48 protein-coding genes and 1 tRNA gene (1 of these 49 only partly in view) are annotated in these 57,671 nt (G+C 36.1%); 24 read left to right on the top strand and 25 right to left on the bottom strand.

Annotation, left to right across the window (positions count from 1 at the left end; translation table 11 throughout):
* Positions 1 to 306: the 3' portion of a nucleotide pyrophosphohydrolase gene (locus E0Y80_RS02480; protein ID WP_156305819.1), read on the top strand. Its footprint begins 21 nt before the window's first position; only the last 306 of its 327 coding nucleotides appear in the window; its start codon lies beyond the left edge, outside the window; it ends in the stop codon at positions 304 to 306.
* A 169-nt stretch (positions 307 to 475) separates the two neighbouring features.
* On the opposite strand, the gene E0Y80_RS02475 is transcribed toward E0Y80_RS02480, so the two are convergent.
* A complete protein-coding gene (locus tag E0Y80_RS02475; RefSeq protein ID WP_156305818.1) occupies positions 476 to 1,237 on the bottom strand; it encodes an endonuclease/exonuclease/phosphatase family protein in 762 nt (253 codons plus the stop codon).
* Between the two features lie 63 nt (positions 1,238 to 1,300).
* On the opposite strand from E0Y80_RS02475, the gene ggt reads away from it, so the two are divergent.
* Positions 1,301 to 2,995, top strand: a complete 1,695-nt coding sequence (gene ggt, locus E0Y80_RS02470) for a gamma-glutamyltransferase (protein ID WP_156305817.1) — start codon at positions 1,301 to 1,303, stop codon at positions 2,993 to 2,995.
* Between the two features lie 92 nt (positions 2,996 to 3,087).
* Here the strand turns inward: ggt and cydB are convergent, their stop codons facing one another.
* The 4 genes from cydB to E0Y80_RS02450 all read right to left on the bottom strand — a co-directional run bounded on the left by cydB (position 3,088) and on the right by E0Y80_RS02450 (position 8,118).
* Positions 3,088 to 4,158 (bottom strand): cytochrome d ubiquinol oxidase subunit II, encoded by a 1,071-nt coding sequence (gene cydB / locus E0Y80_RS02465; protein ID WP_156305816.1) that lies wholly within the window; start codon positions 4,156 to 4,158, stop codon positions 3,088 to 3,090.
* Positions 4,159 to 4,161: 3 nt separating this feature from the next.
* Entirely contained in the window at positions 4,162 to 5,502 is a 1,341-nt protein-coding gene (locus tag E0Y80_RS02460) for a cytochrome ubiquinol oxidase subunit I (RefSeq protein ID WP_156305815.1), read from the bottom strand.
* 78 nt (positions 5,503 to 5,580) lie between these two features.
* Positions 5,581 to 6,903 carry a DNA recombination protein RmuC gene (locus E0Y80_RS02455; RefSeq protein WP_156305814.1) on the bottom strand — a complete coding sequence of 441 codons (1,323 nt, stop codon included), beginning with the start codon at positions 6,901 to 6,903 and terminating at the stop codon, positions 5,581 to 5,583.
* 27 nt (positions 6,904 to 6,930) lie between these two features.
* Positions 6,931 to 8,118: a formimidoylglutamase gene (locus tag E0Y80_RS02450; RefSeq protein WP_156305813.1), complete on the bottom strand. Its 1,188-nt coding sequence runs from the start codon at positions 8,116 to 8,118 to the stop codon at positions 6,931 to 6,933.
* A 111-nt stretch (positions 8,119 to 8,229) separates the two neighbouring features.
* Here E0Y80_RS02450 and E0Y80_RS02445 point away from each other — a divergent pair, with 111 nt between their 5' ends.
* Positions 8,230 to 9,195 (top strand): NAD-dependent epimerase/dehydratase family protein, encoded by a 966-nt coding sequence (locus E0Y80_RS02445; RefSeq protein ID WP_156305812.1) that lies wholly within the window; start codon positions 8,230 to 8,232, stop codon positions 9,193 to 9,195.
* Between the two features lie 24 nt (positions 9,196 to 9,219).
* Positions 9,220 to 10,515, top strand: a complete 1,296-nt coding sequence (locus E0Y80_RS02440) for an HAD-IB family phosphatase (RefSeq protein WP_156305811.1) — start codon at positions 9,220 to 9,222, stop codon at positions 10,513 to 10,515.
* Between the two features lie 311 nt (positions 10,516 to 10,826).
* On the opposite strand, the gene E0Y80_RS02435 is transcribed toward E0Y80_RS02440, so the two are convergent.
* From E0Y80_RS02435 to E0Y80_RS02405, 7 genes are all read right to left on the bottom strand, one after another.
* Positions 10,827 to 11,396, bottom strand: coding sequence for a 5-formyltetrahydrofolate cyclo-ligase (locus E0Y80_RS02435; protein ID WP_156305810.1), 570 nt, complete (start codon positions 11,394 to 11,396; stop codon positions 10,827 to 10,829).
* 116 nt (positions 11,397 to 11,512) lie between these two features.
* A complete protein-coding gene (gene efp / locus E0Y80_RS02430; RefSeq protein WP_156305809.1) occupies positions 11,513 to 12,073 on the bottom strand; it encodes an elongation factor P in 561 nt (186 codons plus the stop codon).
* A 128-nt stretch (positions 12,074 to 12,201) separates the two neighbouring features.
* Positions 12,202 to 12,822, bottom strand: a complete 621-nt coding sequence (locus E0Y80_RS02425) for an ABC transporter ATP-binding protein (RefSeq protein ID WP_156305808.1) — start codon at positions 12,820 to 12,822, stop codon at positions 12,202 to 12,204.
* Positions 12,823 to 12,841: 19 nt separating this feature from the next.
* Positions 12,842 to 13,633: an acyl-ACP--UDP-N-acetylglucosamine O-acyltransferase gene (gene lpxA / locus E0Y80_RS02420; RefSeq protein ID WP_156305807.1), complete on the bottom strand. Its 792-nt coding sequence runs from the start codon at positions 13,631 to 13,633 to the stop codon at positions 12,842 to 12,844.
* An 11-nt stretch (positions 13,634 to 13,644) separates the two neighbouring features.
* Positions 13,645 to 15,039, bottom strand: coding sequence for a bifunctional UDP-3-O-[3-hydroxymyristoyl] N-acetylglucosamine deacetylase/3-hydroxyacyl-ACP dehydratase (locus tag E0Y80_RS02415; protein ID WP_197091460.1), 1,395 nt, complete (start codon positions 15,037 to 15,039; stop codon positions 13,645 to 13,647).
* A 40-nt stretch (positions 15,040 to 15,079) separates the two neighbouring features.
* Positions 15,080 to 16,117, bottom strand: coding sequence for a UDP-3-O-(3-hydroxymyristoyl)glucosamine N-acyltransferase (lpxD, locus tag E0Y80_RS02410; RefSeq protein WP_156305805.1), 1,038 nt, complete (start codon positions 16,115 to 16,117; stop codon positions 15,080 to 15,082).
* A gap of 17 nt (positions 16,118 to 16,134) precedes the next feature.
* The gene (locus E0Y80_RS02405) at positions 16,135 to 17,397 is read right to left on the bottom strand and encodes an HD domain-containing protein (protein ID WP_156305804.1); all 1,263 of its coding nucleotides are present in this window, start codon (positions 17,395 to 17,397) and stop codon (positions 16,135 to 16,137) included.
* Positions 17,398 to 18,124: 727 nt separating this feature from the next.
* On the opposite strand from E0Y80_RS02405, the gene porX reads away from it, so the two are divergent.
* The 6 genes from porX (at position 18,125) to E0Y80_RS02375 (ending at position 23,387) form a co-directional block, all read left to right on the top strand.
* Entirely contained in the window at positions 18,125 to 19,678 is a 1,554-nt protein-coding gene (porX, locus tag E0Y80_RS02400; RefSeq protein ID WP_156305803.1) for a T9SS response regulator signal transducer PorX, read from the top strand.
* A 15-nt stretch (positions 19,679 to 19,693) separates the two neighbouring features.
* The gene (tsaE, locus tag E0Y80_RS02395; protein ID WP_156305802.1) at positions 19,694 to 20,104 is read left to right on the top strand and encodes a tRNA (adenosine(37)-N6)-threonylcarbamoyltransferase complex ATPase subunit type 1 TsaE; all 411 of its coding nucleotides are present in this window, start codon (positions 19,694 to 19,696) and stop codon (positions 20,102 to 20,104) included.
* 76 nt (positions 20,105 to 20,180) lie between these two features.
* Positions 20,181 to 20,714: an RNA polymerase sigma factor gene (locus tag E0Y80_RS02390; protein WP_231595890.1), complete on the top strand. Its 534-nt coding sequence runs from the start codon at positions 20,181 to 20,183 to the stop codon at positions 20,712 to 20,714.
* On the top strand, positions 20,711 to 21,490 hold the full coding sequence (locus tag E0Y80_RS02385; protein WP_156305800.1) for a hypothetical protein: 780 nt from the start codon (positions 20,711 to 20,713) through the stop codon (positions 21,488 to 21,490). Before E0Y80_RS02390 ends, E0Y80_RS02385 begins: the two co-directional genes overlap by 4 nt.
* Before the next feature lies 1 nt (position 21,491).
* Positions 21,492 to 22,280: an outer membrane beta-barrel protein gene (locus E0Y80_RS02380; protein WP_231595889.1), complete on the top strand. Its 789-nt coding sequence runs from the start codon at positions 21,492 to 21,494 to the stop codon at positions 22,278 to 22,280.
* A 60-nt stretch (positions 22,281 to 22,340) separates the two neighbouring features.
* Positions 22,341 to 23,387 (top strand): ABC transporter ATP-binding protein, encoded by a 1,047-nt coding sequence (locus E0Y80_RS02375; RefSeq protein WP_156305799.1) that lies wholly within the window; start codon positions 22,341 to 22,343, stop codon positions 23,385 to 23,387.
* Positions 23,388 to 23,392: 5 nt separating this feature from the next.
* On the opposite strand, the gene E0Y80_RS02370 is transcribed toward E0Y80_RS02375, so the two are convergent.
* Positions 23,393 to 24,259, bottom strand: coding sequence for an alpha/beta hydrolase (locus E0Y80_RS02370; RefSeq protein ID WP_156305798.1), 867 nt, complete (start codon positions 24,257 to 24,259; stop codon positions 23,393 to 23,395).
* Between the two features lie 3 nt (positions 24,260 to 24,262).
* Entirely contained in the window at positions 24,263 to 25,474 is a 1,212-nt protein-coding gene (locus E0Y80_RS02365) for an alanine dehydrogenase (RefSeq protein ID WP_156305797.1), read from the bottom strand.
* A 129-nt stretch (positions 25,475 to 25,603) separates the two neighbouring features.
* On the opposite strand from E0Y80_RS02365, the gene E0Y80_RS02360 reads away from it, so the two are divergent.
* The 5 genes from E0Y80_RS02360 to E0Y80_RS02340 all read left to right on the top strand — a co-directional run bounded on the left by E0Y80_RS02360 (position 25,604) and on the right by E0Y80_RS02340 (position 30,601).
* Entirely contained in the window at positions 25,604 to 27,529 is a 1,926-nt protein-coding gene (locus E0Y80_RS02360; protein WP_156305796.1) for a polysaccharide biosynthesis protein, read from the top strand.
* 82 nt (positions 27,530 to 27,611) lie between these two features.
* Complete coding sequence (locus tag E0Y80_RS02355) at positions 27,612 to 28,289, top strand: tetratricopeptide repeat protein (protein ID WP_156305795.1); 678 nt, start codon at positions 27,612 to 27,614, stop codon at positions 28,287 to 28,289.
* A gap of 127 nt (positions 28,290 to 28,416) precedes the next feature.
* The gene (ribH, locus tag E0Y80_RS02350) at positions 28,417 to 28,905 is read left to right on the top strand and encodes a 6,7-dimethyl-8-ribityllumazine synthase (RefSeq protein WP_156305794.1); all 489 of its coding nucleotides are present in this window, start codon (positions 28,417 to 28,419) and stop codon (positions 28,903 to 28,905) included.
* Between the two features lie 141 nt (positions 28,906 to 29,046).
* The gene (locus E0Y80_RS02345; protein ID WP_156305793.1) at positions 29,047 to 29,766 is read left to right on the top strand and encodes a hypothetical protein; all 720 of its coding nucleotides are present in this window, start codon (positions 29,047 to 29,049) and stop codon (positions 29,764 to 29,766) included.
* 118 nt (positions 29,767 to 29,884) lie between these two features.
* The gene (locus tag E0Y80_RS02340; protein ID WP_156305792.1) at positions 29,885 to 30,601 is read left to right on the top strand and encodes a class I SAM-dependent methyltransferase; all 717 of its coding nucleotides are present in this window, start codon (positions 29,885 to 29,887) and stop codon (positions 30,599 to 30,601) included.
* Between the two features lie 78 nt (positions 30,602 to 30,679).
* Here the strand turns inward: E0Y80_RS02340 and E0Y80_RS02335 are convergent, their stop codons facing one another.
* Entirely contained in the window at positions 30,680 to 33,166 is a 2,487-nt protein-coding gene (locus E0Y80_RS02335; protein ID WP_156305791.1) for a beta-N-acetylhexosaminidase, read from the bottom strand.
* A 113-nt stretch (positions 33,167 to 33,279) separates the two neighbouring features.
* Here E0Y80_RS02335 and E0Y80_RS02330 point away from each other — a divergent pair.
* The 3 genes from E0Y80_RS02330 to E0Y80_RS02320 all read left to right on the top strand — a co-directional run bounded on the left by E0Y80_RS02330 (position 33,280) and on the right by E0Y80_RS02320 (position 36,226).
* A tRNA-Glu gene (locus E0Y80_RS02330) sits at positions 33,280 to 33,354 on the top strand.
* Between the two features lie 246 nt (positions 33,355 to 33,600).
* A complete protein-coding gene (locus E0Y80_RS02325; protein WP_156305790.1) occupies positions 33,601 to 34,812 on the top strand; it encodes a site-specific integrase in 1,212 nt (403 codons plus the stop codon).
* A gap of 514 nt (positions 34,813 to 35,326) precedes the next feature.
* Positions 35,327 to 36,226 (top strand): type IV toxin-antitoxin system AbiEi family antitoxin domain-containing protein, encoded by a 900-nt coding sequence (locus tag E0Y80_RS02320; protein WP_156305789.1) that lies wholly within the window; start codon positions 35,327 to 35,329, stop codon positions 36,224 to 36,226.
* Here the strand turns inward: E0Y80_RS02320 and E0Y80_RS02315 are convergent.
* Both E0Y80_RS02315 and E0Y80_RS02310 read right to left on the bottom strand, forming a co-directional pair.
* On the bottom strand, positions 36,215 to 37,099 hold the full coding sequence (locus tag E0Y80_RS02315; protein ID WP_156305788.1) for a nucleotidyl transferase AbiEii/AbiGii toxin family protein: 885 nt from the start codon (positions 37,097 to 37,099) through the stop codon (positions 36,215 to 36,217). The genes E0Y80_RS02320 and E0Y80_RS02315 overlap by 12 nt on opposite strands.
* 412 nt (positions 37,100 to 37,511) lie before the next feature.
* The gene (locus E0Y80_RS02310; RefSeq protein ID WP_156305787.1) at positions 37,512 to 37,907 is read right to left on the bottom strand and encodes a helix-turn-helix transcriptional regulator; all 396 of its coding nucleotides are present in this window, start codon (positions 37,905 to 37,907) and stop codon (positions 37,512 to 37,514) included.
* A 163-nt stretch (positions 37,908 to 38,070) separates the two neighbouring features.
* Here E0Y80_RS02310 and E0Y80_RS02305 point away from each other — a divergent pair, with 163 nt between their 5' ends.
* Positions 38,071 to 38,547: a hypothetical protein gene (locus tag E0Y80_RS02305; RefSeq protein WP_156305786.1), complete on the top strand. Its 477-nt coding sequence runs from the start codon at positions 38,071 to 38,073 to the stop codon at positions 38,545 to 38,547.
* 12 nt (positions 38,548 to 38,559) lie between these two features.
* Complete coding sequence (locus tag E0Y80_RS02300) at positions 38,560 to 39,405, top strand: HEPN domain-containing protein (protein WP_156305785.1); 846 nt, start codon at positions 38,560 to 38,562, stop codon at positions 39,403 to 39,405.
* A 55-nt stretch (positions 39,406 to 39,460) separates the two neighbouring features.
* Here the strand turns inward: E0Y80_RS02300 and E0Y80_RS02295 are convergent, their stop codons facing one another.
* The 4 genes from E0Y80_RS02295 to E0Y80_RS02280 form a co-directional block, all read right to left on the bottom strand.
* Positions 39,461 to 39,931: a JAB domain-containing protein gene (locus E0Y80_RS02295; RefSeq protein ID WP_156305784.1), complete on the bottom strand. Its 471-nt coding sequence runs from the start codon at positions 39,929 to 39,931 to the stop codon at positions 39,461 to 39,463.
* A gap of 191 nt (positions 39,932 to 40,122) precedes the next feature.
* Positions 40,123 to 41,043 (bottom strand): DUF5712 family protein, encoded by a 921-nt coding sequence (locus tag E0Y80_RS02290; RefSeq protein ID WP_156305783.1) that lies wholly within the window; start codon positions 41,041 to 41,043, stop codon positions 40,123 to 40,125.
* A gap of 2 nt (positions 41,044 to 41,045) precedes the next feature.
* Positions 41,046 to 41,591 (bottom strand): BfmA/BtgA family mobilization protein, encoded by a 546-nt coding sequence (locus E0Y80_RS02285; RefSeq protein ID WP_156305782.1) that lies wholly within the window; start codon positions 41,589 to 41,591, stop codon positions 41,046 to 41,048.
* Positions 41,592 to 41,893: 302 nt separating this feature from the next.
* Positions 41,894 to 42,169, bottom strand: coding sequence for a helix-turn-helix domain-containing protein (locus tag E0Y80_RS02280; RefSeq protein WP_156305781.1), 276 nt, complete (start codon positions 42,167 to 42,169; stop codon positions 41,894 to 41,896).
* A gap of 458 nt (positions 42,170 to 42,627) precedes the next feature.
* Between E0Y80_RS02280 and E0Y80_RS02275 the strand changes: the two genes are divergently transcribed.
* A complete protein-coding gene (locus tag E0Y80_RS02275) occupies positions 42,628 to 43,656 on the top strand; it encodes an AAA family ATPase (protein ID WP_156305780.1) in 1,029 nt (342 codons plus the stop codon).
* A 31-nt stretch (positions 43,657 to 43,687) separates the two neighbouring features.
* Here E0Y80_RS02275 and E0Y80_RS02270 read toward each other — a convergent pair whose 3' ends face one another.
* From E0Y80_RS02270 to E0Y80_RS02255, 4 genes are all read right to left on the bottom strand, one after another.
* Positions 43,688 to 46,117, bottom strand: coding sequence for a S8 family peptidase (locus E0Y80_RS02270; protein ID WP_156305779.1), 2,430 nt, complete (start codon positions 46,115 to 46,117; stop codon positions 43,688 to 43,690).
* 336 nt (positions 46,118 to 46,453) lie between these two features.
* On the bottom strand, positions 46,454 to 47,068 hold the full coding sequence (locus tag E0Y80_RS02265) for an NADAR family protein (protein WP_197091459.1): 615 nt from the start codon (positions 47,066 to 47,068) through the stop codon (positions 46,454 to 46,456).
* Between the two features lie 7 nt (positions 47,069 to 47,075).
* The gene (locus E0Y80_RS02260; RefSeq protein WP_156305777.1) at positions 47,076 to 48,131 is read right to left on the bottom strand and encodes a phosphoribosyltransferase-like protein; all 1,056 of its coding nucleotides are present in this window, start codon (positions 48,129 to 48,131) and stop codon (positions 47,076 to 47,078) included.
* Between the two features lie 317 nt (positions 48,132 to 48,448).
* Positions 48,449 to 50,494 (bottom strand): ATP-binding protein, encoded by a 2,046-nt coding sequence (locus tag E0Y80_RS02255; protein ID WP_156305776.1) that lies wholly within the window; start codon positions 50,492 to 50,494, stop codon positions 48,449 to 48,451.
* 820 nt (positions 50,495 to 51,314) lie between these two features.
* Here E0Y80_RS02255 and E0Y80_RS02250 point away from each other — a divergent pair.
* From E0Y80_RS02250 to E0Y80_RS02240, 3 genes are all read left to right on the top strand, one after another.
* A complete protein-coding gene (locus tag E0Y80_RS02250; RefSeq protein WP_156305775.1) occupies positions 51,315 to 53,606 on the top strand; it encodes a hypothetical protein in 2,292 nt (763 codons plus the stop codon).
* A 58-nt stretch (positions 53,607 to 53,664) separates the two neighbouring features.
* Complete coding sequence (locus E0Y80_RS02245; RefSeq protein ID WP_156305774.1) at positions 53,665 to 54,093, top strand: hypothetical protein; 429 nt, start codon at positions 53,665 to 53,667, stop codon at positions 54,091 to 54,093.
* 523 nt (positions 54,094 to 54,616) lie between these two features.
* On the top strand, positions 54,617 to 57,001 hold the full coding sequence (locus E0Y80_RS02240; RefSeq protein WP_156305773.1) for an ABC transporter permease: 2,385 nt from the start codon (positions 54,617 to 54,619) through the stop codon (positions 56,999 to 57,001).
* Positions 57,002 to 57,671 lie beyond the last annotated feature (670 nt).

Here is a 57,671-nt window from a genome sequence, read left to right as displayed (position 1 = left end):
GAAATAGTAGACCAATGGATCACAACCACCGGAGTTCGTTACTTTAACGAATTGACCAATACCGCCATGTTAATGGAAGAAGTAGGCGAGGTCGCCAGAATCATGGCAAGAAAATATGGCGAACAATCTTTTAAGAAATCAGATGAAGAAGTTAATCTAGCCGATGAAATGGCAGATGTCCTTTTTGTTTTAATCTGTTTAGCTAATCAAACAGGCATTGACCTCACAACAGCGCTGGAAAAAAACCTCGATAAAAAAAATATGCGCGACAGCAACAGACACAAAAACAACGAAAAACTAAAATAATACTTAGGAATAAACTCCTAAACCACCCCTCTACACATTATCAATTATCAAACATCAAAACTTTCCAAAAAAATCTCAATGCGCTAACAACTATACAAATTATCCCACCAAATCGGCTCTTATTGTCTTATTGTCTATTGTCTAACTACTAACTACTAAATACTAACTACTAATTACTAAATACTACCTCCGCATACAACGGCAAATGGTCAGAGGCATATTCTTCCTTGATTACTTTATATTCTTTCCATTTAAATTTCTTGTTTTTCAATACCATGATATAATCGATTTCATTTTTGGTATTTACATTTGGAGACGTTGGTTGGTTACTTGAGGTATTTCTAACAAAATATTTTTCAAGAATTTCAATAGGCTTAGAGTTGGGGGTTGCATTTAAGTCTCCGACAAGGATCAGAGGCTTACTATAAAGCTCTCCCAGTTCATTGATAAATTCTGCTTGAGCGATCCTATTTTCTTCCTTCAGGTCAAGGTGTGTATTCGCCAGGGAAATTGTTTTTCCATCAGGAAGTTCAACGTCTACAATCGCCAAGGAACGATTCTCACTTTCAACCGGCATAGGTAGATCATACCTCCTTTTTCCAACTATTTTATGCTTACTTAGGATTACAGTACCATAATAACCCTTTTCTAAGTCGATGCCTTTAGAAAAGAAGTAATCCATTCCTGTCAGTTCAGCTAGTTTCTCAGCTTGATTCATCATTTCAGAACGTGAAACATTGATATCAACCTCTTGAATGCCAACAATGTCCGCCTTGGAATCATTAATCACCTTTGCTATAGCTTCAATGTCAATTTTATTGGCAGCAGATGGTGGATTGGCATGATGAATATTATAGGTCAAGATTTTTACAGTCTGTGATTTTAGTTGAATGCTTACAAAAAGCATTAGGAAAAGGCTTAGAAAACGCATAATTAAATTTTTATTGAAGTTAATATAATTCATCAAATATTACCAATTTATTATCTTAGCCGCATGAAAAAACCTAATTTGATCTATTTATTCATAATCGTCTTCTTCCTGGGCTCCTGTTCAGTGAATCAAAAGACTGCTGACCTGCAAACTGAGTTTGCAAATGGTGCGGTTGTGACGGCTCACCCATTAGCTTCAGAGGTGGGGGTAGAAATATTAAAAAAGGGCGGTAATGCAGTTGATGCAGCTATTGCTGTAAAATTTGCATTGGCAGTAGTTTACCCAAATGCGGGAAACCTTGGTGGCGGTGGATTCATGGTTTACCGTGCTAAAGATGGGCAGATTTCGTCCTTAGATTTCCGCGAAAAAGCTCCTTCTAAAGCTTTCAAAGACATGTACCTTGATCAAAACGGAAACCCAATAACTGACTTAAGTCTTTATGGACAATTAGCCGCTGGTGTTCCGGGATCCGTAGGAGGAATGGATGAAGCATTCAAAAAATATGGCTCTCTTCCTTGGAAGGACTTATTGCAGCCTGCAATTGATCTTGCATCGAAAGGATTTGCCCTTACAAAACAGCAAGCCGGTGAATTCAACCGTTATCAAGAAAGATTTAAAAAATTTAACCCCAATGGTGCCGCTATTATTCGTGATGCCGAATGGAAAGAAGGCGACAATTTCGTACAATCAGAATTGGCTGAAACATTAAAGCGTATCGCTGAACTAGGACGTGATGGATTTTACAAAGGCAAAACTGCCGAATTCATCGTTGCCGAAATGAAAAGAGGCAACGGAATCATCAGCCTTAAGGATTTGGAAGATTACCAGGCCGCTTGGAGAGATCCGATTGTTGGCATGTATAAAAATCACAAAATCATTTCCATGCCGCCGCCTTCCAGTGGTGGAGTTGCTCTTATGGCCTTGTTGCAATCTGTAGAAAACTATCCCTTGAAAAAATGGGGATTTCAAAGCGACAGCACAGTTCGCGCGATGGTCGAAGCAGAACGTAGAGTGTATGCTGATCGTGCAACACACTTAGGCGATCCTGATTTTTATCGTGTGCCGGTAGCCAATCTTACAGACGCTAAATTCAATCAAGAACGTATGTCTAAAGTTAGCTTAGAAAAAGCTACCCCAAGTGATGATGTAAAGGCTTCCAAATTCCCTGGATATGAATCTGAGCAGACTACCCACTATAGCATTGTTGACAAAGAAGGCAATGCAGTTTCTTTAACAACAACCATTAATGGTTCTTATGGATCATTGGTATGGGTTGATGGGGCTGGTTTCCTATTGAATAATGAAATGGATGATTTCTCCGTGAAACCTGGATCTCCAAATATGTATGGTTTATTGGGTGGAAAAGCAAACTCTGTTGAACCAGGAAAACGTATGTTAAGCGCAATGACGCCAACAATCGTCGAAGAGGACGGAAAATTAAAAATGGTTGTAGGAACTCCTGGAGGCTCTACCATTATAACATCTGTATTCCAAACAATCCTGAATGTCCTGGAATTTGATATGACAGCACAAGAATCCGTTTCCGCTGCCCGTTTCCATCACCAATGGAAACCTGACGTAGTCGATGCTGAAGAAGGTGCTATCGATGAAAAAACCCGCCAAAGCCTCAGCGAGGACGGATATAAAATCAACGAAAGAAGCCCTATTGGCCGTGTAGAAAATATCGTCATCCTCAAAAATGGCAAACTCCAAACCGGAGCTGACCACCGCGGTGACGACAGAGCCGTGGGATATTAAGGTAGTATTTAGTAGAAAGTATTTAGTATTTAGATTTTTGTATAGTCAGAAAAAACATACAAGCATCTAAATACTAATTACTAAAGACTCAACTAATGCCCCCCAACATCATCCAACTTTCCTTTAAATACCCGGAATTGTATGATAAAATAGATGACTACCAGAAGAAAGGCAATGACAAACCAGTTAAATCCAACGGAAAGTCCATATTCATGAGCAGCCACATTGTAAATTGTTAAGGATGGGTTAACAGAATTTGTGGATGGTAGTACATTCGGAAAAAGTGATGCAACTGTTGTTGCAAAGCTGCCAAGTATAAATAAAGTGGAAAATAAAAATCCCATACCATCCTTTTTAAACTTCTTGATCCAAAATTGTCCAATTAGTCCAATTCCAGCAATTAATGGAAAAATCCATAACCAAGCGTGACCTATTAGATTATTCAGCGGAAATGGCTTGACATACTGCCATAAGGCTGCCGTCCCAATTACCAATAAGACCAATGCAATATTTAATTTGAAAATAATACCCTTTAGTCTTCGGTTAAGGTCTGTAGATGTTTTAAGGATAATCCAATTCGAACCATGAATGGTCAATGTAATCACCGAAACCACTCCTAAAAGAATAGTAAACCAATCAATAATGCCATGTACCTCTGCCAATGGATCCAATGTAGGGTTCCATAACTGTAAGAAGAAATATTGAGGTTCTTGGGTAGACAATCCATTTTCGACCATCCCTAAATTCACACCACGCACTACATTACCCAGTGCCGCTCCAAAGAAAATTGCCAAAAACAAACTTGCAATTCCAAAAGCCTTTTCCCAAAATTTTTCCCATAGGCGGTTATGGATCTGTCCCCTCAGTTCCAGTCCAATTGCCCTAAATATCAAAAACCAGAGCACCATCATCAAGGGAAGATAAAAGCCACTGAATGCAGATGCATATAGCGTAGGGAATGCAAAAAACAAAACCCCTCCCGAAGCAATTAACCAAACTTCATTTGCATCCCAAAATGGTCCAATCGAATTCCGTATTGCTGCTCGCTCATCATCTGTCTTTGCAAACAGCAAGTGCACGATTCCTGCCCCAAAATCATATCCGTCTAGAACCACATACATGCCTAACATAAATACCAAAATGATATACCAGAACATTTCCATAACCTATGATTTTAGTGCTAAATTAGTTTCAGGACCCTTTCTGATTATCTTTAATACCAGCATCAGAAATAATAAGCCCAATAAGATATACAATCCAACAAATCCTAACAAAGTAAATAATGTATTCCCCGAAGAAACTGTGGGAGATACTCCGTCTACCATCCGCATCAGATTAAAAACTAACCAGGGCTGTCTACCCAATTCTGCAGTATACCATCCTGCAGTATTCGCGATATAGGGAAACGGAATCATAAACATTAAAATCCATAAGATCCATTTAGTTTGATATAATTTTTTGCGCCATAGCAAAAACGCAGCAATAACCATAACCCCAATAAATATCGTTCCTAGGCCAGCCATTATGTGATAGCTATAATATAGACCGGGAACATTCGTAGGATGTATATCTTCGTCAAATTCATTCAACCCTTTAATAGTTGCATGCCACCTTTGGTAAGTAAGAAAACTCAGTACATTGGGAACGGCAATTTTGTTGTCCAACTTTTTATTTTCCATGTCTGGCTGACCTATCAAAATAATTTCAGACCCCCCTTTTTCAGTTTCGAAAATCCCCTCCATGGCAGCAAATGTTGCAGGCTGATGTTTTACGACATTCTTTGCCAACATATCTCCAGTTGGAAAAGCAACAGCAATAGAGGCTATTAATCCAAAGACAATTCCTGTTTTTAGAAAAACTTGTCCGTATTCACGATGTATGTTGCTGAGTAGATAGAAAGCTCCTACAGCTGATACAAAAAAGGCAGATGTAACCAATGAACCAGCTTGATTATGCAAATAAGATGGCAATAACCACGGATTTGTAAATAGTGCTGAAAAATTATTAAGGACAAACTTTCCGTTTTCCAGTATTTCGTATCCTACAGGATGCTGCATCCATGAATGTGTGGCTAATATTAGATATCCAGATGCCCAAGAACCTATAAAAACCAAAAGCCCAGATAAGAAATGCAGCTTATGACCAAGTAATTTCTCACCAAAGATAAACATCCCCAAAAATGATGATTCCAAAAAGAAAGAAAACATGCCTTCCATGGCTAAGGTTTGTCCTATGATGCCGCCTGTCAATTCAGAAAATTTTGCCCAATTCGTACCAAATTGGAACTCCATAGGTATACCGGTAACAACACCCATTGCAAAATTTAAAGCAAAGATCTTCATCCAAAACTTGGAGGCATCATTATAAAGGATATTATTGGTCCGAAGGAATTTCCACTTAAAATAAACGATCATCAGGGATAAACCCATTGTAAGTTGTGGAAAGAGGTAATGAAAGGTAATCGTGAATGCAAATTGAAGCCGATTATAGAGAATCATATCTTCCATAAGAAAAGTTAGTTTGTGGTTGAAACTTTCCTTAAATTTAATTTATTAATACTGAAAATCAAACAAATAAAGTGAATACTATTCCTCTTTGTATTTATCTCCAATCTGTTTATTGGCCTTCGCGCCTAGGGTTTTTAATTGCTCAATCTTCCGGATGACATTGCCAGAACCGGAACTCAATTTCTTCATCGCATCCTCATGCTTCTCTGAAGCTTTTTGAATAATGGATTGTAATTGATCCATATCTTGTAAAAAGCCTACGAATTTATCATATAATAGACCTGCCTCTTTAGCAATTTCCAGCACATTTCTATTCTGCCGTTCTTGTTTCCAAACACTTGCAATTGTCCTCAATGTTGCCAATAATGTAGATGGACTCACAATGACAACCCGACGGTCCCAAGCATCACTAAATAGTTCTGGTTTATGGTTTACAGCTAAACTAAGTGAAGATTCAATTGGAATAAATAATAAGACAAAATCTGGGGAATGTATCCCGTATAATGCATGGTAATCCTTCGCTGATAAATCTCGAACATGATTTTCTATAGATTGTACATGTTGTTTTACAAAAATCAATCTATCTTCATCTGTATCGGCATTTACAGCTCGTTCATAAGCCACCAACGATAGTTTTGCATCCACTATCAAATGTTTTTCATCTGGCAAATAGATGATGGCATCTGGCTGGAACCGCTTTCCATCAATCTCCTGTACCGAAGCCTGAAGCTTATATTCTTGATCCTTCAATAGACCCGAACGCTCCAATACCCTTTCCAAAATCACCTCGCCCCAATTTCCCTGTTTTTTATTATCTCCCTTTAAGGCCTTGGCAAGATTATTCGCCTCATCTTTAATTTGGATGCTCTGCTGCATTAACTGTTCAACAACTCCCTTCAAAACATGACGTTCTGCAGATTCCTGTTGATAGGACTTCTCAACTTTCTCTTCAAAAATCTTGATTTTTTCCTTTAATGGTTCTAAAACTTGAGAAAGATTCTGCTGGTTCAGTTGGGTGAATTTACTGGATTTCTCCTCCAGAATCTTATTTGCTAAAACCTGAAATTCGTTATTGAACTGAAATTTCATCTGTTCTATTTCAGTTTTTTGATCAGCAAATTTCTCCTGCTGTGCTTGTAGATATGCATTTGTACCATCAAGGCTACGTTCAACACTTTGCCTAACTTGAACTTCATCTTTGAGCTCTTTCAACAAACGTTCCCGTTCTGATACCAGCAACTTTTCGCGTTCCTGAACCTTCGCAAATTCAACCTGCAGATCCTTGACTAGGTCTTGAGACCTGTTATGCTCCTCACGCGAAACAGACCTGGCATTACGCCAAATCAGATATCCGCATATAAGCACTAATAATATTAATGAAATTGGATAGATAACTTCCATTTTCAGGATCCCTTCTGAAATTATTAATTACTGTAATTTTTGATGAGTTTTCCACCATAAATCCGGCATATCCCCAGATACAGCCAATTGGTAATCCTCATACCGGCATGGGACCAGGTAAAACCTTTCATTGACAGATTTCGAACCAAAATAAGGAACTTGCATCCACCAACGGTCAGACTTCTTACTCTTTACAAAAACCAACTCATAATCGTCTGCTTCTAAAGTCGTACGATAAATAATATAATTCGATTTTGGATACATGGGAGCATCCTTTTTCCGACTGTAAAAACCGTCAATGAAACACCATATCATTTGTGCAATTAACATTCCCGTCTGACCCATGGGATCAAAGGTTGGGTTATATTCATAAATCCCAAAGGAACTGCACTTATCTGACATCCCCGCATATCTCGCTAATTGACATGCTTCGTCACCATATAAACCATTGGGGCCTGCATTTGCATTCCCACAGGCTTCTGATGCCCGAACTGCTCCGATATCAAAGCTTACCATGTCTGCCGCCCTAACGATCGGCTCTGCTTGATCAAGTTTGCCTGAAAAACTACCCAAACGCATCGCATTAAAAAATAGCTTATCATACATATTGATCGATTCCTTACTTACTAAATATGTTTGATACCCAATATTACTGAGATTGAATAAATAATCTGGTTGATGTAATATCAGATGGTTAAGGTAAGTCTGAGAATTTAATGGCATATCCTCGGCATTTTCTTGGTCCAAATCAAACCTTGAATCGATTACCGCAACATCAACACGCTGCTCCAAATTCTCATAAGCCGTATATTGTGCATACGTAAGATCCTGGCCTCCGCCAATCAAAATGGGTATGATCCCCTTCTTCATCAGCTCCTCCATGACCAATTTCACAGCAACGTATGTATCTCTTACAGTGGATCCGGCCTTAATATTTCCTAAATCAGCAATTTTAACCGAATAATCTCCTTGATAAAGGTCATATAGATGTTTCCTGACCATATCCGGACCCTTTTGTGTCCCGTTATTATTGACAGCAGACCTACCCTCCTCAACCCCAAATATTGCAAGCTGCGGGTAATTACCTTCCTCCTCCCAATCTGGAAATCGGTCCGTATATTTTTCAATCGATTTTCCGAATTGTGAATTGTAATAGTCTGCAGGAAGACCTAGTTCTTTCGGGGAGATGGGTGATAAAAAATCTGCTAATGTCATATTGATTGTCTAATTCCTCAATTTTTCTTGAGATTATCCTCTTGTATTTAGCAAATATGCATTTATTAACTTACTTTTGAACTACATAATTTTTCAACAATAAGTTAGGAAGTGATTTTAGTAACTGGCGGAACAGGTTTTTTAGGGTCTACATTATTGCAATATCTCATTGATGATGGGCAAAGTGTGATTGCGCTAAAAAGATCATCATCTATAATTCCTGAACAGCTCCGCTCTTCATCTCTCATCCAATGGGTTGATGCTGAAATCACTGATTTTTTCATTCTTGAGGACATAATTCCTAAAGTAGATCAGATTTATCACTGCGCTGCTAAAGTTTCCTATCAAAAAGAAGATGCAGCAGAAATAATCCATACAAATGTTGAAGGCACTAAACATATCGTTAACCTTTGCCTAGATCATAACAAAAGATTGCTTCATGTCAGTTCTATCGCTGCTTTGGGATTCAATAAAAAAGGACTGCCTGTTAATGAAAATGATAAATGGGAATATAATCCTAAGATTTCTAAATACTCCCTTGCAAAGTATGAAAGTGAAATGGAGGTGTGGCGTGGAATTGCAGAAGGTCTCGATGCTGTAATCGTCAATCCATCCGTAATTATGGGATTGGGATGGGGGGAAAAAGGATCTCGTGCTATTTTCAACCTGGTAAACAAAGGCAATAAAATTTATCCAGAAGGTTCCGTAGGTATTGTGGATGTAAGTGACGTAGCCAAGATTATGATCTTGTTAATGAATAGTGATATTACGGCCGAACGATTTATCTTAAATTCAGAAAACATTAGCAATCAGGAATTGCTGACGAAAATAAGTGTGTTGATGAAGAAGCCGGCACCAAACATTAAAGCTACTCCTAAACTATTATCTTTAGCATGGAGATTGGCGAAAGTTTCTTCCTTTTTTAATGGTAAGAAACCCGCTATTACGAAAGAATCAGCAAGGGCAGCAAACAGCAAATTACAGTACGATAATTCCAAAATTAAGGAAAAACTAGGCTATACCTTCAAGCCTTTAGATCAAACCCTAAAGGAAGTTTGTGAAGCCTATTATTTATAGTCACAATCTAAACTTACATAAACAGTGAAAAACTATTACATCATAGACTTCGACAGTACATTTACACAGGTCGAAGCCCTAGACGAATTAGCAAGAATTTCTTTAGAGAATCATCCTGACCAAGAAAAAATCTATAAAGAAATTGAAAGATTTACCAATTTGGCAATGGAAGGAAAGATTTCTTTCCGCGAAAGCTTAGCTGGTCGTGTTAACCTTTTGCAGGCAAACCGCGATCATTTAGACAAGTTGATTGCTCATCTAAAAAAGAAGGTCTCCAAATCATTCAGTAGAAATAAAGAATTTTTTAGGGAACATTCTGAAACAGCATGGATTGTTTCTGGTGGTTTTAAAGAATTTATTACTCCGGTTGTTAGCCCCTACCATATCAAAAAAGAAAATATCTATGCCAACACCTTTAAATTTGATAAAGAAGGAAATATTATTGGCTATGATGAAGAAAATCCTCTTTCTGACGAAGGCGGTAAAGTTAAACTATTAAAACAACTGAACATTAATGGTAGAATCTTTGGAATTGGTGACGGATACTCCGATTTCCAATTGAAAGAATCTGGATTGATTGAGAAGTTCTATGCTTTTACGGAAAATATATCAAGACAATCCGTTACCGATAAAGCTGATCACATTGCTCCAAGTTTTGATGAATTCCTTTATGTCAATGACCTTCCCAGAGCCATCTCCTATCCGAAAAACAGAATCCTTTGCCTGATCGTTGGTGAGGTACCTGAAATTGCTGCACATATTCTGAAAAGAGATGGATTTTCAATTCGCGTAAAAGAAACCCTCGAAGAAAAATATGTCAAGGATGTTGGAATGCTATTGCTTGGACCTGGTGAAAAAATTGAAGATGATGTACTGGCAAGAGCCGATAAATTGAAAACGATTGGTTATTTGGGCGATGTAAAAGGACATTTGTCCAAAATGATCTGTAATGAAAAGGGCATCGTGGTATTCGATGATAAAAAGAACAAAAAAAGAAATGCTGAATATATTCCTAGGAGAATGGCTGACTTTATCAATAATGGAGATACAGCTCAAAGTAGGAATTTCCCGAACTTAACCCTACCAAACTTAACAAGGGCACATCGGTTATTGCATATCCACAAAAATGTTCCCGGAATCATGGCTCAGATCAATAATATCTATGCAGAAAACAACATCAATATCTTTTCCCAATTTTTAATGACACGGGGAGAAATCGGCTATGCTGTTACCGATATTGACGCTGCTTACGACAAACAAATGCTCAAGCAGTTAAAACAAGTGGACAATACAATAAAATTCAGGATTCTATATAAATAGAGTAAAGAAAGTTTGTGTCTAAAAAGCATGGATAAACTAATGTTTTGGTTTCTAGCCAAAACTTGATGCCTTAAATAGCATTATAGGGAGTAAATAACGAAAATTGCTTATTCTGCTTTTTAGACAAACTTTCTTTTATTTTCAGAACAACCATCAACTTGGATGGTTACATCCCATATCTCCTTATAATCAAAGTACAATTCGATGCTGTTTGAACAGCAATGCTGCATTGTTTACTATTTAAACGACCTATATTTTATTAAAGTATATTTTTATAGCCAATTTTTCTAACAAAGAACACGAACATGCTATTAAAGAAAAAAAGTTTTCCCCGGGGTAAACACAGTTGAGATTGGAACATCCCATGCTCTGATATCTTTAATTTCAGCAATCGGTTCAAAATAGGAAATTCCTGCCCGAATAACTTCAGGTCTACATGATGCAAAGAATCGATCATAGAACCCTTTTCCATACCCCACTCGATTTCCTAATACATCAAAAGCCAATAAAGGTGCTAATACTAAATCTATTACCTTAGCTTCCACTTCTTCTGCAGCAATTGGTTCAGGGATACCCCATGGATTACAAATTAATTCCGTATGCGGATCATAGATATAGTGCTTAAGTAGATGAGTCTGAAAGTCCGATTTCGAAATCACGATTTTAATATCGGGGTAATGGGTCCAAATCCATTTTATAAATATCGAAGTGTCAAATTCTTTAAATTTTGCAATCGCCAAATAGCAGTGTAGGTATTGAATATCCGACCAATCAAATTGCTTTAACTCTTCAAAAATTAAAATATCCTTAGCCTTGACCTGTGACTCTGAGAGATTGTTTCTCTTTAATTTGTATTCAGCTCTTATTTCTGCTTTGTTCATTTGAATTGAATTCCAGTAGATTGTTATTATTCACTAAAAATAAAACAAATTCCATAAAAAACGGCCTTGAAGCTTGGGAGCTAACAAGACCGAATAATCAACCTAAACCTAATATTTTATTTTACACGTTCCATGTAGTCTCCAGTACGGGTATCTACTTTAACGCGATCTCCCTGATTAATGAATAAGGGAACACGGATTTCAACTCCGGTTTCTACCGTTGCATTCTTTAATGCGTTAGTTGAAGTATCGCCTTTAACCGCTGGTTCTGTGTATGTAATTTCCAATTCTACACTTGCTGGTGCCTGTGCCATAATTGCCTCTTCACTCTCAAAAGCAACAATAACATTCATTCCTTCTTTCAAGAAACGTGCTGTATCTCCAAACAAGCCTTTTGGAATATTGAATTGTTCGTATGATTCGTTATCCATAACCACGAAAAATTCTCCATCCTCATATAAATATTGATAGTCATTCGTCTCAACTCGAGCAATTTCTACCTCTTCATCTGTTCTGAATCTATATTCTACTAACTTTCCAGTTTTAACATTACGCATTCTTGCTTGATAGAATGCACGTAAGTTTCCAGGTGTACGGTGAATATATTCCTCAACCGATACTAATTCCCCATTGAAACGAAGTATATTTCCACTTTTAACGTCTGAAGCTTTTGCCATAATTATTCTAAATTTCTTCCGCAAAAATATAAAAAACTTTCAGGAATCCTCAAGATTCTCCAACAATCATGAAAGTTCTTACTATTCCTTAACAATTGATTAGCAATATAAAAAACACCGAATTCACCTTATTTATAATCCATAATTTGTAAATACGCATTACAAAAAGAATATTCATGCTCTTGGTTTGATCCTACAATCAAAATCCTTTCACTTTTCGTCTGATCCAACAGGTCTAAATACCACTTTTCGCCATCTTTATCAAGATTACTTGTTGGCTCATCTAGAAATAACAACTTACTTTCAGAACAACATGCAAGCAATAATTTTACCCGCTGCCTCATCCCTGAAGAAAAATGCCTGATTTCTTTTTGAAAGGTACTCTTTGTAAACCCCAAAATCTCCTGCAACCTTGACATATCAAACCCTGGCAAATAAGTCTTAAACTTAAAGTGAAAATCGATCATCTCCTGCAGGGTAAACTCCTCGATTAACTCAACATAAGGTGCAGCAAGGCTTGCTCCTTTAAAAACGTGCTCAATCTCAATATCCCTCCCTGCATCTGTAAACGACATCTTCCCCTCGCTGGGTGTTAATGATCCTGTCAATACCTTGATTAAAGTGGATTTCCCCGATCCATTTGGACCTAAGATAGCATAGCTGTTTCCAAAAGAAAAGGTATAATCGAGATGTCTAAAAATCCATTCTCTATTATACCTCCTACCTATATCTTGTAAAGTTATATTCAAATAGTAGTTCAATTAATGGTTATAAACTTTTTCCCTGTCCAAATCCTTTAACGACTCCTCGGTTGGATGCTCTTACGAATCCCAGAATTTCATCTCTTAATTCTGTCGCCTCAAATTCAGCCTCAACAATATCCAAAGCTTTACCTAAGTTACTGTGCTGAACGAACAATACACGGTAAATATTTTGAATTTCATTGATTTGCTCATTCGTATAACCTCTTCTCCTTAAACCTACCGAGTTGATGCCGGCATAGGAGATTGGTTCTCTCGCAGCTTTAATATACGGAGGAACGTCTTTTCTCACTAATGTACCACCAGTTACAAATGCATGTGAACCGATCTTACAAAACTGATGTACAGCAACCATACCAGCTAATACAACGTAGTCGCCAACTGTGATATGCCCCGCCAATGTACTCGAGTTCGAAAATATGCAGTTATCACCAATGATACAGTCATGTGCGATATGACTATATGCTTGAATTAAGCAATTCTTACCGATAACAGTACGATATCTATCTTTAGTTCCTCTGTTGATGGTTACACATTCACGGATTGTGGTATTGTCACCAATTTCCGCTGTTGTGATCTCACCTTCAAATTTTAAGTCCTGAGGTTCTCCTGAAATTACAGCTCCTGGAAAAATTTTACAGTTTTTCCCAATTCTCGCGCCATTCATAATGGTCACGTTTGAACCTATCCAAGTACCTTCTCCAATTTCAACGTCCTTATGAATCGTTGAAAATGGCTCTATGACCACATTCTGTGCAATCTTTGCTTCAGGATGTATATATGATAATGGTTGAATCATTCTTCTTCGTTTTATCCTTTGACCTTTATGATCTGTGCCATTAATTCAGCCTCACTCACTACCTTGTCACCGACCATTCCTACTCCTTTCATACGCGCAATCCCCCTACGGATTGGCTCCAATAACTCACAGCTGAAAATAACAGTATCCCCCGGTACAACTTGATTCTTGAACCTTGCATTCTCAATCTTCAAGAATAATGTTAACCAGTTCTCAGGGTCTGGAACAGTGTTTAACACCAAAATACCACCCGTTTGTGCCATTGCCTCAATCTGCAATACACCCGGAAATAAGGGAGCCCCAGGAAAATGACCCATGAACAAATCTTCATTCATCGTCACATTCTTTAGTCCTACCACATGTGTCTCCGACAGTTCCAATATCTTGTCAATCATCAAAAATGGCTGACGATGAGGCAAAATATTCATAATCTGAACAGTATCATATACCGGTGGGGTATTCGGGTCATAAACCTTTACATTCTTTTTATTGCGTTCACGTTTCATCTGCCCTTTAATTCGCTTTGCAAATGCAACGTTCGCCGCATGTCCAGGACGTGCCGCCATGATATGTCCTTTAATAGGTTTCCCAACCAATGCCAGGTCACCAATCATATCTAGTAATTTATGTCTTGCAGGCTCGTTTTGATAGCGTAATGAAATATTATTTAAAATACCTTCTTGAGCCACCTCTACCCTTTTATGAAATAAATCCTGCAATTTATCAAGTTCCCCTTCTGAAACTTCTTTATCAACAATAACTATCGCATTGGACAAATCACCTCCTTTTATTAGATTTTGACTTACCAAGGCTTCCAACTCATGTAGGAAACAGAAGGTTCTTGATCCTGCAATTTCTTTACTGAATTCATCTAAATTACTGATCGAGGCATGCTGACTTCCCAATACTGGTGAGTTAAAATCAATCATACAGGTTATACGGTAGCCATCAACCGGCATTGCTACGATTTCAACCTTATTTTCTGCGTCAGTAAAATGAATATTGTCCGTAACTTCGAAATAATCACGGTCTGCATCTTGATCCTGAAAACCTACTTCTTGAATTTTCTCAATAAAGATTGCTGAGCTACCGTCTAATATCGGAACCTCAGGACCATCAATTTCAATCAATATATTATCCAATTGCAAGCCTACTAATGCCGCCATTAAATGCTCAATAGTACTCACCGATGCACCGTTCTGAGAAATTGTCGTTCCTCGTGCCGTGTTGGTTACATTATCAGCATCTACATTTACAATCGGTTGACCATCTAAATCTACTCGTTTAAATTTATACCAGTGGTTTTCAGTAGCTGGTTTTAATGTGACATTTACTTGCCTACCAGTATGAAGACCAACGCCCGAAAATTGGACGTCAGATTTAATGGTTCTCTGTTTTACATTCATATCTAACATTAGTATTTTGCAAAAAAATTATCCTGTAAAGTTAGCTATTATTTTTATCATTTAACTGCCTCTCCAACTCTGCAATGCGCTTTTCAAGCTCCGGAAGCTTAGAATATAACACTTGAGAGCGAAGTTCATTATTATATGGAAATGCCGGACTTCCGCCCCATTTCTTGTTTTCTTCTGTAATCGATCGGTTGATTCCAGATTGCGCCTGAACTTGTGAACCCTTTGCAATGCTAATGTGACCCACAACGCCAACTTGTCCTCCTAATACAACGTTAGGTCCGACCTTTGTGCTACCGGAAATTCCAGTTTGTGCCGCAATTACTGTATTGTTGCCAATCTCAACGTTATGGGCAATCTGAATTAGATTGTCCAGTTTAACCCCTTTCAAAATACGTGTAGAGCCCATTGTTGCCCGATCTACAACCGTATTTGAACCTATCTCTACATCATCTTCAATGATAACGTTACCTATTTGTGGGATTTTATCATAAGATCCATCTTCCTTTGGCGCAAATCCAAATCCATCACTCCCAATGACTGACCCCGCATGGATAATTACCTTATTCCCAATCACACAATCCTTATATACCTTCACTCCAGGCAACAAAACCACCTGGTTTCCAATCGTTACATCGTCTCCAATATATACTTGTGGATAGATCTTAACCTTATCTCCGATTACAACATTCTTACCAATATAGCTAAAGGCACCAATGTATGGTTCCTTGCCAATCGTTGCCGTATCGTGGATATAAACTTGTTCGTCAATCCCGCTTCGCTCGTTACGCATTTCATCATATAGCTTTAATAGCTCAGTAAATGCTGTGTAAGCATTTTTAACCCGAATTAAGGTGGATTTTACTGGTTTTTGTAAAACTAAATCCTCATTGATTACAATGATTCCTGCCTCAATTTCGTATATATAGTGTTCGTACTTTGGATTCGCTAAAAAAGTCAAACTGCTCGATACGGCCTCTTCAATTTTTGAAAGCTGATCAACTACAGTGGAAGGGTTCCCTTCTACTTGTCCTTTAAGTAATGTCGCTATTTGTTCCGCGGTGAATTGCATTAAGTAATACTTGTATTTTATATGTTTATAATCATTTCTTGGCCTGATGTTATCAGACCTATCTCCTTAGGGTAAGTAATGGCATATTTCTCTACTCGCCTAGATAAGGATTCAATATTCGACAAATCCGAAGCTTCTGCAATGTCCTGCAACTGCCCATCTTTCATCATCACACAGATTTTGCTCACCGAAGAATCATAGGCATTATTACCAATGGTCTGCTGGTAAACAAAATAGTCCAATTCATCTCCTTCCACTGCAAATTTTTCCTTTACCCTTTCTTTTAACTCTGAAACATAACTTTCAGAAAAAGGAGTGTTGCTTAATTCCGTTCGGAACAATTCCCGACGGATAATTTTTGAACATAACATACTCAAAATTAGATCTTCATGGTCAGCCCAAATCTTGATCGCTGATAGAATATCTGTGTCGTCTAAACGAGTAAACCATTCTAAATGCGACTCGTCCGACAGGAATGTCAATCTATCTATCTTATTGTTCAAAAAATGATCTAAAGCAGGAGTAGCAAACAGTTTAACTCCTTGATTGCTTAACTCTTTAGCTCTAGTAAGTGCTTTAATCAGCATTTGTTCCGCAGCTATAACTGTCTTATGCAAGTAAACTTGCCAATACATCAACCTTCTTGCTATCAAAAACTTTTCTACAGAATAGATCCCCTTTACTTCTACCACCAGTTCATCATCCTTTACATTCAGCATCTTAATAATGCGATCAAAGGATATGACACCTTCAGAAACACCTGTAAAAAAACTATCTCTATTTAAATAATCCATCCGATCTGTATCTAATTGACTAGAAACCAATTGATGTAGAAACTTCCGATGGTATTGATCATTAAAAATTGTTATTGCTAGATTCAATTGTCCTTTAAACTCCAAATTCAATTTATCCATCAACAACGCTGAGATTATTTCATGTGAAACACCTTCAACTAAAGTGTGTTCCAAAGAATGGGAAAATGGTCCATGCCCTACATCATGTAATAGAATGGCTGCCAATGCAGCTTCTTCTTCCTCAGCTGAAATATCAACTCCTTTACCACGCAAGGTTTCAATAGCCAGACTCATTAGATGCATTGCACCTACAACATGCTGAAAACGAGTATGTAATGCCCCTGGATAAACCAAATGGGTCATACTTACTTGTTTAATATATCGTAGTCTTTGTAGGTAAGGATGCTGAATCAAGTCATAAATAAATCCGGACGGGATCGTAACAAAACCGTAAACAGGATCATTTATTATTTTTTTCTTATTCAAATGCCTAAATAGTGATTAAAATCTCGCCAAAACCATACGTATAAACCGCTATAACATGGCTAAGATACGGGCAAAGATACATACATGGTACTTAATAAATGTTAAAAAAAATCCAAAAAAAGTCAATTATTTAGGTTTTACCTACTTTCAGTTACTTTTAACTTAGCTGAATAACTACAAACTGTCAATTACATATGCTTTTCAAAGATTATACAGCCTGTTTTTATGAAGCTAACCACAAGATAATCAGCTACAAAAATTATTAAAACCAAATATCTAAATAATCAGCATCATTTCTACATGCAAACCAAATTTTCATGCTCACATTAAATTGTTTTGTCACAAAACCATTGATAAAACTTCTAAAATCCGAATTCATACTCCATTTTCTGGATAAGATCACATTTTATTAGCTGAGTTACTTCGTATTTATTTTAGTGCCTTTCCTTGGGCTTGGCTTTGGTATTGCTCGTGTTTCGCTCGTGTCTCATCCGCAGCATGTTATGACATTGTCCACAGCTCGTCCGCTCGTGAGCGGACGAGCTGTGGACAACCGCTGGACGAGATGTGGATGAGACACGACTAAAACACGACTAAAACTAAAGTCAAATACAAATGAAAACACCAAATACTCTTACAACTCATTTGGTTAAATGCCAAATCATCCGAGAAAGGAAACGATTACTAAATGAAAAAGCTGTAAATTAGCGTTCATAAGGATTGACACATGCAGAAAATACATATACTTTGGGCCGATGATGAGATTGAGTTTTTAAAACCTCACATCTTATTATTGGAACAAAAGGATTATAAAGTTAAAACAGTGAATAATGGTTCAGACGCTGTTGAGGCATTCCAAAATGAACCCTTTGACCTTGTCTTTTTAGATGAGAATATGCCTGGGCTGACTGGATTAGAAACTTTAGATAAACTAAAGGCGATTAATCCTTCAATTCCTACAGTTCTTGTGACAAAAAATGAAGAAGAACATTTGATGGAAGATGCTATAGGTGCTAAAATTGATGACTATCTCATCAAACCTGTCAATCCAAAACAAATCCTCCTTACCATCAAAAAGTTTACGGAAAACAAAAGGTTAATTTCCGAACGTACATCCATGGCCTATCAGATGGATTTTCGCGAATTGGGCATGCGAATGAATGATAACCTGAATTTTAAGGAGTGGGTTGATGCCTATAAAAAACTTCTATATTGGGAACTTTCATTGGAAAAACTCGAAGACGCAGGCATGCACGAGATCCTAACCATGCAGAAGTCGGAAGCAAATCTTCTATTTTCTAAATTTATTGAAAAAGAATATTTAAGCTGGATCAAAAACCCAGATCAGGGACCAATCCTATCGCATCAGCTATTTAAGAAGAAAGTTTTCCCAAAAATGGAACTCGAAAAGCCGACTTTTTTCTTTTTAATTGACAACCTAAGGTACGACCAATGGAAAGTTATCAATGAGGTTATGACCGACTATTATCGATTGGATGAAGAGGATAGTTATTATAGTATTCTACCAACTGCAACTCAATATGCTCGGAATGCTATTTTCAGTGGACTTACTCCGCTAGAAATGGAAAAAAGATTTCCCAAGGAATGGCAGAATGATGATGATGAGGGTGGAAAAAACCTTTATGAGGATGTCTTCCTTGCCGATCAAATCAAAAGAGTGTATCGCAAGGATATTAAGCATAGCTATACCAAGGTTATTACCATGGACCAAGGAAAAGAAGTTCTTGAAAATATAAACAAATACATGATGAATGATCTGAATGTACTTGTTTATAACTTTGTAGATATGCTTTCCCATGCTCGAACTGATATGGCGATGATTCGTGAGCTTGCAAATGACGAAGCTGCCTATAGATCGCTTACCCTATCTTGGTTTGAGCACTCTCCGTTATTGGATGTATTGAAATGGCTATCACAAAAATACGTCCGGGTAATAATTACTACGGACCATGGTACGATACGCGTAAAAAAACCAAGTAAGATTATTGGTGACCGCAACACCAACACCAACCTCCGATATAAACAGGGCAAAAACTTAAACTACATAGACAAGGATGTTTTTGTGATAAAAAATCCGCTCGAGGCCCAATTGCCGAGAGTACATATGAGTTCAACTTATGTCTTTGCTAAGGAAGATACTTATTTTGTCTATCCTAACAACTACAATCAATTTGTCCACTATTTCAATGGCACTTTTCAACATGGGGGCATCTCATTGGAAGAAATGATTATCCCTTTTATTACGTACAGTCCAAAATAAGTAAAGCATATCAAAATGGAATTTAAAGTTGCAAATCCAGGATCACTTCCTGATGCGGCGAAATGGCTAATCGAGCAAAATCCTGACAAAAGAGTATTTGTTTTTCAGGCAGGAATGGGTGCTGGAAAAACGACATTTATTAAGGCTATCTGTGAATACCTGCATGTGGAGGACAGCACCTCAAGTCCTACTTTTTCCATCGTCAACGAATACAGTTCAGAAAATGGTCCGGTTTATCACTTTGATTTTTATCGATTGAAGGACGAGCAGGAAGCTTATGACCTGGGATACGAGGAATATTTCTATTCGGGTGATTATTGTTTTATTGAATGGCCGGAGAAAATCCCTAATTTAATCCCTGAAGATGCTGCAATTGTAAAAATAGAAGTCGCTGAGGATCAGTCCAGATTGATAAAAATCAAATAAATTATATTTCTGCTGCAACCCTTTTAGGCCTAGTTGCGTCTTACAAGAAACCACATTGAAATTGGAGCCTAAAAACGTGATACATATATGGGAGAAATGCAAGTCGAGAGATCGGCAAGCTCAAACTGAGCTATATAAAATATTTGCACCCAAAATGTATGCGATCTGTTTAAGGTATTCGAGAGATCAGGACGAAGCGAATGATATCCTTCAGAACGGTTTCATCAAAGTCTTCAGTAAATGTGAGCTATTTGAAGGCAAAGGTTCTTTAGAAGGATGGATACGCAGGGTGATGGTGAATACAGCCATCGAGAATCATCGGAAGAATAAAGTAAAGTTTATTTCCACAGATGATCTGTCGGGACATGATATGGCACTGTCGAGTCCCTCTTCTCTAACAAACCTTAACTATAAAGACCTTCTTGAATTGATAAAAAAATTACCTATTGGATATCGGACAGTTTTCAACCTATATGCCATAGAGGGATATAACCATAAGGAGATTGGAGAAATGCTGGAAATTAGCGAAGGCAGCTCAAAATCTCAGCTGTCTAGAGCAAGAAGTTGGCTCAAAGATCGAATAGAAAAAATGGAGGAATTAGGAATATGAAAGATCAAGATTTAGATAAGTTATTTTCTGAGGGGTTTAAGGACCAGGAAGTAACTCCACCGGCATCGGTTTGGGAACAAATCGAAACTCAGCTTGATGAACAAAAGGTTCTGCCTATTCAAAAAAGAAATAAACTCTTTATTTGGACCATAGCAGCATCCATGTTGCTAGCCTTGGGGATTACGGTAAGCATCTCTCTTATGAAAGATAATACCAATCCTAAGCAAGCTGAATTTGCGGCTAAAGCACCTGAACCAACTAATGACCTGGAAGATAAATCTGAAACAACCTTAGATATACCGAGAGAACCCAAGGTACAAAATGAGGAAATTCAAGTGGCAACAGTAATGCCCTCTCGAGTTAAGAAACAGGCTATAAAAACGAAGGCTCCGGAACTTTCTCAACCTAATGTAGAGAAAGAAAGCAAGTTGATTGTTTCAGTTGAAAAAGAACAAAAACGTCAAACGCCAATCCTTGTAAAGGAAATGTCGCTTGAAAGAAATATTGAATTGGATGAAATAGATCAGGACCAAATTGAACTGAGCGCTGTAGAGGTTGCACCAATTCAACCGCTGGTCAATATCATTGAACAAGAAGATGTCATGTATGCTCAATCAGAAGAGAAACCAAAGAAAAAGCAGACCATCTTTACCAACATTTTGAATACACTCACTGAGAACTTGAATCCATTGGATAAATCCGTTAAATTCAGTTCCGATGAAGAAGGAAATATTAAAATAGATTTACATAACAGTATAGCCAAAACCAGAAGATAATATGAATATTAAGACCATTTTACTCAGTTTATTTTCAATAAGCATGATGGCCGATGTTGCCCAAGCACAGGATTCGACAACGGTAAAATCAGACACGAGTTGGACAAAGGACATTTACCTAGGGGTAGGTAAACAGGATGCTAATGAAAAGGATGGAAAGAAATATCCAAGGACCTATGGAGGGATAACGTTTACCAGAATTGACTGGGGATTTTCAAGATTATCGGACAATGGTAGTTTTACGCTCTCTGAAGGAAACCAATTTTTAAGCTATAAAAAAGCTTCAAATTTTGGGTTTGATATTGCACAAATCGGGCTTCGATTCAATGATCAGTTCAAGGTATATCTATCAACGGGTTTCGAATGGAATTACTGGAGATTAAAGCAGAATGTCCTTCTCTTAGAAAACGTAAGTCCCCTGTCCTATGATGAATTGGATGAGAGCAATAATTATTCTAAAAACGTATTTACGTCGACATATCTTCGTGTACCTTTATCTTTTGAATGGAGGAGCCGTCAATTACACAATGGAGAGCGTATAAAAATTGCTTTTGGAGCTATGACCGGGATATTATTAAAAGGTACACAGCGATTGAAGAGCGATGCTGGGGGAAAACAGAAGTTCAAGGATACCTATAATCTTCAGACCTTCCAATACGGACCGTTTATCCGGATAGGCTATGATGATTTCGGATTGTTTGCCAAATATTATGTAAACGACCTATTTGAGAAGAGCCCTGCCCAAGAAGGTGTCAGAAACCTGGCATTTGGGTTGACCCTCGGTTTTTAATAGTAAAAACGATTCTTAAACTGTATTTTTGTGTCGGGTTCAAAAAGCCCGACATTTTTTATGGCTCAACAATCTAACTCTTGTCAATATATATTTACTGATGTTCAAAGACCTGATCTTCCACTCATTCATGGGGAGGATGTATCCGGAGTATTTGAGGGAAATATTGTAGTTACTGCAGTTAACCATGTAAATTTCAGTATTGAAGAAGGGAAGATAACTGCAATAATTGGAGAGTCTGGAAGTGGAAAGAGCACTTTGTTAAAACTTATCTATGGACTTTTGGAGCCCAACTCCGGAGAAGTTAGATATCGAGGCTGGTTGGTACCAACGCGAAAGGACAAATTGATTCCTGGGCATGATTCCATGAAATTAGTATCACAAGGTTTTGATGACTTAAACCTCTATGCCAAAGTATGGGATAATGTGGCGTCCCAGATGTCCAACATTAATTTAGAACGCAAAGCAAGGAGAACTCAAGAAGTCCTGGAACAATTGCGGATTGACCATCTGGCACAAAAAAGGGTGGCCGACCTGAGTGGGGGTGAAAAACAGAGGGTTGCCATCTCGAGAGCATTGATTAATGATCCAGAGGTGCTTTTGATGGACGAGCCTTTTAACCAAGTAGATGCGGCCTTCCGTGACGAACTTCAACAAGACATTCAGAATATTGTTGCAAATACGGGGTTGACAGTTATATTGGTTTCTCACGATCCAGCTGAAGTCTTGGCTATGGCCGATTATCTATTGGTGATGAAAGCTGGTGAAATCGCTGACTATGGCAATCCAAAAGAATTATACAGTAAACCAAATACTGCCTATACCGCTCGTCTTCTTGCAAAAAGCAATGTATTGGCTCCTGAGAAAGCTGCTCTATTGGGAATTGAAAGTTCAGGATTCATTTCTATTTTACAAGAGAATATCAGCTATGAAATTGATGAGGGTGCCGAATTCTGGATTAAAGACTTTAAATTTCGTGGTTTTTATAATGAATTAATATTAGGAAACGATGAACTAACACTTCATATGATTCAATTTCCAAGAGCAGAGGTCAAAAAAAATACGAGAATAATAATTCTCGTATCATCTTATCATTCATTCCAGTAGGAAATTTATTTTTTGACTGTTTTCAACCAATCGATCATGGTAGCAAACCAATCCCTGCTGTCAGTCTTGTTAATCAATCCAAATCCATGTCCACCTTCTTCATAGGTAAATAATGTGTTAGGAATATTATACGTGTTTAATGCTTTTTGGTAGTTATAGCTATTTGCAATTGGAACTGCCTTATCATCTTTTGCGCTCATTAAGAATGTCGGTTGATTGGTTTCATCTACCTGTTTTTCCAAGGAGAACAGCTCAACATCCTCAGGTTTAACATCAGGTCCTATCAGATTTTGCTTAGATCCACCATGAGTAATTGCATCATCCATAGAAAGAACAGGATAGCAAAGAATGGAATAATCAGGTCTTAAATTTGCATTGGCGAGTTCTTCAGTTTGCGGTTTTTCAAAAAAGTTTGAAAGCGTTCCAGCAAGATGTCCGCCGGCTGAAAAACCGATAACGGCAACCTGTTTTCCGGGATTTTCCTCACGAATTTGAGCGATGGCATATTGCGCATCCTGCAAAGGTCCAAAGCGCTTATCCTCCATCAGATCAGCTTTTGGCAATCGATAGAATAAAACATAGGCCGAATATCCCAAATCATTCAAACGTTTGGCAACATCATGACCTTCATGATTTATGGCTACACCTGCATAACCACCACCAGGAATTACCAAGAACACTAGGTCTTTCTTTTCCAGCTTTGCTTTGTGAACATAGAGTTTTGGTTTATCAAGTTCTTCAAGTTTGTCAACTTTTACTTTAGACTTCGGTATTTCTTTGGTACCATATAAGTATCTCATCTGCCCGGTATCTTGGGCTTTGGTATGCCATGCAATCATGCTTAAAACAAATAGGATTAGGTATTTTTTCATAGTTTATAAATTCGCCATAACGATTAGATTCAGATCTTTACAAGGAACTTGAAACTTTTCGCTCATGTCTTTGTTGGTTAAATTTCCATGATAGATATAAATTGCACTTCGGATACCTTGATTAGCCCAGATCATATTGTTCATACCACCGGACTCACCAATTTCTAGAAGAATTGGAGTAAATATATTGGTAAGCGCATAAGTTGCGGTTCGTGCTACTCTAGAAGCGATATTCGGCACGCAATAATGAATAACGTCATATTTTCTAAAGGTTGGTTTTTCGTGGTTCGTTACCTCGGAAGTTTCAAAGCATCCACCTTGGTCAATACTTACATCGATCAGAACAGAATTAGGTTTCATTTTGGAGACTGTATCCTCAGAAATTAGACAAGGCGTTCTCCCATTTTTAGCTCTTACAGCACCGATAACGACATCACAAGTACGTACGGCTTTATTTAGCACAATGGGTTGGATGACTGATGTAAATACCCGGCTTCCTACATTACTCTGTAGCCTTCTGAGCCTGTACACCGAACTATCAAATACTTTTACCTGAGCCCCCAAAGCGATTGCTGTCCTAGCCGCAAATTCGCCAACCGTTCCGGCTCCGATAATCACCATCTCCGTTGGTGGAACACCAGTGACCCCTCCCAACATTAATCCCTTCCCATCAAAAACATTTGAAAGATATTCTGCCGCAATCAGTACCGACGTGGCACCCACAATTTCACTCATTGCTCGAACGACAGAAAGATGACCACCTTCATCCTGCAAATATTCGAATGAAAGGGCGGTAACTTGCTTTTTCATTAAGGCTTTTAGCACCTCAATACTCATTAATGAAGGTTGCTGTGAGCTAAAAAGCACTTGTCTGTTTCTCATCAGATCAATTTCCTTCAGCGTAGGGCTCGATATTTTAATGATGATATCAGCTTTAAACACCTCTTTTTTATCATGCACAATTCGGGCACCCTGTTCGCTATAATGATGGTCCAAAAAATTGGATGCATTTCCCGCTCCAGATTCCAAGATGATTTCATGGCCGTTTTCCACCAAAAGACCAACGGACAAAGGAGTTAAGGCTACACGATTTTCCTGAAAGGTGTTTTCCTTAGGTATACCGATGATTAAACTCCCTTTTTTCCTCTCCTTAGACAGTAATGCTTCTTTAGGTTGTAGTATCCCTTCTTGGGCTAACTTTGATACATTTATCATTTACGTAAATATAATGCAAGTTAAAAATACGTAATAATATTTCAAGAAATAAAGCTTAAACGATTATATTTGATTATTATTAGATTATTAAACTGTATTAATCGTAAGTTTACAAACTAACCCGTTACGATGAAAATAATTAAGCCGTTGAATCACATAAAGATAGTTCCTAGATGGATTATTTTCATGTTTGACATTGCTGTATCTGCCTGCGCTTTTCTACTCGCCTTCACGCTTTATAATAATTTCAATGTAGATTCCTTCTCGAAAACGGACTTTTCGATTGAGTTCTTATTCTGCATGGCACTTACTTCAATTTCATTTCTAGTATTTAAGCTATATAGTGGCATCGTAAGGTACACATCAGCCGTAGATTCTATTCGAATATTATCGACTATTGTGTTTACCTCCATTATCATGTTTATTGCTAAACTGATATTTATTGCGTTACAAATCCCACTTAATATCCCGACTAACCTGATCATTATCTATGCATTATTTGCATTTACAGGTTTAACGACCTACCGTACCTGTATCAAGATCTTCTTTCAGTACACCAAATCTACCCGTAATGGCAGGAAAAACGCCATTGTTTATGGAGCTGGTGATTTAGGGATTGCTGTAAAAAGGACTTTTGAACATGATTTTCGTTCAGAAAAGACCATTGTTGCGTATATCGATGATAATGATGAAAAGATTGGAAAATCTATTGATGGATTGAAGATCTACTGTTCCAAAGATTTCTTGAGGGCAGTAAATAAATTTGGTGTTGACGAATTAATCATTGCTTCCTCAAACATCGATATTGATGTGAAAAATAAAATTATTGATGAGGCTTTGGAGAACAATGTTACTGTCTTGACATTACCTCCAGTAAGTAAAATCATCAATGGAGACCTATCCCCTGCACAAATCAAACAGATCAAAATTGAGGATCTATTGGAGCGTGCACCTATTCAAATATCGAATGAAAAGCTATTGGATCAATTACGGGGAAAACGTGTATTGGTAACAGGAGCAGCAGGATCAATCGGGAGTGAGATATCCAAGCAATTGGGCAAATATGAACCCCAAATGATCATCTTATGTGATCAGGCAGAATCTCCGTTACATAACCTACAACTAGATTTACAGGATCAATTCAAGAATCAAATATATCATACCTACATTGCAGACATCCGGAGCGAAGAAAGAATGCGGTTATTATTTGAGACCTTCAAGCCCCATTACGTCTATCATGCTGCAGCGTACAAGCATGTACCGATGATGGAGAACCACCCTAGTGAGGGTGTAAAAACCAATGTATTTGGCACCTATCTGTTATCAAATTTAGCTGTTGAATTTGATGTTCAAAAATTTGTCTTTGTATCCACAGATAAAGCAGTCAATCCTACGAATGTAATGGGTGCAACCAAGCGAATTGCTGAGAAATATGTACAATCATTAAATAATTTCCTTACAACAGTTAATGGGATTAAATCGACTCGATTTATCACGACCAGGTTTGGAAATGTATTGGGATCAAATGGTTCGGTTATTCCAAGATTTAAGGATCAGATTGAAAAAGGCGGTCCGGTTACAGTTACCCATCCTGATATTACACGGTATTTTATGACTATCCCTGAAGCTTGCCAATTGGTTATTGAAGCAGGCAATATGGGGAATGGCGGCGAGATCTTTGTATTCGACATGGGTAAGTCCGTTAAGATCGTTGATCTTGCCAAGAAAATGATTCGTCTTTCAGGCTTTACACCCTTTAAGGATATCGACATTAAATTTACAGGCCTGAGACCGGGGGAAAAACTGTATGAAGAGTTATTGAATGACCTTGAGAACACAATGCCGACCCACCATGAAAAGATCATGATTGCGAAAGTTCGTGAGAATGATTTTGAATTGGTAAAAACAGAAATACATGCTCTTTCAAAGGAACTAGAGAGCAACAATAATATAAATATTGTCCGTCAAATGAAAGTGATGGTCCCTGAATTCAAAAGTCAAAACTCCATATACGAGCAATTGGACAAAGAAAAGTTAGTTAATATCAATCCATAAGGCTATTAAATATTTTTTCTAAATTATTGCAAGTAATCTTTAAAAGTGTATTTTTGCGTTCCGTAATCTATTAAAACTAAGAATGTCACAAAATAATCAAAACGGTCCTTCAGCGGTGAGAACAGGTCCAAAGAAGTCATTTTTTCAAGAAAATGAGAAGAGTATCATCTTTATAGTAGCAGGAATCGTGGTATTGATTCTATTATATTTTGGATACCAAAAACTATATTTAGCGCCAAGAGCAGAAAAGGCAGCTAACCAAATGTATCAAGCGGAATATTATGCAACGATTGACTCTTTACAGAAAAAAGCAATTGATGGTGATGGATCATTTCCTGGATTCAAAGAAATTTCAGATGAATATTCCAACACTAAATCAGCAAATATTGCCAATGCATATTTAGGAGGACTTTATTTACGTCAAAAGAATTTCAAAGAAGCCATTAAATATCTGGAACAATATTCAGAGACAGGCAGCGAAGTTCTTGATCCATTAGTTATCGGATTATTAGGCGATGCATATTCCGAAGAGAAGATTTATGATAAAGCTTCTAACTACTATAAGAAAGCAGCTGAGAAAAGCAGCAATGCCTACACGACTCCACTTTTCTTAAAGAAACTTGGTTTAGTTTATGAAGAATTACAAGATTACAAGAATGCTGAGGCTACTTATCAAAAAATCAGAGATGAGTATCCAGAAAGTTCTGAGTCTACTACCATTGACAGCTTTATTGCACGCGTTCAAGCAAAGCAACAGTAGTTTCTCTTGCATTTAAGGTCAAAGCTTAATCAACAAAAATATTTTAATTAACTTTGAGGGCTGCCAAAAGGTAGCCCTTTTTTCATTCTTCATTTTTTTGGAGGAAGGTATATATTAATACAAACTTATGTCAAGTAGCTTAAAAAATCTTTCAGACTTTTCACATTTACAGGTTGGCAATGCTGAAAATCTAAAGTTTGCGATTGTGGTTTCACAATGGAATGCTCAGATTACAGGAGCCTTATTGAATGGCGCGTATCAAGGATTATTAGACCATGGAGCAACAGAGGAAAACATTGAGTTGATTGAAGTTCCTGGAAGCTATGAATTGATTTCAGGTAGTGATATTGCATTGCGAAATAAAGATTTAGATGCAGTTATCACTTTAGGCTGTGTCATTCAGGGCGAGACCCGGCATTTTGATTTTATCTGTGATGCAGTGGCAAATGGCGTCGCAAATGTTGGATTAAAATATAATAAACCAGTCATATTTGGCGTGCTGACAACAGATAATGAACAACAAGCCTTAGATAGAGCTGGGGGTAAACATGGTAATAAGGGTGAAGAAGCTGCCATTACGGCGATTCAAATGGCATTAATTCACAAAAAATATTAATGGTATTGTTTTTGATAATTAGGTAGTTATGAAACACAAGGCACATACGTACAGCATAATCCAATCATTCCCAATTTGATTTTGGTTTGCAATCTATTGCACGTAGTGAAACCCACTCTTATTATTTCAAAAATTAGTATTATGAAAAAACAGAAGAATATAGTTTTCTATATCTATTTAATATTTACGGTCTTTACATTTGCGCCAGCCATGATATTAGCACAGTCTAATAGCATCGTTGAAAAGATATGGACTGGTGTTGGAGGTAAAAACAAATGGGAGAGTACGAAGTACATCATGTTTACCGTTTCGGGAAACAGCAAATACCCAAGCATTAGCGGAAGCAGAAAATTCCTTTTGGATAAGCAATCTGGAAATGTTCGTTTCGAAGGTACCTTGAACAATGAAAATGTGGTAGCACTTTTGAATGTTCAAAACCAAAAGTTGAGCCATGTATATGATGAAAATGGAGCGGAGGTATCTATTCAGGAATACAAAGAAGTATTACCAGATCTTATTGGGCAATACAACATAGACTTGAAGGTGCTTTCATTGCCTATCAGTATCATGTCTTCTAATATTAGTCCACAATCCAGCAATAAGATAATCAATGCTGAAAAACTACAAAAACTAGAGTTCTCAAATTTTTTGGGAAATTCAGGCAGTTTCTATGTGAGTGAAGAATCTGGATTGGTTAAGAGAATTGATCTTGACAACAAGAGCTATCTTGTTAATGGCTATAAAGATATTGGGAACGGTTTGATCCTACCAACAACGTTTAAGGCTAGTTCAGATAGTATCACCTATCAAAAAGTAGCCTCCTTTACGGAAATGGAACCGGAAAAATTTAAAGAATTTTAAAATCAAAAGCAGGAAAGTCGTCCAAATTGGACGACTTTTTTATTTATAAGCTGTTTATTAAATTAGTATTTTTAATAGATCATTGAGCAGTATTCAATTGATTTACAAAACAAATCACATGAACAAATCAACACTTGAAGAAATTGAACAACGTTTTGATGCGGATGTAGAGCGATTTTCGGATCTGAATACGAGTCAAGCAAACACGTTGGATGCTGTATTCAATATGGAGCTGATAACGGATGGTATTAAAAAAGTTTACCCCAATCTTAAGCATCTTTTGGATATTGGATGTGGTGCTGGAAATTATGCTATTAAGACTTTGATGAAAACCAACAATCAAGTCAATGTAGATTTGGTGGACCTTAGCCAGAATATGCTTGACCGAGCAAAACAAAGAGTATTGGAACATACAACAGGCGAAGTCAATATCTTTAAGGGAGATTTCAGGACCGTTGATTTAGAGGCTGAAAAATATGATGTAATTATTGCAACTATGGTGCTGCACCATTTGAGGGATGACCAGGATTGGGAATCTACCTTTCAAAAATTGTATAGCTTATTGAAAAAAGGAGGAAGCATCTGGATTTTGGATATGGTGGAACAAAGTAGTCCTAAGATGCAAGAATTGATTTATTATGATCGATATGGTGATTTTTTGACACAACTAAAAGACAGATCCTACCAGGAGCATGTATTTGCCTACATAGAAAAAGAGGACTCACCTAGGCCATTGGTATATCAATTAAATTTGTTGGAAAAAGTTGGTTTTAAACAGGTGGATGTATTACACAAGAATTTGTGTTTTGCGTCTTTTGTTGGTTTTAGGAAATAAAAGAGTTGACCTTTTACAGAAAAACTCCGATTGCAGACTGATCAATCGGAGTTTTTTAAAACAAAATATCCCTTTCTTCTATTGTACAGCAAATGTAGAAACTCGCCCTACCCTACCTTTATCATCGATAACCGCGAAATTAATTTTATCACCGGCTTTCACTTTCAATCCTTCTGTAGGGAATTTTTTTGATCCAACTTTGGGTTCAGTTCCGTCCTCGGTATAGTAGATATCGAATCCAGGATATTCGATATTCGCCAACAGTTTGTCTGCTTTTTGAGAAACACCAACTGAAGGTAAGCGATAGTTAAAACCATCGGCAATCAGTTCCAATTTTGGAAGTTCGTGCAAACCAACTTTATTAACAAAATCTGCGTAGGATTGAGCGAAAGCTTTTTTATCAAACCTTGCTTCGGGTTCCCATGTCCTTTTAGGGGCCCAAGCACGTTCAGAAAGTGCATATAAACGTGGGAAGATCATATAGTCCATTCTTTCTGGATCTAGAACCGTTTCTGCCCACAATGCAGCTTTTACCCCTAAGAGATTAGATTTTCCTTTTTCAGTCAATCGGACTTTAGAGGCAATGTAGTCTTTTTCCAATTTTTGGCCAGGCTCAGTAATGGCCATATTGGAGAAAAAGTCCTCCGGCAATAAGGAGAAAGAATGGTATAGGTCGGAGATCGCTGCCCACTTCAAACCATGTTCCCTAAAGTCCTTGTCCCACACCATATCCAAATAGAAATTAGCGGCACTGATAAAGATGGTTTTATAACCCGCATTCGCCAGTTTATAAACCAAATCCTCATGCCCTCCTCCAATTACATTATTCCATACGTCCAATTGCATATTCAAATTTGTCAACTGTTCGTTGACAACCATACCCTTGCCCTTATTAACCATTCCGAATTCTTCCCAGCCTTCCATGATAATACCTTTCGACGCACAGATTTCATTCACTTTGCGCACATAATATGGCCAAACATCGTAGACGGTGCTTAAACCCTCCTTCTTCATTAATTCTTGAATTGCAGGCGATTTTTCCCATGAACCCGCAGGAACTTCATCACCGCCCATAGAAACTACCTGAAGCTTTAAGCCGACCTCCTCATACATTTTCTTGATATCTTCCAAGACAACGTCTAAAAAGTGGTAAACAGAGGGCAATGCGGGATTCATTACATTATCGTCCCAATACTGTGCAGAGCTGTATTCAGATTTATCTGCAGCCTCATAAAGCAAGAATTCCTCCGCTTCCTTTGTCTTTCCTGCTTTCATCAGACGGTTATAACGAGTTTCCATCGATTTTATCGCTGCCCGTGCATGGCCAGGGGTTTCAATCTCGGGAATAATCGTGATATATTTTGATGCCGCATATTTCAATAGTTCCTGGAATTGAGCTTTCGTTAGGAAGTGCCCTTCCGTAACTTGCGTACCGGAACCGTAAGCCGGTTGAATGCTCGTTCCATCTTGGTAATATGGCGACCTCTTTGAACCTATTTCAGTCAACTCTGGCAAAGAAGGTATTTCCAGACGCCAACCTTCATCATCGATGAAATGCAGATGCAACTTATTGATCTTATACTGACCCATCACATCAATATATTTCTTGATTGTGCCCAGGTCTTTAAAATTCCTTGCAATATCCATCATAAAACCCCGGTATTCAAACCTTGGCTCATCTTTTACCTCAAGATATGTAAGAACAATCTCCCCTTCTCCTTTTAATTGGCTGGCGGTCAACATAGATTTTATCGACTGCAAGGCATAAAATGCACCTGCACCTTCCGAAGCCTCAATAGTGACACCTTTTGCATCTACCTTCAAGTTGTATGCTTCTTTTCCAAGGTCCTTTTTATATAGGATCTTTATTGCAGCATCCTTTTGATCCTGACTTACAAATGTGTATTGCTTAAGCTGTTCGGCTAATTGTTTAAAGGGCGTAATTTCAAAATTAAAATGCTCGTGGATGTAGTATCCTACCTGCGAATTAAATTTGTAGTGCCCGCTACCCATTTTAAGGTCTGCCGGGGTTGGAAGGATTAGCTGCTCACCTTTTGTTACTCTAGCTGCATTTTTTTCGAAAAGGTCACTTAGAAACTTATTCTGCTCTTGAGCGGTGATATGCAAAGGCATCACCGTTGGATGTCCGATATTAATAATCTCCTTGGGATTACTCCGGCTCTGCAGGTAAAATCCATTTGGTGTCAAGGAGGTATGTGTAATAGGATATGGTGATTTGTAATCAATAACCAAGGAATCCCTTCCTTTAATAACAGAATTATCAGTAAAATCAATCGAATAGAGGTTTCCATTCCGATTGTGAATGGAATAGGATTCAACCGTTTTCTCTTCAATAGGATACATGGAGTTAAACCAAAGGTTGTAACCTTTCAGGTTTAAGTTTTGCGGGTCATTGTTCTTGACAATGATTTTCAATGCCAAATTATCCTTAGGATTATAGTTTTCATTGAAGTCCCATTTTACTTCCAAATTTTTCTCTTGGGCATTCAGGTGGCTGGCTGCCAAAAGAATTCCACAGATACTTAAGGTTTTAATTAGTTTCATATCTTCTGTTTACATGATAAAAATAGCATCTTATACGTAAAGCAACAATTTTTATGAAAAATATTTTGTGATAATAAAAGTAAATTCTATATTTGCACACCGGAAAACAAAACGGCCCGTTCGTCTAGGGGTTAGGACGCAAGATTTTCATTCTTGAAACAGGGGTTCGATTCCCCTACGGGCTACCAGATCGAAGATCAAAACATACAAAAGCTTGCAAATTGAACGTTTGCAGGCTTTTTTGTTTTTACGGCAGGTCAAAATGTTCAGAAATTCGCAAACTTTTAGTGAGTCATTCGGTGAGTCATTAAATTTGATTGAAGTACTCACTGAAACGTATTCAAACAACTGATTTACAACATGTTCTATAATCGAACATCTTGATGTGCTTTTGCTACAAGGCTAATTTTGTTACACATTTTAAATGTTAAATCATGAGTACAAATTATTCCTTGCTCTTCTACTTGAAGAAACCAAAGAATTATGTAAGTGGTGCTAAGCCCATTTACATGAGAATTACGATCAATGGATCGGTATGTGAAATCTCCACAGGAAAGAATTGTGACCCAAGCCGATGGAATTCCAAAGCAAATCGATCGAAAGGCAATACTGAGGAAGTCAAGACTTTAAACAGCTATTTGGAAACATTGAATCTGAAAGTTGGCACCCTCCACCTTGAAATCTTGAAAATGGGTGAAATCCCTACCATTGAACTTCTTAAATCAAAAATTACAGGGAAGACAGAAAGTCAAAGGACATTATTGTCGGTTCTAAAAGATCATAACATTAAAATGGAATCCTTGCTGGGTAATGGATTTCGGGATAATACCTTAAAGGGGTACAGGACGACCTATTCGCATTTAGAAAGCTATATTAGAAAGCAATTTTCAATTGCTGACATTGAACTTCATAAAATTGACCATTCTTTTGTGGTAGGCTATGAATATTATCTTCGATCTGAAAAAGGATGCTCTGATATTTCAGCTGCCAAATACATGAAGCACTTAAGAAAGATTATTAATCTAAGTCTAGCTCATGAATGGATTACCTCAAATCCTTTCAAATTTTATAAGACAAATGCCAAGCCCAAGGAGAAAAACTATCTGAACAGAGACGAAGTAACACGAATCGAAAGCAAAAAGCTTAATATTCTAAGGCTCCAACATCTTAGGGACATATTTGTGTTCTGCTGTTATACGGGACTTTCCTATGCGGATGTATCAAAATTAACCAAACGAAATATTGAGGTAGGGATTGACAATCGATTTTGGATAAAGATCAACAGACAAAAGACGAATACACTTTCATCTATTCCGATACTACCAAAGGCACTTGAAATCCTAGAGTCCTATCGAGATTATCCACCATGTGAATCTAACGGACCATTATTGCCAATATTGAGCAATCAGAAGATGAACAGCTATCTCAAAGAAATTGCAGATCTCTGTGAAATAACAAAAGAACTGACCTTCCATATTGCAAGGCATACATTTGCTACCACTATTACTCTTTCAAATGGAGTTCCGATAGAAACGGTATCAAAAATGCTTGGCCATCTTGATATCCGAACAACCCAACACTATGCAAAACTTTTGGATAATAGAATCAGTAAGGATATGGAAGAGTTAGCAATGAAACTAGGATAAAAATTTTTAATGTATTTAAATTTGATATATTGAAAATTCAAGACTAAAATTTCGATATCAAAAATTTATAAAAATATTTAGTATTCTAAAACGGAATATTTAATTCGATCCAATTTGAATTTTCCTTTTTCAAATAGGGCTTATTTATGTGCGGGTTATACTAAGAAATATTCTCAAATTCTTTAATCCAGTACGTTATATTCTGATTATTTATTTCTTATTAAGAATATGAACTTTTCCTTAGAATGTACTATTAAATTCACTAACCTGAAGAGATTAAATAAAGTTTATGTAATTTTTAATACAGGTTATACGATTTGCATTTGTGAAAAAAAAATCATAACTTTGCTATAGAAGTCATATATGACTTCTATACATATATAATCTTTTCCATTTCAATTATTGATTATTTCCATTTTTTTTACTTATAAAGTATCTCAAGACCTTGTATTTATACAAAAAAAATCATAACTTTGAAACAGAAGTCATATATGACTTCTGTTATTAGTTTAAAATGGGAAGACCTAGCCAATTAACACAGTTCTACAATCTGTTTGTAAATTTCTTTAATAAAGAAACAAAAAGGTCCTACACTGAAAAAAAAATAAAACAACTATTAGATGCTTTAATATTTAGAACAGACGGATTAACAAAAAGATCTGTTGAAATAATAAACTTTCTAGAAAGAAGAGGTGAGTTAATTGAATCTATGATCTACTATAATAATCCAGAAAGAACATTATTTAGTAGAGTATATTCATGGAAGACAAGCAATGATTTCACTGTAATGTCAGGGATAAAATATAATAGTTATTATTCTCACTATACAGCGATGTCAATTCATAATCTTACTTTACAACTTCCAAAAACAATTTATTTAAATTTCGAAAAATCAAATCCTTACGAAACAAGGGGTGAAAATAAAGAGAAACGACTTGAGTTAAAACAAGATTCAATTGATAAAGCATTTATTAATCCGCAACGTAAAACAAGTTTAGAATTAATTTATAAAGACTTAAATGTAATTTTAATAAATGGAAAATTTACGGATAGGTTGGGTGTATTAATGGAATCTCAAGAGGATAGATTATTTTATTATACAAATCTGGAAAGAACACTTATAGATATTGCCGTAAGGCCAGATTACTCAGGAGGTGTGTTTGAAGTTCTTGAAGCTTACCTAAAAGCAAAAAATAAATGTAACAGTGAAAAATTGGCGAAATATCTGTCTGAATTAAATTATATATATCCCTATCATCAAGTTATAGGATTTTATATGCAAAAAGCTGGTTATCCTCAAAGTATGTACAAACTCTTTAAAAAGAATATTCAATATAAGTTTTATCTAACTTATAATATGCGTCGTAAGGCATTTTCTGAAGAATGGCAATTATTCTACCCTCTAGGGATGTAAATGTTTAAATAGTTCTATCACGTAGTCGAAATAATAATCGAAATCTTTTAAATTACTTTTCCTATCGGATCCTATTGTACTAACTACGCTATTCCATGATTGTCTGTGTAAATCTTTCTGATTGGGTAAATCTTTTATAAATTCTAATGGAACTCGTTTAGCATAAAATATATTTTTGCAAATTTCAATATTCTCATTAGACTTAAAATCTAATTTAAAGTTTTCATTCAGATTATAGATGTCATAAAAATCTCTTGCTCTAGATTTTGCAGTAATACTCAATACTATATCTTTATATTTTGGGTGCTGTTGGCATAAAGCCCTCAATTTCTCCAATGCCAACATTTCTGGAGAATATATTTGAATAACATGCCCATCTAATATTTTTTTTTGGCTAGCTCCAATATATTCATATTTACTTATATCTACTTCAAAAATAGTCGAATTATTAGATGCAATAGCAATTGCATTACGTCTTAAAGCAGAAAGATCATTTTTAAATTTATTAAACTTATCCAGTTCAATTGTCTTGAAGGAAATTTTATAACCTCCCCAGAAATCTTCTACACGCTTATCAATTTTGTTAGGTTTATCGGCAAATTTCACATCAAAAACGGTCAAATTTTTGGTTTGGAATTCTCTCTCTAAAAGACCTTTAACTTGATTGTTAACCCTAATTTTCTCTTCCTCAGAAAAATCCTTTCCGATAGAAAAGTCTATATCAATACTACCTCTATCAGTTAAATTATAAGCCAAATCTAGTGCATTTCCCCCCTTTAAAACTAGTAATCCGACTAAAATGTCATCATTCATTAGAGCGGTTATTGTTAAATGCTTAATTTCTTCTATATAGTCTTTACGTTTTTGGCTCATTATTTAATAATCTTTTAGTAGGTGTATGTTGTCATCAATCACAATAAATTAAAAGATATTAGAAATAATAATACAACAGATATAATTTATAACTAACAAAAATTTTAAATATTTAACTGAGGGTGTAATTCTATATTGATTTATAATCATCGCTATTTTCAATTAAACAACGATTAGGTATAAAAATTTTTAATTTGATTTACAAGTAGTTTTTCTTTTAGGTGATTAGCTTAATAGTCGAATAAATTAATATAACACATTTTATAAATTTAATTCCCTCTAAAATCTCTACGCTTTTTGAGTTTAATGAACATAGTCATTAATTAACATCCAAATCTTTTAATAATTTTAAATCATCTAATTATTGTAAAAAAAGCCATTTGAAAAGACCTTGATTATTGACTTGCTTTGTTTAATTCTTTGAGTTTAATAACTTTTCAAGTTTATCAATCATTTCCTTTTGTTGCTGTAACATCCGTTCGTATAATTCAATCATTTTATCAACAGGATTAAAATGAAAATTCGGATAGTAATTATATCCGTTTGACTGATCATTGAATGTATTGGAAATTATATTAACTGCTTGGTCCGCATCAAAATTCTGGATAGCTTCAGCTGGTACTTTCAAGATTTTGGCCACTTGTTCTAAAATATCCATTTCAATCTTCTCCTTAGCTTCCAACTGTGACACTTTCTTCTGTGTCCAGTCTTCGCCCAATTCAAGTGCAAGGGCTTCCTGCTTCATGCCCAGCATTTCCCTGAACCTCTTGATATTTCTTCCTTCGTGGATATGTTGTTTTCTTTCCATAATTCGATGTCAATTTTTAAGGTAGATCTTTCGATCGACCCTTTTACGAATTTAAGGAATATTTCACGGATAACATATGCCCATTCCAGGATAATTTATGCGAATTCTGAATTGTATAGAATAGCCAGTGTTCTGAACTTCATATTTCTAAAGCAACAGCCATATGAAAAGATTGAGAAAAAAGTTCCTTTCCATGGAACAGGTCTGCAGTAAATACCATGAGATCGATAAACGCTACTCTTCTCGCAGTAAAAAGTATTCCATTCTGGTACATGCCAATATTAGGTACCTCTGTGCCATACTCGGTCTAACTCCTGAGAAGATCATCCAAGAGTACCTAGACAGCTTTGCCTTCGGTTATAAAAGCGATGCCACAAAAAAGCAAAGGGATTTGGCAGACAAATTCTTTCTCTCTTGTCGAACCGAAAAAAGTGACTATGACAGGAAAGAGATCAAACAGATGCTAAAAGAAATGGAAATTAACAGATCCTACTTTTCCAGATCATTCAGTTTGGGCATCGAAGCCAGTGAGAGCGATGTCTTTCATGCAGGGCGCAATATTTTTAACCAAAAATGGGTCCAGTGGTGGTTTAATAAACACCGGAATCACCAGAAGATTTCGCTGTTGGACGAGATCTAAATCTTCAAAACTATGATTTCCAAAGAATTGAACAAAGATGAAAAGTTGTACGAGGTGATCCAGATCCTGACCTCTAACTTCCTAATCGAATGCATCTATCGGAGTGACTTCCATGGATCAACAGGACATATAGAGCTTTTCCTTTTGGTATCGAATAAGTATGTCAATATCATCGGTGAAATTACCCCGAAGATGATTAATAGTATAAGGAGTTTTGATACCTATCACATCAAATGCTTTGTCGCCTTCCAGACCAGGGAGAAAATCAAAAAGGGGAACCTATTCCTTTTTAGCACTTGCCAGCCCGAAAACTTGGTCTATCAAAAACGCGATTCCAAATTTTCTGCAATTCCAAATGACTTTGATCCAATGAAGTGCTTTGATCTCTTCCAAAAGCTCCAAGAAAGGGAAGCTCAAAAGATCGACGAATTCAGAGATGGTTATTATCACTTCAAGGCCAGATCCCATTACCCCATGGCCGCCTTTATGGTCCATCAGGTCTTGGAACTGACCTATCGGAACTTGGAGATCATGCTGACTGGAAAGGAAAGGATCACCCACTCCATCCGTTCCCATAATATGGCCCTGCAAATAATCTATCCCTACCTCAGACCTGTCTTTGACTTCGACCGAAGGAGTGACAATGATCTTTTAAGGACCCTGGAAGAAATCTACCGAGCAACCAGGTACGAAGATGGTTTTCAGATCGCGCCCGAAGCCCTTGAAAGGATCGAAAAGAAGATGGATGCGCTGAGGGAACTGTCCGATTCCATATCCATCAAGATCACTACGAATTTCAGGCATCATTATCCTATAGCTGACCAAACGAACCATATGGACGGGAGTGAGGATGCATAAAATTGATCGATGGAAATCCGGATATGGAATAGATCCGCAAAGACCAAAAAAAGGGCTATAATAGCCCTTCATCTCTGAAAGAGAGATACCCTTCCCTGCCCACGATCAGGTGGTCGTGCAGCTTGATGTCCAGAGAGTTTGCTGCCTCATGGATCCTTTGGGTCAGCTTTCTGTCCTCGGTGCTCGGTTTGAGATTTCCAGATGGATGGTTGTGAAAGACGATGATTCCCGTAGCGGTCGCCTTCAGCGCTGTGACCATCAACAGCCTGATATCGACCACGGTTCCCGATATCCCGCCGCTGGAAGCCTCATAGACGCCCATCACGCGGTTGCCCGTATTCATCAGCAGTACCCTGAAGCGTTCGAAGAGTTCCAAGCTCTCACTTTGCCAGCTGTCCATGATCACGCTGTAGGCCTCCCTCGAAGAGGTTACCACGGGCATCTTTGAGCTGGGAATCCGGTTGCTGTAACTCAGCTGAACCTCTGCAACCCTGTACAGAAGGTTTCTTTTTTTTCTGCTTTCCATAACGTTCTTTTTTTAGTTTCAAGAAATGATTATGGAGCATGCACCGGATCTGGCCGAGCAAGGGCAAGAAGCAACGAAATAAAGGATGGATGTGTGAAAAGGACAAGTGTTTATGTCGGAATTTCTTGCCCCGCCCCGAAGGCCGGTGTCCGAACTTTGATCCCTATCATGGATTGAATGAAAAAAAAGATCTACGACCTGTCTATCCGTTTCCCTTTGCGTTTTTTACGCCTTCTTTGTAACGACCTTTCCATTCCCTCGGATGCCAGGCTTGTATCTGAAAGCAAATTGGCCACCAAATCCAAAGCCTGAGATTTTCCAGCAAACAATTCCCGAAAGCTATCAGCTCCCAATTCATCCCTGCCTTTAGAAAACTGCAGGATCCGATCGATCTGCCTGCGCTCTTGCAAATTGCCATTTTTCAATCCATTGGAAAACTTAAAAGTTTCTTTCAAACCCCGATCATAGCTAAACATCCTATCAAATAGAAGCTCTCCCGATTCCTTGAACGCCTTTCGGTCGAACTGTCCGAGCTTCTGGGAATGAGATTTGTTTCTTCCCCTAGAAGTATTCTGGGGACTCAGCTTGATCCTGTTTGTGATATCCTTCCTGCTGACGATGATCTGGATATGGAACTGATGGCCTTCCTTGATTTCACCACGCAACTTCTCTCCACGGATTACTGCTTTGTCCTGATGACCGTAATAGCGGTTCTTCTCCCATTTGGCAAACCACAGCAGATCGGCTTGTCCACCTATCCCTTCACGGTGAAAGTTCCTGGCATAGGCATCCATCACTTTGCCGGCAAACTCCTTAAGCTGGAGCTTGGCACCCGGCTCACCGAAGCGTTCCAGTAGAAAGGCGATCTCCTTTTGGCTAGGACTGATGTTGATCAGATAGAACTTACCATCATCCCTGGACAGCTTGGCAATGTTGGCATCGATAGCCATCCTGACCTCATGCGGAAGGATAGCACCGGAATGCCCATTGAACCACTTTTCCGATTCGGAAAGATTTTCAACAAGCCTGTTCTCCTTTTCCAGATAGTTCACCAGTGCCCCACAGCTTCCAGTATTGCTGCCCGTCTCGGATTTGGAAATATTGATGAACATGACTAGAGCTTATGGAGATCGGAGATAAGCTTTTTATAGAGTTCATCCTTCTTGGCTGAACTCATGCTCCAGCCAATGGCATCCCTATCTTTAAGAAAATTGTCAACCAATTGAACAGCATTTGTAATCAGTACCGATTTCTTTATTTTTTCGGAATCCAATTGTCTGTTCAGGGAATCCATTGTTCGGTTCATACCCTTTAGATGGATGGATATATCATGCAATGCAAGGGAATGCTGCGCAGATTCGGAAACCTGAACGTGCAGCGAATTCAGCATTTCACTGGAAAGGTTGAAATTGGGCACTAACAGGTCTTTTTCCTGCTGCTTGATGAAGGACAGGATACGGTTGATCCCCTGGGACAGCTGATTTCTAAGGGCGTGGTCGTTGATGTCCATTGGATCTTTCTTTGTACTGTAGAAATAGTCGATCATTTGGATCACCAGGGTCCGCTTTGTCCTTCCGAGCTTCCTTGCCAAATTATCAAGCTTTGTATCCACCTGTAGGTTGAACTTTACCGACCTGTTCTTTTCGATCTTTCCATCCATAGATCTAATATATTAAGAATCGAAAATTACTGGCCTGCAAGGGATGGTAAGAAGGGACATAATCTATATATCCACATTTTACAAGGATCTTGATGCACCTGTGGTAGGTCGATATGGACCGTATCTTGGAGAATGCCATCAGTTTTCGTCTGCTCACCTGAAATGGGAGGCTTAGGTTGCCCGTGTGGGAATAATAATAGAGTGCCATAATCAGGCCTAACTGTGAAGTAATTAGCCCACTATCTTTTAAGATCCTATCAAAAAGCCGTTCAAAGGAACTTTCATTATTTGTATGGGAAGTATTATCCATTACAGTTGCTCCTTTCCATCATGGAGCCGATATCGTTCCTGTGATAGTAAAGGCTCCCTCCGATCTTGCGATAGGGCAAAAGTCCCTTGATGCGCAGATTCTGAAGGGTTCCCGGCGATATCTTTAATAGTTGCCTGACTTCTGCACTTTTTAGCCAAAGTCTTTCATTTGCATTTTTCATTTTAAGGTTGAAAATTTCCTTCATCTCTTCGATCAGCTCCATCTTGAGCTGACGGAGGTCTTCCATCGTCACTACTCTGATTTCCATATCTTATTTCGTTTAAATACACAGTGATTTATTTAAGGGCATTCAGGAAAGGGGAAATAAAACTAAGGAAATCAGCATAAACAAAAGAACCTGTTTAGATTTTAGATAGGATTGCCTTTAAACTGTCGCAGGGAATTTCTCGGGGAATTCCAAAAAGTTGGTTGATAAGCAATGAAATCAGAAAAGCATCCCCGGAGGATGCTCAAAAGCCCGATTGCAGCGCATGAAGGGTTAAAAAGTAGGGCTTGCCCAACTTCGGCTTGCTTAAATGACTCGTCCTGGAATAAGTTTACACATTTCTGTTAAAATTTAATCATTTTTCAACTTAAACAAAAACTATTTTATAAATGGGACTAAACAGAATCGAATTCGCTATATTTAGAGATACAAAATTAAATAATTCCATACAATTCAACTATTTCGTAGCTTTGTAAAAGCAATTAGCTAAAAATAATAAAATGGGACTGCAAGATTACATAAAAGATATTGCACGCTTTGGGTTGGAAAACGATCAGGATAAGCTATTATCCACGCTAAACCAATTTATTGAACATTCTAAAAAGACTAGAAAAGTCAATTTTGCAATTCAGCTTCAATCTATCTTAAAGGATAATATTCGACAACAGAAGACCTCATCCTTAACTAAGGTTGGATCGGATGCTTATTTTAGCAGAATAGAAGATAGAGAATTTAATGAATTAATTTTAGAAAAAATAACATCTGATTATAGGCTTTCAAATATAATTGCTAACAAAGAAATCCAAAATGATCTCCAATTTTTCATCGAAGAACATCAAAATATTGATGTATTGAGAAAGTTTGAACTTCCAGTTGCTAATAAATTACTTTTACATGGTCCATCAGGTTGTGGAAAGACCCTTGCCTCATATGTTGTAGCTGGTGAACTTCAAAAAATGATGATTGTGGTTAATCTAGGGGCTATAGTATCATCAAAATTAGGAGAAACTAGTAAAAATCTTTCAAAGATTTTCAGAAGCGCAGCTGCAGAAGATTGCATCATTTTTATTGATGAATTTGACAGTTTAGGTAAAGTACGAGACTATAGTCAAGATCATGGGGAAATGAAAAGAGTAGTAAATACAATCTTGCAGCTTTTTGATTACCTACCACAAAGTAGTATTGTAATTGCTGCTACAAATCAAAAAGAAATGTTAGATGAAGCTCTTCTAAGAAGATTTGATTTTTCAATAGGATTTGAATTACCAAATGCTAAGGAGATTAAAGATCTTGTTACCTTAGTTCTTAAAGGCAATAAGTTTAAGTTTGACAATCAAATTAAAGCTAACAAAATAATTAAAAGTGCTGTTGGTCTGTCATATTTTAGTATTCAAAAAACTCTAATCACTACAATAAAGAGAAGCTTATTTGCTAAAGAGAAGAATGAAAATTATTTTAGTACTCTAAAAATTAATTCCTCCATATGGGAAGAATTAGTGAAAAATGAAAAGAAAGCATTAGCAATATAAATTAAAATTTGTTTCTATCTCTAATACCCTTTTAAAATTCTAAGTCTAAATCTCCTTCAATAATATTGGCGATGTCCAAGTAATTGTTAATTTTCATTATTTCATTGTAAAATTCTATTCCAGGCGTATTCTCATTTGTCATGATTTCTGAAATCCGAATCACTAGTGAAAAGTAGTGTTCACTATGCTTTAGCGTATTTAAAAAGTCTTTTTTCGCAAGACATCTTACCGCTATTGCCACTGAGTCTTTGCAATTATTTATATCAACAGGTTGCAATCTATATGAGATCTTTTGGGTATTAGAAAATAATCTATTATCTATACCGAAATGATCTTCACTCCAGCCGAATTGACTCTTTATGCCATATACATCTTTAGTAGTTCCTATAGATTTGATATCTAAATTTTTCACTAGAGAAAAAGACATATGTAATGGTAAATAATTTAAATGATCATCTTTTATTGGATCAAAACTATACGCCAAAGAAATATCAAATTGTAGCTTGTTTCCATTATTTAGCAAGTACGAGGGTATAAATATTGGGTATTTAATTATCTGCTCAACCTTAATACTTCCCTCAATCAGATAGATTATAGAATTATTATTAGTGGATAGTAAATAATCTTTATTTGGCTTTCCATAACCAACCAACCTCTTGAGTAAATTAGGATGGAACTTTTCGAAGTGGGTTAATCTACTGCTTTCATAATATTCCGCACTATTTATCAAAAGTGCTTTTACTGATTGTGTCCTAATCTCAGGATAATGGGTAAGAATTTCTGCTGCATAGGATGTTAAAAGTGGTGTTGCCAAACTTGTTCCACATGTCTTTCCGTAAAATTTCTCACTTTCAACATTTGGAGATCTGAGAATTTGAATTCCAGAATTATAATCGAAAAGGTCCCCCCCCTCCATTACAAAATCTGGTTTATTTAGAAATTTATTTTTTTGTTGAAGTTTTTGTCCATTTACTTGCCGATTGTAATCGAAATGAAACTTTCTTGAGTAATGCGCAGGGTAGATATTTGAAGGAGTGATATCCGATTTGTCATCTTCATCAAAATTACCAGCTAATGCACCTACTGATATATTATTCAATGATTCAGAGGGTATACAAATATTTGTATCTTCGCACATATGAGAATCTGTACTTGAATTTAATTTATAAAAGAATACTGGATAATCATGATCTTCATGTATATAATCATTTTTTAGAGCCAATAAACTATCGCTATCAAAATTGCCAACAGAAAGGAAAATTAACAAATCATACTGAAATGCAATTCGGTCTAACTCATACGCAAACTGACTGTAAGATGAATTATATTTTTTTGCATTAGGTATAACTAATGACATGTTAAATATACGTACTCCGTGTAGCTTTCTTGCTGAGATAATATCATTAATTAATCTGGGAATGTCAAGATTATCATCGCTAAAATGTAATGCCTTAATATTTAATATTTTTGCTTTTGCATCATATTGATTTTTCTCAATTTTATAAAATTCATCTCCTAACAAAACCAAACCTGTAACTAAAGTACCATGCCCATCTTCATCCCAAAAGGAAGGTTGCGTCGTGTGGTTGAAATTTTCTGTTAATAGAGAATTCTTAAATGGCTCTATTCTACTTATTCCGGTGTCGATGATACCAACAATTGGAATGTTTTTTGGTACATTAACTGTAAACCCATACTCTCTTACGGGGCCAGCTAAGCTTGGTCTCACTTTTTGCGACCTTGAACTTGTAACACTTTTAACAATATCAAAATTATCGACTATAAGGTTGATTTTATCTTTTGGTATAAACAATATTTCTAGAATATCTGGATAATTTTCATCGTAAGATATTGAAATCTCATCCTTATGTAAATGCTCTAATAAAATATTCTTTTGGGTATCATAGGCTCCAGCTAAATGCGTTGATATAAATGTAATCAATATACCCTCTTCCTGATAACAATTGAGTCGGTCGTTACTTGAATAGAATTCAAACTTATAAACAAGAGCTAAAAGATTATATTTTTTTTTATAATAATTTGTTCCAACTGGACTATCAATTATTTTACCAATTTGAATTAGAAAATTCTCAAAAGCTTCTCTATCATCTATTGTAAATACCACGGTTTTATTAAAATCAAGATATTCAATAGGTGAAAGCCCATAGTTTAATAAAAATTTCTTGGATAGATTACTGTTGAAGACGGTAAGAAAATTAATTCGTACTAATTCAATATTAAAGGGTAAATAAATTGATTTTTGTTCCCTTCTAGCTTGTCTAACCTTATTAAAGGTAGTTAGATAACTATGAAATTCAATTTTCTTACTTTCACTAATTATTTTCTGTTCGATTTCCTCCTCAGCTTCTTTCTTTACAATAGCATCCTTCATATTTCGTTGCTTACTAAATCCTATCTGAGCTGAAGTATTATTATTTAGGTAAACTATTCTATTTCTCATTATAATAGATAAATAAATGGCTTGCTATAAATATAATGCAAAAACTTTGAAAAGAAAAGATATTCAAACGTAAAGTAATTAACCATATCTCACTATTTAAAGATACTTAATAGCGTTTCTCTATTGGAATAACGACAATTGGGTTGAAGTTATATTAAGCTTTCGTAATCCAGAACAATGCTTTGGTGTTTAAGTAGCATTTCAAATTTTAAACGAATAATATTTTTTTGGAATCAATATAATATGATTTTAATCCCAGTTTTGAAGAATTGAATATTAAAACCAAAGAAGGAATAAATTTAAATTGTTTGCTTTTAGAAAAATCAATACTTAAAATTAGATATTTACCGACAGCGTATTTTTCATTTGCTCACTATTTATGAAATAATTTTCATCACATATAAAGTTAATATCGTAATCATACAATCTGAATCCGGCGATAGTTAATGGGGCTACACACTTAATTTTGTTATTGTTGATTACATATCTTTCGCGAAGATCCATCCATAACCTGCCAAGAGCATTCGTTCCTTCTAGTGTGTTGTTTCCTACTTTTTTAGCTCCCCAAAATTGATCTTTAAATGATAACTCTACAATGGCTTTATTTTCAGTTTTTAGTAATAATGGAGCAAGTATATTCCAATGTTGAGAAAGTTTTATTTCCATCACCCATCGCATTACTCTAAGTTTGATTAGTTCCCAGTCCTGCCTTGAGTAAGGGGTATATTTTTTACTAATCATTTTAGCAGTCATTGGGCTTGCCTGCTTGATGATTTCATTCTGAGCCTTAGGAAAAAGAGAATAACGCATTGCTTGATATAGAGCCTCACTACTAGGTATAACGAGGTCATTTACATATAAAGGGAACGAAGAAGACATATTTGACAATTCGCCAAACAAGTCATTTGTTTTAGAAAATATAATGACTTCATCACAATTATATAATCTCATTTTTTCTTTATTTGGGTTCATTTCCCCTTATTCCTCTATTCTTTAAAACGAACAATGGTCGCCAATTATTATTAGCCCACCAAAATACAATTGGACAGTTGTTTGGAATATTTCTAAATGTGAAGAACAATGTTCCTAAACCAAAAGTTTTATGTGATTTGATCGTATATCCCAATGGACGTATTTGACTAACCTTCAATTCTCCTACGCGCGATAATATTTCTATTCCCTTGACCAAAAATAGTGTTTCTATTCTATTTCTTGAAGCCAAGGATGAAAATAATTTTTCTTCAACAGGTTTTTGAGGTGGCCTAAAAGCATATTCAGGCTTATCTACAGCAGCTAAATTATTCAAATAGTTGTGAATGTAAGGATCTTGGTTATCAATAGGTATCATATTGTTTAGCTTTGGATTATAGTCTTTTACATTATTTTCAATCCAATATCCAGCTTTAATCGAAAGAATCTTTTTTACTTCAATTCCTAGATTTTTAATTAATCTAAATTCGGCATTTCCTTTACCCCAGGTATGACAACATATAAATATAACTAAGACGGGTAATTGATTGTCTCGGGTATATTGATAGTTAGAAATACCTTGAGTTAAATCACTTTCAGTTTTGAACCAAGTATCTAGGTCTGAGAACAACTTGCTGCCAGTAGACAACACATCGTCTAGATAGATATACCTTTTTATACGTTCAGCTGATTGAGTTAAATTGCAATTATAATGTTCAATTAGAATTTTATTTAATAAATCTAATAATTCTTTTTGGCTTTTATATTCAGGCTGTATATCTATAAAAGATGTCTCCGCAATAAAAGAAGCTACATCTTTATATTTAAATTCTTTCACCCAGCTTTCTAGGCATGATTGGAAGAACTTCTTACAATCTGATTTGGACAGATAAGTTTGCTTGAATATATGTAACAGTTCACTTAATATGAAATCTTGATCTTCTTGATCAAATTGACTTACCCAATCATGAACATGGTCTGCGGTCATGACATTATTTTCATAATCCCTCAAAATGTTTGCAATAGCAGAAGATTTTTCTCTCATTATTTGATAATATAATTTTTTATATCATTAACAATTTCTATCAATCTTGACCTAGTATATATCTTTTTGATATGTAGATATAAGATGGTTTTTTTGAATAGAGACACATACTGGAAAACAATTCCATAGATATTTCGTATTTAAAGGAATAATTTGTGTGAATTTCTAGTCTATCACAATATTGTAGTTGATTATTGGTTACAGATGAATTAGCCTAATTTGAATTAAATAAGTTCGTATCATATTAATATAGTGATTTTAGTAACAGATAATATCAAACAAAAATTGTTTTCAAACAACACCTATTTTAATTTCGGTCAATTCTCTATACCTAATTCTTTAAAGAAAGCTAAATGTTTTTTCTCACTCATCTCAATTAACTGTTGATAGGACATTACTTCGATATGTAAATTAATCATATCATTTAGTTTGTAAAGTGTTTTATAAGGAGTTTGTCTAAACCCATTGAAATTCACATTGTGTTCAATTAAATCTTTATGTAAGTCACATACTACATAACCAAATTTTGGAGTTGTCTTTTCTAGATTAACGTACTCTCCATTATAGTCTTTTGCTTTACTTTCCATCAAATCTTGAAAATATACCATTATTTGATTGTCAAGATTTTTATCCAAAGTTGTATTCATATCTCTTCCAGGTCGCTTAAATTCAAAGATTACCATAGAGTTCATCTGACTTTGCTTTTCTGAAAATGCCCATGGAAAATCGAAAATTGCAATATCAGGTTCCTTATTACTTATTGAACTTAAAATCGGAGTACTTTTAATTTTCTTATCTGAATTTGTATAAGAGTGGAATGCTAACCTTTCGTCGAGCAGCCATAAATTATGATATTCATAAGGAATTGAGTCTGTTGACTCACCCATCGGAAAAATTAAATTATGTAAGTCTTCTTCTAATTTGTAGTCGCCGTCTTTTGAAATTTTAAGCATTTTCTTCAATAATTGAAGTATAGCCTTTCTTTGAATTAATAGGTCAGCTAATTTGTCCTTGGCAAACTGTGCCTCCTGATCTATAAGTTTTTTTACTATCGTTGAATATTCAGCATAGTCTTCAACTTTGCCTTTTTTTGTTGCTTTTTTCAAGCCGTTAGATAATTCCTTTTCTAGAATAAATTTTATCTTATGCAAGTATTCTTCAAGACGATCATCAGAAAGATTTGTAGGAATGTTTTTTAAAAGATCTTTGCGAGATAACAGCGACCTATACTGTACACGTAATTTCTTAGGATTAAGTATATATCGTTTTATCCGATCATAGTTAATTGCTTTAATTTTTTCAAGATCTGATTCGTATTTACTTTCTAAAATAGATTTTACAGAACTTTGAATTCCAGATATAGTTATTTCATCAATAATGGAATAATCTTCAAGTTGTGCAGGAATGTTAAATGAATTTCTAACAGTATTTACTCGACTGTCTAAAAAGGAGGATAATACATATGCGTCAAGACAAAAATCTTCTTCGTTTTCGTTTTTAAAGCTTCCTTCAAAACCAGGTATTAAATTCCCTAAATTGTCAGAACGACCTACAACTCTATTATTTGCGCATAACCTTAAACGGTGAGTTTTAGCATCAGACCTTTTTACCAACAGAAGTTTAAACTCTTCAGAATCTTTAATCGGATGAAATGATAATGGTTTACCTTCAAAATTTATGACTGTCCCTATAATATCATTTAAAATAAGTTCTGTATTGTCCAAATTATCATGTAAGATTATGGTTGGAACGTTATTATTAATGAAAAATGGAAGACAATGTTCAATTACATCCTTTGCAATCTGTATTGTTGATATTGCAGATTTTTCCTTGAACTTTTGACGGCAATTATTTAGCTTAACAACAGTTTTAATTTTTTCTGCGGAATTCAAAATTTGCGGATTCCCGTCTTTTGGATTCACTTCATTTATCACATCGAAGGAAAATTCTCGTTTTAGTTGTCTATTTCCAACTTTGTATACACTAGTTACATGCATTTCTTCAAAACAGGCGAGAACAGTAAACCTGCCAACACCTTTGCAGCCCCGTGACCTGTTTTTTTCAGAATATGCCATATTAAATGATCTGAAATTCTCATCATCAAATCCAATACCATTATCCTTAATAATAATATTTTCAATGGGGATTGGTATGATCTTTCCCTCATTGTTTACAAAAGCATCAGTTTTGAATAATTCATTATTTACTGTCCTTTCAATATATATATCTATTAATCCCCCACTTTTGGGATGATTATCCGAAACACTTAATATCGAATTTACTACCACTTCAAACAATGGGAGTAAGAATTCGTGAGGCCTTAAATTTATTTCATCGACCTTACTTTTAACGGACATTTCCATAACAATAGTTTATCTCAAAACTAATGAAATAATTTATTCTTTTTTTTGAAAAAGAAAATATAAACACTGTGAAGTATTAAAAAAAATTGAAAAGGCAAAGTTCTGTATAGAACTCACTTAGGGTTTTGACAATTTCATCTTTTGAATTTATCATAAGAAATGTAAAAACATTTAAAACTCTGAATATAGGCTATTTGTTCTTACAAAAAAATCAGATAGCGATTCGATTTTTTACAGGAAAACAGATTAATTTTATAAGCATATGCCTAATAATTAAAATATATTAAAACAATAAGGGTAAATAAAATAATTAATTATTATTTTTGAGTTAAAGCAATTGCAGCTAAAATGTACATCAAACAAGTGAGTCATTCGGGGAGTAAGGAAAAAGAAGGTTTGTAAAACTCTGATAAAGAGACTGATGCTCGTCAGGTGTTATTCCCCTACGGGCTACAGGAAATGCTCAGCGAAAGCTGAGCATTTTTAGTATGTAGTAGTTAGTAGTTAGTATTTAGATGTGTGGGAGAAACTGGGTGTCTTAAAAGTTGTATAATTATTTCCTTTTGGTTAACTTAGGATATTGTTTAACCTTATTAATTAAGAAATTATAGAAGCTGTTAGTGAAGACCCCAATTGGAACCAATATCCTTCTCTCCCAAGTTGAATGCCAAGTAGTACATGTCCACTGACGGAATGAAGGAGCAGAACAGCATCTACACCTTTATTATATACCACAAAGTCGGAAGTATGCTTTCTTACCAATTTCAATAACCAAATAACGATCAAGCTTTCATACGGCTTCAAACGAAAACTGCATTCAATGAATAACAAACATATTAACATTATTATTTTTTTGTTAGTTATTGTAGTTCCTTCATCTTTATTCGGACAAGGGCAGAATAAAACTATAGATTCATTGGCAAATGTGCTTGATTCGATTGGTAAAAATAATATAGAGACCTCAATTTACATTCGAACCGATAAGAATATATACGAAACTGGAGAGGATCTTTGGTTTAAGGGCTATTCCGTTGATCTAAAGCACCTTCTCCTGTCTTCCCAAGGCCAGTCACTTTATATACAGCTGGTTCAGGAGCAAACGGACAGTGTGGTTTGGGAAGAGGTTTATCCGATCAAGCAAGGGGTAGCATCCGGACATATTTACCTGGACAATGCACTTAAAGCAGGTACCTATTGGTTAAGTGCCTATTCTTCCAGTTCTGTAAGAACCAAAAAGGAACAGTTCCTCGATGCCAGAAGGGTCAGGATTATCGAGAATCTAAAGGAGCTGGAAGGAAAGAAAGAGCAGCTGACACATGATAATCAAAATATTCCATTAGAGTTCAAACTCTTCCCGGAATCGGGAGTCCTGTTGGCAGGTGTCAGGAACCGGGTGGCATTCAAAGCCTCCTCCAAAAACGGTCTTCCTATCAAAGTCTCAGGGAGGGTTTTCGAAAACGATAAGGAAATCAGCAACTTTAAAAGCCTGCATGATGGAATGGGCAGTTTTTATATAAATCCCGTATCCGGCAGGAACTATACTGTTAGATTAGACTCACAGCAAGGAGAAATCCACCCTTTCCCAACGATCAAGGATGCGGGAATGACATTTTCCCTACTTGAGAATATGGATGATACCTTGAGCCTAAAAGTATATAATGCTGAAAAAAATCCACAGACTTTTTATGTCCAGGTCCAAGCCCGAGGGATGCCCTCAGTGATTGCTTCTGCTGAGGTGATGGATAGCCTGACTATAAAATTAGCGCTTACGGATGTCCCCTATGGGATTTCCGAAGTAATGCTCCTGAATAGCTCTTCAGTTCCGGTTGCCGAGCGACTTGTCTATATAAAGCCGGGTAAGACGATCACGATCACGGCCGAGATTTCAAAGGAACAAGCTAACAGGCGAGATAGGATCGGAATTAAAATTAATGCTAAGGACCAAAATGGGGATCCCATCGTTGCACAACTGGGAGCTACGGTCTATGATGGCATTTATCATGACCCCGCTGATGGAATGGATATACAGACCCATTACCTGATCTCGAACCAGGTCCGTGGAAAAGTACATAATCCGGGCTATTATTTTGACACCGAGAATCAGAACCGTCATGACGCGATGGATCTACTGCTAATGACCCAGGGATGGCGATCATACAAGTGGAGCCAGGAGGCACTGAAAGAAATGAAGCCCTATGTCGAGCCGATAATTGCAGACACAATTTCAGGAATCCTCCTGTCCAACAAACAAAAAAACAACCAGAAACCGCAAGAGGCACTCATGATGTTCAATGCCCAGCAGAGCGTAAGCCAATTGGTGGAAGTAAAAGGAGGAAACACTTTTCAGGTCTCTGCTGAAAACATGCAGATCGGGAAAGACATCTACATCAAACATTTCGGACAGCCCAATGATTATGAAATAACGGTGACCGACCCCTTCCAGAAATTGAATGAAAATAAACTTTGGAAAATGATCCGATATCCGTACTCGGAAGAAGTACTTAAAAAAGATAAGGACAGTATAAGACTAGACCTGACTGGGAGGTCCATTAGGCTGGAGGAGGTTGTGATAAGTGCAAAAAAAGAAAATGTCTTCCGGGACAAGTACATAGGTAGTCTGGATAGTTTGGCAAAATACCAAAACAATACCGATAGAGTCCATGGAAATGCAAATGGCGGATGGTTAAACTGCCCGGTAGGAGATTGTAAGGACATGCCCATTGAAGGTGCTACATATTTAGTATGGACAGGGCCAAACCCACCGACCTCCCATCCTTTTTATTTTAATTCATCTAATACCAAAAGAATAGTCTACAGATATCCGAAATATACAGAAGAGGAGCTTATGAAGATGTATGGTGTTACTAGAACCAAAGGATATTATCCGGAAAAAGTGTTTTACGAACCTGAGTACGAAACGCAGCAAAGTTCGTTGCCCGATTTCAGGAATACATTGCTCTGGGCCCCAAACATTATTACGGACGAAAATGGAGAGGCTACCCATGAATTTTATACCTCGGACATCAACAGTAATTTTTTGGGAATAATCGAGGGAGTTGGAATTGATGGATCATTTGGGAAAACTGTTTTTCAAATTCGCGTGAAACCATGACAAAAATATCCAGAGGTATAGGATAGAATCTAAAAACATTTCTAAAAAGATAAATTTTATGATACCATATTTAATACCATTTAATCGCGTAGGCGATTTTGTTCTTGGAGATAATATTAAAAATTTATCAATCAATTTTTCGTTTAAAATAACGGATTTTAGTCATGATGAAATAGCCCCTTCAATTAATTATTCAGTAAATAATCCGCAGATTACTTTATATGTTAGCAATGGTAAAATTGACTTTATTGGCTGTTATGAAGAATTACTATTTAATGGGATCAATCTAATTGGGATAACGATAGAAGAATTTTCTTCAATATTAGACAGCACATATACAGAAGTTGATATAGTTGATTTTGAAGCAGATGATTTACCTCAATATATTTATGAATTTGAAAGTGTTGGTTTGCAAGTGTGGGTCAAAGGAAATAAAGGAAAAGTTGTATCAATTATGGTTAATAGTAAGGAACATTACCTAGATTGAATAAACCACCCTCGGGTCATTCCATGTTGTAAGGAATGGAAACTGTTTTTAATCTATTTAGAACTCATTCATAATACATCGACTATCGTCAACATCCATTTAAATCACGGGCTCAAAATCCCAATAGGAATTTGTCAAAACGGCATGTTATAACCAATAAATATAAGAATTATGGATATCAGCGGATTATCTTTTATTCTTGATCGTGGTTGTGGATTGGTTGTCCCAAGGAACCAGTTTGTTTGTATCATAAAAGGAATTGAAATTAGCAAGAATTATAGCAATTGACTTTTAAAATGAATTTTACAGAAACTACAATTTATAACAGATAATTCTCTACCAATTATCAGGTAAATTATTTATGTTCAAATCCGAACAAATAAAACGTCCGATTTCGAACAATCCCAGCAATTGAAATTAATACAAATTATTAACAATCAACTATATATACATTTGGCAAACGAATTGAGATTTAAGAAAGTTGAATATAAAAACTTGACTTTTCATTTCTTAAATTAATATTATGTTAAGAAACTATATAAAAATTGCTATACGAAATCTAAAGAAAAATAAAGGATTTACGGTGATCAATGTAATTGGTTTGGCAATTGGGATTTCTTCCGCGATTTTGATTTTATTATGGGTAAGGAGTGAAATGACCTATAATCGCACATTTGCTAAAACAGATCAACTATATATTGTCGGAAATAAGGATAAATGGAATGGAAATATTGAAGTTTATTTTACCACTCCAAAGCCGATGGCTGAAGTAATTAAAACAGATTTCCCAGAATTAAAGAACGTTAGCAGGGTCACCCCTGCTGATAATTTTACTTTCCGAATCGGCGATAATAACATAAAATCTGGAACGGGGATTTTTGTTGATTCTACATTTTTATCTATGTTTAACCTTCCAATGATTGAAGGAAATCCAAAATATACACTTAGGAATCCTTCAGAAATAATTTTGACAAAAACCTTTGCTCAGAATTTATTTGGTAAAACAGATGCAATTGGCAAAATCATTAATATTGATGGCATAGAATCTGTTTCCGTAGGAGCGGTTGTAGACGATTTTCCAATCAACTCTTCATTCCATAGTTATGGATATCTTCTACCTTGGACATTCTTAGAAAAAATTAACAGATCGGATGACAACTGGTACAATAATTCCATTCAAACTTTTATCGAAACAGAACCAAATGCAGATATTTCTAATCTTAAAGCAAGATTTCAGGGCTTATCAAAAAAACATATAGAAACAGAAATTGATAACATTATAAAGCCAATAGGTGATATTTGGCTTTATGGGAAATATAAAGATGGACAAGTAGTTGGAGGAAGAATTGAAATGGTTCGAATATTTATCGTAATTGCTATTTTTATCTTAATTATTGCCTGTATCAACTTCATGAATTTAAGTACAGCACAAAGTGAAAAAAGGTCAAAAGAAGTAGGTGTACGAAAAGTAGTTGGTGCAAAAAAATCATCCTTAATCTATTTGTTCTTAACGGAATCAGTAATCGTATCAGTATTATCAGGAATCATAGCTTTAGTAATAGTATTTATAAGCCTACCCTTTTACAGTAGATTGATTGATCGACAAATTAATTTTGAGACCAACAATCCAATTTTTTGGCTTATACTTATTGTATTTATTTTCCTGACAGGCCTATTAGCAGGAAGTTATCCTGCATTTTTCCTCTCCTCATTTCAACCAATTAATGTTCTAAAAGGAAAGTTAACTCAAGTAGTTTCGAAATTCAACCCGAGAAAATTCTTGGTGGTTTGTCAATTTACAGTAGCTGTGATTCTGATTATTAGCACTTTGGTGATCAATAAACAGATTCAACATGGAGAAGAACGTAAAGTTGGATACAATAAAGAAAACTTGATTTTTATAACTGAAAATGACCAAGTTCGTTCTAAAGTTAACTCTATAAAGGAAGAATTAATTAACCAAGGGGTAGCAAGTTCAGTTACGCGTACTATGACTGCCTTAACAACAAATTGGAGTACAGGAGATAGTTTTGAATGGGAAGGCAAGGATCTCAACAATAAGATTAGTTTTAACCGATTTACTGCAGATGATCATATAGTAAGTACGGCTGGTTTAAAACTTATCAAAGGGCGAGATTTCGACCTTAATAGGTTTCCTACAGACTCAACTGGGGTAATTATAAATGAGTCTGCTGCTAAGATTATTGGAATATCGGATCCTATTGGTAAAAACATAAAAGACATGGGGATTGACTGGCATATTGTTGGAGTTATTGAGGATTTTGTTCAAGAATCTCCATTTGAAAAGATTACACCATTAATTATTGAAGGGGCAAAAGGCATTGAAACATTTTCCCAAATAATTCCTAATAATACTATACATATTAAATTTAATTCATCTTTGGGTACTAGCGAGGCATTAAATAAAACCGAGAAAATATTTAAAAAATTCAATCCAGATTCTCCTTTTGAGTATCACTTCATAGATGAGGATTACGCTAAAAAGTTTGAAGAATTTCAACGGCTTAAAAAACTATCAACCATGTTTTCTATCCTTACCATATTCATCTCTTGTTTAGGTTTATTTGGCTTAGCAGCATTTATGGCAGAAAGTAGAACTAAGGAAATTGGAGTACGAAAAGTATTAGGTGCATCGGTATTTTCAGTTACCAAATTGCTGAGTAAGGATTTTTTAACATTAGTAGGTATTGCTTGTCTAATCGCATTCCCAATTGCTTATTGGGCTATGAATAAATTTCTAATTGGATATTCATATCGCATTACGATCGGTTGGGAGATCTTTGCGATTACAGCAGCTTTCGCTTTATTGATTGCACTATTTTCAGTGAGTTATCATTCAATTAAAGCTGCTTTGGCAAATCCAGTTGATAGTTTGAGGAATGAATAAATTAGGTTTTCATGAGTTGATAAATCTACTTTTCAGTGTATCTGTCTACAAACACAAACAAAAGAATGGCATTGATTAATCCCAGAGCAATAAATTGGATCAAAGTAGATAATGGTATTTCTGTTGTATATAGAGAAATAATAAACGTGTAAAAAATTACAGTCAAGATTGAAAGAATAATACATTTTAGGAATAGACTTAATTTATTATTCTTAATCTTATAGAAGAAATCTTTTATTAACTGAAAAGGAACTAAGATAGATATCGTGTATAAAAAAATCGATTCTGGATAGCCTGAGTTTCTAATAACCCCAATAAAGTACTCCCATAAACTATCATAATGAGTATCATATACATGATAATTATTGTTCAATATGTTACTCCACATGCTTGGTATTACCACAACTAAAGTGTCGGTAATAAAAGGGATTAGTAAATTAAAAATAAATTTTCTCATCTGTTTTGATGTATTTTTAATTGCAATCTCTATTAATGTTTAAAATATACGATAAAATAGGGAAAAATTGAATGGGTTGCGGGTAATTACATCGACAGTGGATAAAATCATTACACACAGAGCACAAAGTCTAGTTTTTTATATAGTCGCTAGAAAATAGTTTCCAGAGCTTTAGCTCTGGAATGACACGCTTTGATTGGTGGGGTTGGGGCG

Source organism: Sphingobacterium endophyticum (assembly GCF_009733535.1).
Classification (GTDB): Bacteria; Bacteroidota; Bacteroidia; order Sphingobacteriales; family Sphingobacteriaceae; genus Sphingobacterium; species Sphingobacterium endophyticum.
The sequence above is the reverse complement of the archived record's forward strand: the minus strand, read 5'-3'. Positions and strand labels throughout refer to the sequence as shown.

Excerpts from the sequence above, each read along its gene's own strand:
- E0Y80_RS02475 (WP_156305818.1), bottom strand. The coding sequence starts at position 1,237 with ATGCGTTTTCTAAGCCTTTTCCTAATGCTTTTTGTAAGCATTCAACTA.
- ggt (WP_156305817.1), top strand. The coding sequence starts at position 1,301 with ATGAAAAAACCTAATTTGATCTATTTATTCATAATCGTCTTCTTCCTG.
- cydB (WP_156305816.1), bottom strand. The coding sequence starts at position 4,158 with ATGGAAATGTTCTGGTATATCATTTTGGTATTTATGTTAGGCATGTAT.
- E0Y80_RS02460 (WP_156305815.1), bottom strand. The coding sequence starts at position 5,502 with ATGGAAGATATGATTCTCTATAATCGGCTTCAATTTGCATTCACGATT.
- E0Y80_RS02455 (WP_156305814.1), bottom strand. The coding sequence starts at position 6,903 with ATGGAAGTTATCTATCCAATTTCATTAATATTATTAGTGCTTATATGC.
- E0Y80_RS02450 (WP_156305813.1), bottom strand. The coding sequence starts at position 8,118 with ATGACATTAGCAGATTTTTTATCACCCATCTCCCCGAAAGAACTAGGT.
- E0Y80_RS02435 (WP_156305810.1), bottom strand. The coding sequence starts at position 11,396 with ATGAACAAAGCAGAAATAAGAGCTGAATACAAATTAAAGAGAAACAAT.
- efp (WP_156305809.1), bottom strand. The coding sequence starts at position 12,073 with ATGGCAAAAGCTTCAGACGTTAAAAGTGGAAATATACTTCGTTTCAAT.
- lpxA (WP_156305807.1), bottom strand. The coding sequence starts at position 13,633 with ATGATTCAACCATTATCATATATACATCCTGAAGCAAAGATTGCACAG.
- E0Y80_RS02415 (WP_197091460.1), bottom strand. The coding sequence starts at position 15,039 with ATGAATGTAAAACAGAGAACCATTAAATCTGACGTCCAATTTTCGGGC.
- lpxD (WP_156305805.1), bottom strand. The coding sequence starts at position 16,117 with ATGCAATTCACCGCGGAACAAATAGCGACATTACTTAAAGGACAAGTA.
- porX (WP_156305803.1), top strand. The coding sequence starts at position 18,125 with ATGCAGAAAATACATATACTTTGGGCCGATGATGAGATTGAGTTTTTA.
- tsaE (WP_156305802.1), top strand. The coding sequence starts at position 19,694 with ATGGAATTTAAAGTTGCAAATCCAGGATCACTTCCTGATGCGGCGAAA.
- E0Y80_RS02385 (WP_156305800.1), top strand. The coding sequence starts at position 20,711 with ATGAAAGATCAAGATTTAGATAAGTTATTTTCTGAGGGGTTTAAGGAC.
- E0Y80_RS02380 (WP_231595889.1), top strand. The coding sequence starts at position 21,492 with ATGAATATTAAGACCATTTTACTCAGTTTATTTTCAATAAGCATGATG.
- E0Y80_RS02375 (WP_156305799.1), top strand. The coding sequence starts at position 22,341 with ATGGCTCAACAATCTAACTCTTGTCAATATATATTTACTGATGTTCAA.
- E0Y80_RS02370 (WP_156305798.1), bottom strand. The coding sequence starts at position 24,259 with ATGAAAAAATACCTAATCCTATTTGTTTTAAGCATGATTGCATGGCAT.
- E0Y80_RS02365 (WP_156305797.1), bottom strand. The coding sequence starts at position 25,474 with ATGATAAATGTATCAAAGTTAGCCCAAGAAGGGATACTACAACCTAAA.
- E0Y80_RS02360 (WP_156305796.1), top strand. The coding sequence starts at position 25,604 with ATGAAAATAATTAAGCCGTTGAATCACATAAAGATAGTTCCTAGATGG.
- E0Y80_RS02355 (WP_156305795.1), top strand. The coding sequence starts at position 27,612 with ATGTCACAAAATAATCAAAACGGTCCTTCAGCGGTGAGAACAGGTCCA.
- ribH (WP_156305794.1), top strand. The coding sequence starts at position 28,417 with ATGTCAAGTAGCTTAAAAAATCTTTCAGACTTTTCACATTTACAGGTT.
- E0Y80_RS02345 (WP_156305793.1), top strand. The coding sequence starts at position 29,047 with ATGAAAAAACAGAAGAATATAGTTTTCTATATCTATTTAATATTTACG.
- E0Y80_RS02340 (WP_156305792.1), top strand. The coding sequence starts at position 29,885 with ATGAACAAATCAACACTTGAAGAAATTGAACAACGTTTTGATGCGGAT.
- E0Y80_RS02335 (WP_156305791.1), bottom strand. The coding sequence starts at position 33,166 with ATGAAACTAATTAAAACCTTAAGTATCTGTGGAATTCTTTTGGCAGCC.
- E0Y80_RS02325 (WP_156305790.1), top strand. The coding sequence starts at position 33,601 with ATGAGTACAAATTATTCCTTGCTCTTCTACTTGAAGAAACCAAAGAAT.
- E0Y80_RS02320 (WP_156305789.1), top strand. The coding sequence starts at position 35,327 with ATGGGAAGACCTAGCCAATTAACACAGTTCTACAATCTGTTTGTAAAT.
- E0Y80_RS02315 (WP_156305788.1), bottom strand. The coding sequence starts at position 37,099 with ATGAGCCAAAAACGTAAAGACTATATAGAAGAAATTAAGCATTTAACA.
- E0Y80_RS02310 (WP_156305787.1), bottom strand. The coding sequence starts at position 37,907 with ATGGAAAGAAAACAACATATCCACGAAGGAAGAAATATCAAGAGGTTC.
- E0Y80_RS02305 (WP_156305786.1), top strand. The coding sequence starts at position 38,071 with ATGAAAAGATTGAGAAAAAAGTTCCTTTCCATGGAACAGGTCTGCAGT.
- E0Y80_RS02300 (WP_156305785.1), top strand. The coding sequence starts at position 38,560 with ATGATTTCCAAAGAATTGAACAAAGATGAAAAGTTGTACGAGGTGATC.
- E0Y80_RS02295 (WP_156305784.1), bottom strand. The coding sequence starts at position 39,931 with ATGGAAAGCAGAAAAAAAAGAAACCTTCTGTACAGGGTTGCAGAGGTT.
- E0Y80_RS02290 (WP_156305783.1), bottom strand. The coding sequence starts at position 41,043 with ATGTTCATCAATATTTCCAAATCCGAGACGGGCAGCAATACTGGAAGC.
- E0Y80_RS02285 (WP_156305782.1), bottom strand. The coding sequence starts at position 41,591 with ATGGATGGAAAGATCGAAAAGAACAGGTCGGTAAAGTTCAACCTACAG.
- E0Y80_RS02280 (WP_156305781.1), bottom strand. The coding sequence starts at position 42,169 with ATGGAAATCAGAGTAGTGACGATGGAAGACCTCCGTCAGCTCAAGATG.
- E0Y80_RS02275 (WP_156305780.1), top strand. The coding sequence starts at position 42,628 with ATGGGACTGCAAGATTACATAAAAGATATTGCACGCTTTGGGTTGGAA.
- E0Y80_RS02270 (WP_156305779.1), bottom strand. The coding sequence starts at position 46,117 with ATGAGAAATAGAATAGTTTACCTAAATAATAATACTTCAGCTCAGATA.
- E0Y80_RS02265 (WP_197091459.1), bottom strand. The coding sequence starts at position 47,068 with ATGAGATTATATAATTGTGATGAAGTCATTATATTTTCTAAAACAAAT.
- E0Y80_RS02260 (WP_156305777.1), bottom strand. The coding sequence starts at position 48,131 with ATGAGAGAAAAATCTTCTGCTATTGCAAACATTTTGAGGGATTATGAA.
- E0Y80_RS02255 (WP_156305776.1), bottom strand. The coding sequence starts at position 50,494 with ATGGAAATGTCCGTTAAAAGTAAGGTCGATGAAATAAATTTAAGGCCT.
- E0Y80_RS02250 (WP_156305775.1), top strand. The coding sequence starts at position 51,315 with ATGAATAACAAACATATTAACATTATTATTTTTTTGTTAGTTATTGTA.
- E0Y80_RS02245 (WP_156305774.1), top strand. The coding sequence starts at position 53,665 with ATGATACCATATTTAATACCATTTAATCGCGTAGGCGATTTTGTTCTT.
- E0Y80_RS02240 (WP_156305773.1), top strand. The coding sequence starts at position 54,617 with ATGTTAAGAAACTATATAAAAATTGCTATACGAAATCTAAAGAAAAAT.